Origin of the sequence: Castellaniella sp. FW104-7C03 (assembly GCF_040276085.1) — a bacterium.
Lineage (GTDB): Bacteria > Pseudomonadota > Gammaproteobacteria > Burkholderiales > Burkholderiaceae_B > Castellaniella.
In genome coordinates, this window is the sequence record NZ_JBELOK010000002.1 from 230687 (window position 1) to 287315 (window position 56629).

A 56629-nucleotide genomic window follows, 5' to 3' on the forward strand; every position below is an offset into this window, starting at 1 on the left:
GCCGATGGCATCGCCCTGGCCAATTCAGCCATCCAGGCAATTGGCTGTGTGGGTGCCCGTATCTGTCACACCAATCAGTGCCCCAGCGGCATCGCCACGCAAGATCCCGTCTTGCGCAAACGTCTGGACACACAGGCTGCGCCACAGCATCTGGCAACGTTTCTCACTGCCAGCACCGAGCTGATGAAAGTGATGGCCCGTGCCTGTGGGCACCGCCGCCTGGCTGAATTCAATAAAAATGATCTCGCCAGTTGGCACAAGGATCTGGCCGAGCTGGCAGGTATTGAATGGTCTGGATATCGGGCAAACTAAGCTGCACCGAAGGTAGACAAGATGGCACCGAGGGCCTGGTGACAGCCGTCTAGATGGCTCGACAGGCCCAAGGTGCCAGCTTTGTTCTGGGTAAAATAATGACTTTGAATCAGGCAGGTTAAGACGTAAACACTACGCCTGCCGCCCTGAGGCGTTGATGGACGCCTGCCACGATGCGATCACAACGCTCGCCGGCAAAAGAAAACGCCTGGCCCAGCTGCGCATCTACCGATGCCTGCAACCCCGATTGCAGCAATTTACGGGCACGCATGTAATGCACCCGTACGGTGGCCTCGGGGATATCAAGCGCTGCCGCCACCTCGGCGGAAGACATTTCTTCGACCCCTCGCAACATGAACACTGCGCGATATTTTTCGGGCAAGGCATCGATTTGCTGCTCGATGGCACGACGCATCTCGCCACGCCAGGCAGTCTGGTCGGGCTGTTCGGGGCTGGCTATCGGAAGAAGGTCATCGGACATGGCTTCGCTTATCTGTTCCTCGGTCTCTAGCCATTGGATGCGCAAATCGTGCGATTTGTTTCGCCGCAAGCGCATCAAGGCTTCGTTGACCACAACACGAGTGAGCCAGGTGGACGGCCGGGACTCTCCGCGAAAATCGCGTATATGTGTGAAGGCCTTGAACCAGGCCTCCTGAACAACGTCTTCGGCATCGGCTTCGTTGTGCAAAATACCACGAGCCGTACGATATAACTTTTGATTATATTTACGCATCAGCACATTAAACGCCGAGACGTCTCCGGAGGCAGTTCTGGAAAAAAGCTCGGCGTCTTCGGCCTGCGCAAGATTGATGACAGTATCCATGAATGCCCCCCTGCTCCGTAAATCTGTTATGACAGTATTTTTACATAGTGTGCAACCATTATAGTGTCTGCACAAAGACTAGACACAAAAAGGCCAGTTCTGAAGAACTGGCCTAAGTGCTTGATATCTTTGGTGGGCTGTGACAGGCTCGAACTGTCGACCGACGGATTAAGAGTCCGCTGCTCTACCAACTGAGCTAACAGCCCTTCGCAGGTTTTGCGAAGAACGAAACTATACACCCATTTATGGGCCTTCGCAAAAATAGCGGGGCGTGCAAACACTGCCCCTCTGTCGGCTGCACACTGCCTTAAACAGGACTACAGCCCATCAAACAGCCTGGGCCAGGCGAGCGGCCAGGCCAGTGTAGCTGCGCGGCGTCATGGCCAACAGACGCGCCTTGGGTTCTTCGGGAAGATCCAGGCCCGCGATAAAGGTTTGCAGGGCTTCTTGTGTAATGCCCTTGCCGCGCGTCAGCGCCTTGAGTTGCTCGTAGGGATGAGGCAAACCGTAGCGACGCATCACGGTTTGTACCGGCTCTGCCAAGATCTCCCAGCAGGCGTCGATATCGGCATCAATGGCAGCCGTATTGATCTCAAGCTTGGACAGGCCCCGCAGGCAGGCATCATAGGCGATCATGCTATAGCCCAGTGCCACCCCCAGATTACGCAGCACAGTGGAATCGGTGAGATCGCGCTGCCAACGGGAAACAGGCAGTTTTTCGGCCAGGTGGCGCAGCATGGCATTGGCCAGGCCCAGGTTGCCTTCGGAGTTTTCGAAATCGATGGGATTGACCTTATGCGGCATGGTAGAAGACCCGACTTCGCCGTCTTTCAGACGCTGCCTGAAATAGCCCAGCGCAATATAACCCCAGATATCGCGGTTGAGATCCAGCAAAATGGTATTGACCCGGGCGACTGCATCAAACAGCGCAGCCATCCAGTCGTGCGGCTCGATCTGGATGGAATATACGTTTTGGGCAAGACCCAAAGACCCCAGTACCCCAGCCGAGAACTCTGCCCAGTCGATTTCCGGGTAGGCTGACAGATGCGCGTTGTAGTTGCCGGTGGCGCCATTCATTTTTGCCAGCGGCTGCACGACACGCACGGCATCCAGAGCTCGATCGAGACGTGCCACCACATTGGCAAACTCTTTGCCCATGGTGCTGGGCGTGGCCGGTTGGCCGTGCGTGCGCGACAACAGGGGCTGATTTGCATGCTGATGGGCCAGTTGGCGCAGCCGAGCCACCAGCGTTTCGATGGTGGGCACCAGTACGGTTTCGCGGGCGCGCCCCAGCATCAAGGCATGCGAGGTGTTGTTGATGTCCTCGGATGTGCAGGCAAAGTGGATGAACTCGGCGGCGCGAGACAGTTCTGCATCATCGGCCACCTGTTCTTTAAGCCAGTACTCAACCGCTTTTACATCATGATTGGTGGTGCGTTCAATGGCCTTGATGCGGGCAGCATCTACTTCTGAAAACTGCTGCACCAGTGTATTTAGCCGCGCCTTGGCGCCTGCAGAAAAAGCTGGCAGCTCGGGCAGGCCCGCATCAGCCAGGCCAATCAGCCAGGCGATCTCGACCTCGACGCGATGGGCCATGAAACCCGCCTCGGATAACAAGGGCCGCAAGGCGTCAACCTTGGCTGCATAACGTCCGTCGAGAGGCGACAACGCATTGAGTGCGCTGAGAGAAGAGTCTGTCTGCATATCGGGAGTATGTGTAAGAGCCGGCAAGCAAGGGCGTTGAATCTGCCCGGGCGCCGCAATGAGGGAAGTAGCGATTCTACCATTCTGGGGGTCTGTCAAGCACGTGGGCGGATAAACCACACCTGCACAAGCCCCAGGCTAAAATACCCCGGTTGGACTCCGGCTGAAACAGGATCCGCCCAATAGCCCTGATATACTTTTTCTGACTTAGACTTCTATCGCTTGCCATGAGATTGATCGGTTCCCTGACCAGCCCGTACGCCCGTAAAGTTCGGATCGTGCTGGCAGAGAAAAAGCTCGACTACGAACTGGTACTGGACGACCCCTGGGCGGCCAGCCCTCAAGTCGCCCAGCATAATCCACTGGGCAAGGTTCCATGCCTGATTCTCGACGAAAACGATGCGATCTTCGACTCTCGCGTGATCGTCGAATACCTGGATGCCTTATCGCCGGTCGGGCGTCTCATTCCGCCTCCCGGGCGCGAGCGCGTCGAGGTCAAACGCTGGGAAGCCACGGCTGATGGCATCATGGATGCGGCCACCAACATGGTGTTCGAATCCCGCCGCCCAGCCGAGCAACAAAGCGCCGGCAACATCCAGCGCCAAAAAGACAAAATAATTGCCGCCCTGCGTTTTCTGGACGACCTTCTGGGCGATCAACCGTATTGCTCCGGTGTCAACCTGTGTCTGGCCGATATTGCCGTGGGTGCAGCCTTGGGCTACCTGGATTTCCGCAACCCGGATCTCAACTGGCGGCCAAACCACCCCAACCTGACACGCCTGATCGAAAAACTCGCTTCGCGGCCCTCGTTTTCGTCTACACGCCCACCTTTACCCGACGCACATTAAGCGCTGTTGCAGCACATTGCCAAGCATAGGCAAGCACACCTGCCAGGCAGGCTGCCTGTTGCCTTGCTGCTACACAATGATGCCGCCGCCCAGGCATACCTCACCGTCGTACAACACAGCCGACTGCCCAGGTGTTACCGCCCACTGAGGCTGCTGAAAATCAAGCGTAAACATATTGTTGCCCTGGGCCGCCAGCGTACAAGCCGCGTCTGTCTGGCGATAGCGCGTTTTGGCGCTGAAAAAGCCGTTTTCCGGTGCTCTGCCCGCAACCCAGCTGGCATCTTGTGCCATCAACGATGTGCTTAGCAAGCTGGGATGGTCATGGCCTTGCACCACCCGCAGGGTATTGGTTTCAAGCTCTTTTTGCGCAACATACCAGGCATCGGCAGTGCCATCATCGCGCTGTGCGCCATGGATACCACCGATTCCCAGCCCCTTGCGCTGACCCAGCGTGTAAAAAGCCAGGCCCTGGTGCTGGCCAACCTGTTGGCCTTCGGGCGTCAGCATGGGGCCGGGCTTGGTGGGCAAATAGCGGTTCAGAAACTCTCTGAACGGGCGCTCGCCGATAAAGCAAATCCCCGTAGAATCCTTTTTGGCAGCGTTGGGCAAGCCAATCTCGGCCGCAATGCGCCGCACCTCGGTCTTGTGAACCTCGCCCAGGGGAAACACCGTGCGCGCCAGCTGGGGTTGGTTCAGGCGATGCAGAAAATAGCTTTGATCCTTGCTGGCATCCACTGCCTTCAATAGCTGGCTGCGGACTCCGTCGGCCGTCTGGACGCGCCGCACCCGGGCGTAATGCCCAGTGGCGATGAAGTCGGCCCCCAAGCCCATGGCATGGTCCAGAAACGCCTTGAACTTGATCTCGGCATTACACAGGACATCCGGATTGGGTGTGCGGCCTGCGGAGTATTCGCGCAGAAAATCTGCAAAAACACGGTCTTTGTATTCGGCGGCAAAATTGACGGCCTCGATGTCGACACCCACCACATCGGCCACACTGGCCGCATCCAGCCAGTCTTGCCGGGTGGAACAATACTCACTGTCGTCATCGTCCTCCCAGTTTTTCATGAACAGACCGATCACCTGATACCCCTGCTGCTTGAGCAGCCAGGCCGTTACGGAGGAATCCACCCCACCCGACATACCCACCACAATGCGTGCACCGGGCGCGGGGGCGCCCTGCACCATCACATCAGCCATGCATGGCCTCGTCCACGGTTTCGATCCAGTGACGCACGGGTGTCTCGGTGCCGCTTTGCAAATGACAAATGCAACCAATATTGGAGGAAACGATGGACTCCGGAAGGGTGGTCTGGATCGCCTGCAACTTACGGTCTCGTAGTGTCTTGGACAGTTTGGGTTGAGTAATGGAGTAGGTGCCCGCCGAGCCGCAACATAGGTGAGGCTCATCGAAGGCCTGCAAGTCGAATCCCAGATCAGACAAGAGGCGCTCGGTAAGCGGCCGCAGGCCCTGCCAGTGTTGCAGGGTGCAAGGCGGATGAAACGCGCTGCGCCCGGGGGTGCGCACCATTTTGGCACGCACCTCGGTGGCCATGGGGGCAAGCACCTCGGCAACATCCTTGACAAAAGGCATGAGCCGCGCGGCACGATCAGCATACGCGGGGTCATGCTTTAAGTGATGGGCATAATCCTTGATCATGCCTCCGCAGCCGGAGGCATTGACCACCACCGCCTCTGCCTGGCCAGACTCCAGCAAAGGCAGCCAGGCATCCACATTGGCGCGCATCTGATCACGTGCTGCCTCTTGGGCATCAAGGTGAAAATTGATGGCTCCGCAGCACCCGGAAGACGCCACAAACTGCGTGCCCACGCCCAGCGTATCCAGCACTCGCTGGGTGGCCGCATCAATGGATGGCAACATGACCGGCTGCACACAATTGCTGAGCATCAGTACCTGGCGTGCATGCCGCTGCGGCTGCGTGGGCAAGGCACCAGCTGGCCGAGTGGCCGAGATCTTGCCTTGCAGGACGGCCGGCAGCACTGGGCGCACGAAGCGCCCCATGCGATAGAGCGGCCCAAACGCAGGCGACATCATCAGGCGGCGCAGGCTTGTGCGCAAAAGGCGCTGGTGCCAGGGGCGCTGCACACGCTCGCTGACCAACTGTCGCCCGATATCCACCAGCTTGCCGTACTCGACCCCCGACGGACAGGTGGTCTCGCAATTGCGACAAGTCAGGCAACGATCCAGGTGTTTCTGTGTGACATACGTGGGCTGGACGCCTTCGAGTATCTGCTTGATCTGGTAAATACGTCCGCGCGGGCTGTCCAGCTCATCACCAAGAATCTGGTAAGTGGGACAGGTTGCCAGACAGAAACCACAATGCACACAACGACGCAGGATTTCATCGGCTTCCTGACCGATATCCGTATCTTTTGCCCACTGGGCAAGTTGGGTTTGCATGGAGAATCCTTAGAATTCGGGAACCAGACGGTGGGCGTTGAACACCCCGGCAGGATCGAACTCTTGTTTGAGGCGTTGATGGATTTGCATTACTCCTGACGCCAGGGGATGAAAAGACGGGATGCTGCTGGCAACGCTACCGCGGCGGTACAGGCAGGCAGAGCCGCCCAATGCCTGCACTCGTGAACGCAAGGCAGCAGGATCAGTGTCGGCGGCCAACCAGCGCAGGCCTCCCCCCCACTCGTGCAGGGTGGGGCCAAGATTTAGCGGCGCAACCCGTAGAGGCAAACTGAGACGCCACATGGGCCGCTGCGCAAAAAACGGATGAGTCTGATCGCGCAGGCTGAGCCAAAGAGCCTCGGCCTCAGCTTCAGCCAATGGCTCTCCGCCAATGGCGCTTTGGCCCTCCCGGACGGCTGACTCGTTGCCGGACAGCCGGATATACAGACGTGCCGGTTGCCCGGCTGCTGCCGGCAGCCAGGCCGTTGCCGAAACCGGGATCGGGTTGGATCGCCAGCTGAGACACTGCGCCAGGGCATCGGTTTCGGAGAGTTCGAGCACCCGGGTGGCCTCAGATTGCGGGCGTGGCACTACCTTGATGGAGACTTCGACCAATGCCCCCAGGACGCCCAAAGACCCTGCCAGTAAACGCGAGACATCGTAACCGGCCACGTTTTTCATGACCTCGCCGCCAAAGCGCAGAATATTGCCATCGGCATTCAGTAAACGGGCACCCAGTACAAAATCGCCCAAGGCCCCAGCTGCCATGCGGCGCGGGCCTGACATCCCTGCGGCAATACAACCGCCCAGGGTTCCGGCGGCACCGAATCGCGGGGGCTCGAACGCCAGCATCTGGCCTTTGGATGCCAGCAGGGACTCGATCTCGGACAGCGGGGTACCCGCCCGAGCCGTAAGAACAAGCTCTGAGGGTTCGTACCCCACCACACCCTGATAAGTGGAAAGATCCAGCCAGGTGGGCGAATCGGGCAGCGGCTCGCCGTAAAACAGGCGGGTACCCCCTCCACGGATCATCAGCGTGCGTTTTGCCGCACGGGCGGTGACCACCTGCTCTGTGAGTTCGGACAGCGTAAATTCCATGGCGTCGCTTTAGAAACGGGGAATATCGGGAAACCGCACCTCACCCTGATGGACATGCATCTTGCCGTACTCGGCACAACGCACCAGCGTGGGAATAAGCTTCAGAGGATTGAGCAAGCCGTAGGGATCAAAGGCCCGCTTGAACGCAGAAAACGCATCGAGCTCTTCGCGCGAAAACTGGGTGCACATCTGATTGATTTTTTCGAGGCCTACCCCGTGCTCGCCCGTAATGGTGCCGCCCACTTCGACGCAGAGCTCGAGGATGGCCGCACCGAATTCTTCGGCGCGTTCGATTTCGCCTGGCTTATTGGCATCAAACAGAATCAGGGGATGCAGATTGCCATCACCAGCATGAAACACGTTGGAACAACGCAAACCAAAGCGCGACTCCATTTGCTCGATGGCACCCAGTACGCGACCCAGATGGCGGCGGGGAATGGTGCCGTCCATGCAGTAGTAGTCGGGCGAGATCCGTCCTGCAGCTGGAAAGGCATTCTTGCGGCCCGCCCAGAATTTGAGGCGCTCGGTTTCGGATGACGACACCTGCAGCCGGCTGGCGCCGACCTCCTTAAGGAGTGCTTCGACACGATCGATTTCTTCGGCGACTTCGTCGGGCGTGCCGTCGGACTCGCACAATAAAATTGCCTCGGCGTCGAGATCGTAGCCGGCGTTGACGAAGGGTTCGACCATATGCACGGAGCGCTTGTCCATGAGTTCGAGGCCGGCCGGGATGATGCCATCGGCAATGATGCGCGTCACGCCCTCACCGGCGAGCTCGACACTGGGGAAGCTGGCCATGATGACCCGGGCCAGCTGAGGCCGTGGAATCAGCTTGACGGTGACCTCTGTGACCAGGCCCAGCATGCCCTCTGAACCAACAAACGCCTGCAGAAGGTTGAGGCCGGGTGCATCGGGCGCTTCGCCACCCAGCTCGATGACCTCGCCTTCGATGGTGACTACACGCACCCGAATCACGTTGTGGACGGTCAGCCCGTATTTAAGGCAATGCACCCCACCCGAGTTTTCGGCCACGTTACCGCCAATCGAGCAGGCAATCTGACTGGAGGGATCGGGCGCGTAATACAAACCGTGCGGTGCAGCAGCCTCGGAGATGGCCAGATTGCGCACTCCCGGGCCAACCACGGCCGTGCAGGTGGCGGGATCGAGCCGCACAATGCGGTTGAGCTTGGCCAGGCCAATTACTACACCTTGAGGATGCGGGGTGGCGCCGCCAGACAGGCCGGTGCCCGAGCCACGCGGCACCACGGGCATGTTGTGCTGCTGACAGGCCTTCAGAATGGCGATGACCTGGGCTTCGTTTTCGGGTAACAGCACCACGGGCGGCTGTTCACGATACAAGGACAGGCCGTCACACTCGTACACCTTGGTCTGGTCAGATCGGGTGAGAATGCAATGAGCCGGGATCTCCGCGGCAATCTGAGCCAGAAAGCCGGGAAAATCAGGCACGATGGCCTTGGACTGTGATGCCGGAGTAACAACATCCATACATTATCCTTTGGAATCAGGTGCGCGAAGGCGGCGGCAGCATCTTACCCGGGTTAAGCACATTGCGCGGATCGAGTGCCTGCTTAAGCGCACGCATGACATCCAGGGCGTCTTCGCCATGCTCGGCCTGCATGAACTCTTGCTTATGCAGGCCAATGCCGTGCTCTCCGGTGCAAGTGCCTTGCATGGCAATGGCCCGCTGCACCAGGCGGTGGTTCAGGATTTCGGACTCTTCCCACTCGGCGGGGTTGTCGGGATCCAGCAGCATCAGCACGTGGAAATTACCATCACCGACATGGCCGACAATGGTGTACGGAAAAGAGGCCTGATCGAGATCTTTGGCAGTTTCGCCGACACACTCGGCCAATCGGGAGATGGGCACGCAGACATCCGTGGTGCTGGAGCGGCATCCAGGGCGCAACTGCAGGCCGGCAAAATAGGCATGATGGCGTGCCGTCCAGAGGCGGCTGCGGTCTTCGGGGCGCTCGGCCCAACTGAAATCCTGCCCGCCATGATCGTGCGTGATTTGCTGGACAGCCTCGGCGTGCTCGCGGACCCCGGTGGCACTGCCGTGGAACTCAAACAACAAGAGCGGGGACTCGCGCAGATTGAGATGGCTATATTGGTTGGTGGCCCGCACGGCCCCGGTGTCCATGAACTCGACCCGTGCCACCGGCACACCCATCTGAATGATCTCGATGACACTGCTGACTGCGGAATCAAGGTCGGGGAAATTGCAGATGGCCGCAGAGATGGCTTCGGGCTGTGGGTACAGGCGCACGGTGACTTCGGCAATGATGCCCAGCGTGCCCTCGCTGCCCACAAACAGACGGGTGAGATCGTAGCCGGATGAGGACTTGCGGGCGCGATTGGCTGTTTCGATGACGCGGCCATCGGCCAGCACCACTTTAAGCGTCATGACGTTTTCGCGCATCGTGCCATAACGTACCGCATTGGTACCCGAGGCACGCGTGGCGGACATCCCGCCCAGGCTGGCATCGGCGCCAGGATCAATGGGAAAAAACAGGCCCGTGTCTTTCAGGGCCTCATTGAGCTGCTTGCGGGTAACACCAGCTTGCACCGTGGCGGTGAAGTCTTCGGCATGGATGGCCAGAACCTGGTTCATCCCGGAAAGATCGAGACTGACACCACCCTGCACTGCCAGCACATGGCCTTCGAGGGAAGACCCGACACCGTAGGGAATCAGGGCGACGCCATGCTGATGGCAATGACGGGCCACCCACTGGATGTCTTCGATCGACTGGGCGAACACCACTACATCGGGCAGCATGGGGGGATAAGGAGACTCGTCGCGACCATGATGCTCACGGACGGCCTGGGCCACCGAGCAACGATCAGCGAAATGATCCTGCAAGGCGGCCACAAAGCCTTCGGGCAGCGGGCGCGACTGCTGGGCGAAATGTAAGGTATCCATCTTTATCCTGAGAGGGCCTGCCGGACAGGCCCGGTGTGCGGCGATAAATAATCAGGCGGCACTACCCACGGACTGCGAACGGGTGCCCGCCACTTGCTGGCGACGCTTTTGTACCGCCGCCGCCAATCTCTCGAGCAACACCACGGAGGTATCCCAATCGACACAGCCATCTGTAATGCTTTGACCATATACCAGCGGACGGCCGGCAACCAGATCCTGGCGGCCACCCACAAGGTGACTTTCGATCATAACGCCAAACAGCCGGCTATCGCCCGATTCGATCTGCTGACTAAGGTCTTCGATAACCTCGGGCTGACGGGTGTAATCCTTGTGGCTGTTTGCGTGGCTGGCATCCACCATCACACGCGGGCGCATGCCAGCTTTCTCGAGCGCCTCGGCGGCTGCTTGCACAAACTCTGCCTGATAATTGGGCGATTTGCCGCCGCGCAGAATGACGTGGCAGTCGTTGTTGCCCCGGGTGGCCACAATAGCCGAATGCCCACCCTTGGTGACCGACAGAAAATAATGTGAATGGGCCGCCGCCTTGAGTGCGTCGATGGCAATCCGGGTATCACCCGTAGTGCCATTTTTAAAGCCCACCGGGCAGGACAGGCCAGAGGCAAGTTCGCGGTGCACCTGACTTTCGGTGGTGCGTGCGCCAATGGCACCCCAGGAAACCAGATCAGCAATATATTGCGGCGTAATCATGTCGAGAAACTCGCACCCTGCCGGCAAACCCAGGGCATTGACATCAATCAGAAGCTCTCGAGCCGTACGCAGGCCCTGATTGATATCGAAACTGCCATCCAGACCTGGATCGTTGATCAGGCCTTTCCAGCCCACCGTGGTACGCGGTTTCTCGAAGTACACACGCATGATGATTTCGAGATCGGCGGCAAAGCGGGTGCGTTGTTTGGCCAGACGCCGGGCATAATCCAGGGCTGCCTCAGGATTGTGGATGGAGCACGGCCCAATGATCACTACCAGACGGTCGTCCTCGCCGTACAGCACATCGTGCACGGCACGCCGCGACTCGTGGACGGTACTGGAAATCTCGGGCGAACAGGGAAACTCACGCATGACATGCGCCGGGGGCGCGAGTTCGCGGATTTCACGGATGCGGATATCGTCGGTATTGTGTGACACAGTCTTGCTCCAATCAGAATCCCGGTGCCCAGGCCAGCAACAAAAAAGCCGCCTGGCGGTGCCGGCGGCTTTTGGGGAATTTTTTGACTACCTTAACGTACAGCGATTCCCTTCCTCCACCAGCGGTTTTGGAAACGTAAAAAAATAAAAGAAATATAGGGTCGCGTGCATTGGGCAATCCTAGCACAGCAAAAACGGGACAGCAAGCGCCAATCAGCTCTTATATAAGAATTGATTCGTGCTCTAATCATTCTATAATGTATCGTTCGTATAACAATGGTTTGATGTGTAGACATTAAGCACCAGGAGACCCATATGAAAACGACACTAAAAACCTGCCTGATGGCCATTACCACCGCCGGCGTGCTGGGTTTGGGGGCCGCCTCGCAGGCTGCAGATTTGGCTGCCATCCAGAAGTCCGACACGATCCGCATTGCGGTTGCCAATGAGATCCCTTACGGGTACATGGACCTTAACGGCCAGGCCAAGGGCGTAGGCCCCGACGTAGCCACCCACATCGCCAACGCCCTGGGCATCAAGAACATCGAATGGACCACCACCAGTTTTGGCTCACTGATCCCTGGTCTGCAGGCCAACCGTTACGATATGGTGGCTGCCGAAATGGCTATCTTGCCCCAGCGCTGCGAGCAAGTTCTATTCTCCGAGCCAGACAGCTCGTATGGCGAGGGGCTGCTGGTAGCCAAGGGCAACCCCAAGAACCTGCATGATTACGCCAGTTTCAAGGATTCCGGCAACAAGATCGCCATCATGGCGGGTGCTGATCAACTGGAAATGCTGCAGGCGCTCAAGGTGCCAGCCGACCAGATCGTCACAATCTCCAGCAACGCCGATGCGATTTCCACGGTATCCACAGGCCGTGCCGATGGCTACGCAGCCACCAGCCTGACCGTCAGCCAATTGGCACACAAAGGGAAAGAGAAGGTCGAAGCAGCCGCAGACTTCAAGGATCCAGTGGTGGATGGCGCGCCTGTGCGCAGCTGGGGCGGCTTTACCTTTGCCAAGGATTCCACGGCATTGCGTGACGCAGTGAACGCCGAACTCGCAAAGTTCAAGAAAACTGACAGCTGGAAAAAAATCATGGCCGAGTATGGTTTCTCGGCTGAAGACGCCTCCCAGTCCTTCGAGCGCTCCACCGCCCAATTGTGTAAGGGCTAAGACCTTTACTCATGGAATGGACTGCTTATCTGCAGCCCCTTCTGGTCGGGGCCAGGGTCACGGTCGAGCTGACCGTGTACTCGACCATCCTGGGGGCTGTGTTTTCGTTTCTGTTTGGTGTCGGGCGGCTCTCGCACAATATCGTCTTTCGATGGCTGTCCATCGCCATGATCGAGGTGTTTCGCGGCACCTCGCTGCTGGTGCAACTATTCTGGCTGTTTTTTGCTCTGCCGGTGCTGGGCCAGTCTCTGGGTATTGATTTGCGCCTGCCCGCGGTGGCCGCAGGAACACTGGCACTCAGCCTGAACATCGGGGCCTATGGTGCGGAGGTGGTGCGTGGCGCCATCCAGGCTGTACCCAACAATCAGTACGAAGCCGCCAAGGCACTGGACTTTACCCCACGACAAACCCTGTGGCGCATTGCCCTGCCCCAGGCCATCCCTGAGATGCTGCCCAGCTTCAGCAATCTGGCGGTGCAAAACCTGAAAGACACCGCCCTGGTATCACTCATCGGATTGGGGGACATGGCGTTTCAAGCCGAACGCATCCGCAACCTGACCCAGGACAGTGTCTCTATCTACACCTTGCTGCTCTTGATGTATTTCGGCATGGCATTGGTTCTGGCCGGCCTGATGCGGATTCTGGAAGTCCGAGTGGGCCGCTGGCGCCAAAAAAGAATCTAGCACCCCCACGTTTTTCATCCTGGGGTGAGGCAAGCGCCCATCAGCCACCACATCCCCTTTGTACACAGGAACTCGGCATGCTATTTGGCATCGAATGGAACACCGCAAATGACTGGGTTTTTGCCTGGTCGATCTTGCCTATCCTGCTGCACGGTATGCTGGTGACCATCGAAGCCACCTTGCTGGGGTTTGTGGTGGGTGCAGCTCTTGGCCTGGTGCTGGCCGGCCTCAAGGGCGCGCGCCTGCGGATCATCTCATGGCCCGCCCGGCTGCTGACCGAATTTTTGCGCGACACTCCACTGCTGGTACAGCTGTTTTTCCTGTATTACGTGCTGCCTGAATACGGTCTGGTGCTGCCGGCGTTTTTAACCGGCGCACTGGCCCTGGGCGTGCAATACAGTGCATACATGTCAGAGGTCTACCGCGCAGGGCTTGAATCCATCACTCATGGCCAAACTGAAGCCGCACGTGCGCTGGATATTTCGCCCATCCGGACCTTTGGCGTCATTATTCTGCCCCAGGCGATTCCCCGCATCATCCCCGCGCTAGGCAATTACCTGGTGTCCATCATGAAAGACGTCCCCGTCCTTTCGGTGGTCTCCATCCTCGAAATGCTGAATGTCGCCCGCATTATTGGCGATCGCAGCTTCAATTACATGGTGCCCCTTACCATGGTGGGCATTCTTTATCTGATCCTCACGCTAATCGCCTCGGCCGGAGTGCGGTACCTGGATGAGCATCTGCCCAAGCGCGGCATTCCGCTGCGCGGCTAAGTCTCGCCAGTTTCAACGCCTCAACGGAGCACGCCCAAACATGAACACAAAGACGCAAACCCCTTCGCAAGAACCCATTATTGTCATGGACAAAGTGGTAAAGCGCTTTGGTGAAGCCACAGTATTGAATCAGCTTGATTTTCAGGTGGCCAAAGGAGAGAAAGTCACCATCATCGGGCCTTCCGGATCAGGCAAATCCACCGTATTACGGATCTTGATGACCCTCGAAACCATCGATGACGGCCTGATTTACGTAGCCGGCAAGCCGCTGTGGCACGAATACCAGAATGACAAGATCGTGCCCGCCAGTCAGGCACACCTGCGAGTGATGCGCAAGGAAATGGGCATGGTGTTTCAGCAATTCAACCTGTTTCCACACATGACGGTACTGCGCAACATCACAGAATCTCCCATCCACGTCCTCGGGTTGTCGCGCGAAAAGGCACGCAAGCGTGCTTACGAGTATCTGGATCTGGTGGGCATGACAGAGCACGCCGAAAAATTCCCCAGCCAGCTCTCGGGCGGCCAGCAACAGCGTGTGGCCATTGCCCGGGCACTGGCCACACGCCCCAACATCATGCTGTTCGATGAACCCACTTCAGCACTGGATCCGGAACTGGTGGGCGAGGTACTGACCGTCATTCAACGGCTCTCTGAAGAGCACGACCTGACCATGCTGCTGGTGACACACGAAATGGAGTTCGCCCGCCAGATCTCTGACCGGGTGTGCTTCTTTGACAAAGGTGTTGTGGTCGAGCAAGGCACACCCGAAGAGATCTTTACCGCTCCCCAGGAGGAGCGGACCCGCGACTTCCTGAGAACATTCATGGAAGCACGCCAGGGCGGCAATTAGGCTGCCACCGCCAGGGCCGAAAGTGCTTTGATGTCTTTCCGGGCCGCAATGTGCTCGGGCCGGGGTGCCATGCCATGAAATGGCGCCACCAGCTGATTTTCGACACTGTTATAGACCATAAATACATTGCTGCGCGCCCAAGGCGACAAATTGCCCCCCGAGCTGTGCAGCGTATTGCAGTCGAAGAACACCACAGACCCAGCCGGCGCAGTCACTGCCTGCAGACCGCCCTGCTCTGCCAGCAGACGCAGGCTCAGGGGATCCGGCACACCGATATCCTGACGTCGCAGCGATGTTTTGTAATTTTCTTCGGGGGTTTCACCCACGCACGCCACAAACTGCCGGTGCGATCCCGGTATCAACGTGAGCGGCCCATTAAATGGCGTGTTGTCGGTAAGTAAAACAGAGCAGCTCAGCGCCCGCATCGCAGGCATGCCGTCTTCAACGTGCCAGGTTTCAAAATCCGAGTGCCAATAAAACTCTTTGCCATCCAGTGCCGGCTTCATATTGACGCGTGATTGATGGATATAGACCTCGGAGCCCAGGATCTGACGCGCCACCTCCAGAAAGCGGGGGTCTCGAGGCAGATCTGCCAGACGCCGGCCCAGCTGATGCACACGAAAAATCGAGCGCAGGGCCGTACCGCCTGGCTCACGGATGACTTCTTCGCCTTCCCGCACCGCGGGGTTGTTTTCCAGGCCAGCGGCTTCCTCACGCAAGGCCTCCACCTCCTGCGCCGTCAGCACTTCAGGCAAGACCAAAAAGCCGTTTTGCTCATAAGACCACAACTGCTCGGGAGTGAGCGCATGTGCATACCGACCTTCTTCGTAAACCACCGGATCGCAGCGTGCAATCAGCGCAGCGGCACGCCCGACACGCGAAACATAACTATCCTTCATGATGAATTCTCCTGCTCAAAAGCCGACGGCCCGCCATCGATGCGAGCCGTTGGGCTACCTGCTTTGCACAACAACTAGACGGTGGTTTCGAGGGGATACACGCCGGAGGCGTCATGAACTTCTCGCCCGGTTAGTGGCGGATTAAACACACAGATCACGCGCAAGGGCTTTTCGCCCCCACGCAACCAATGATCATCATGCTGATCCAGTGCGTACACGACACCCGGGCCGAGGGCATATTTTTTACCATCGGCAATGGTTTCGATTTCGCCATCGCCCTCGATGCACCAGACGGCTTCCAGGTGATTCTGGTAGTGGATGTGGGTTTCCGTTCCAGGAAAAATAATGGTTTCATGGAAGGAAAACCCCATCTTGTCGTCTGCCAGCAAGACCCGGCGGCTGGTCCAGTTATCGGTGATGATTTCCTGATCTGTCCCAATGACATCATTGACGTTACGTACAATCATGCGCCACCTCCCGCCACTTTCAGAACCCGCGGCCGCTTGCCCATCGAGGACAGCACATCGTTGGTGCAGCGTTCGAGCACCTCAAGCCCCTGCTCCAGTTGCTCGTGGGGGATCGTGAGTGCAGGCAATACCTTCAGAACCTCATCATGTGCACCAGAGGTTTCGATCACCACACCTTCTTCAAAGGCACGGTGAGCAATCTTGTTGGCGATGTCGTCTCCCACGGGCGTCACCAGACCCTGAATCAGGCCACGGCCGCGCACCGACAAACCGGCACCACGGCAGCTGTGAACCAGATTTTCCAGCCAATCGCGCACCAGGCGCTCTTTGACGGCGACCTCATCAGACAATGCCTTGTCCGACCAGTAGGTTTCCATCGCCTGCGCAGCCGTCACAAACGCCAGGTTATTGCCGCGGAACGTACCGCTATGGGCCCCCGGCTGCCAGATATCCAGCTCGGGCTTGAACAACACCAACGACATCGGTAGACCAAAGCCGGACAAGGATTTTGACAGGGTGACAATATCGGGCGAGATGCCCGCGGCCTCAAAGCTGAAGAAACTGCCGGTGCGCCCGCAGCCTACCTGAATATCATCAACAATCAGCAGCATGTCATGCCGGCGGCAGAGGCGCTCCAGCTCGCGCAGCCAATGTTGCGAAGCCACATTGACGCCACCTTCGCCCTGCACTGTCTCGACAATGACTGCAGCGGGATGATCCAGGCCGCTGCTGGGGTCATCGAGCATACGCTCGAGGTAGGCCATGGTATTGACATCAGGCCCGAAGTAGCCATCAAACGGCATGAAGCTGGTGTTACCCAGGGCCACGCCTGCCGCCTTGCGAAATTTCTGGTTGGCCGTGGCCGCCAGAGAACCTCCCGACACCCCGTGAAACCCGTGCGTGAACGAAATAATGTTTTGCCGACCTTTGACCTGACGGGCAAGCTTGAGTGCTGCCTCTACTGCATTGGTACCGGTGGGCCCCGTAAACTGCAGGGTGTATTCCAGGCCTCGGGGCTTGAGAATCAGCCGATCCATGGTCTGCAAAAAATACTTCTTGGCGCTGGTAGCCATATCCAGCCCGTGCACCACGCCATCAGAGCCCAGATAATCCACCATGCGCTCACGCAAGGCCGGATTGTTATGGCCGTAATTGAGGGTACCTGCGCCACTGAAAAAGTCGATATACCGCTTGCCGGCTTCATCGATAAGCTCGGAGCCCCGTGCTTTTGAAAAAATGACCGGAAACGACCGGATGTAGCCTCTGACCTCCGACTCCATCCGGTCAAAAATTTTTAAATCCATACTACCCTCCTTGTTGACGTTCGAATAGACGACAGCAACTCAACGCACTGCCGACAAGGAAAAGGGACCAATACGCAACAGAGGTTCAGCCTCATGCGCGTCAGCACCAAAAAGATCAACCCCGAACAACTCGTGCTCTTCGATCGGGGCCTGCAATTGACTGGCCAGGCGCGAGAACAGACGCCGCGACGCCTGATTGCCCGGACTGACGGTGGTTTCCATCCAACGTACGGTACCCAGGCCAGGGCGGCTCAGCAAGCCAAGCAGCATCTTCGATCCCAGGCCTTGACCACGGGCCCGCGGGTGCACCGCCACTTGCCATACAAAGAGCACATCACTGCGCTCTGGCGGGATATAACCAGACACCATGCCCAGCAGGCCGAGTTCGTCCTGGGCAACGATGCAGGTATGGGAAAAATGCTCTGCCAGTAATAAATACAGATAGACAGAATTGAGATCCAGCGGTGGGCACTGTGCCACCAGCTGATGCATCGCTGGCCCATCGGGCCTGCCGGGAAGACGCAGCTGGAAAGCAGCATCCCCCGGCGAAGGAGTGTCTGTGCTCAAACCACCAACCCAGACTCGGGAGCTACCCCGGTAACCGGCACATCCAGCATGGGTGATTGTGCTTCCGAGGCTGGGATCAGATCGGTATCGGCTTCAATCAGATCCACCACACGCTCGAGTGAAAGCGTGATGGTGGCTCTTTCGAGTTCTGGCAGCGCATTGAGGGACTCTGCCAGTTTTTGTTGCAGGGGTGAAGGAGTGTCGTGCGCCAGCTGTCGACCTGCATCGGTGGCACTGACAAAGACAATGCGGCGGTCGGCGCGGCCGCGTTCGCGGACGATCAGACCTTTGTCTTCGAGACGATCCAGAATACCCACCACTGTACTGGCACTGACGTGAACCTCACGGCTGATGGCTGTGGCGGTTAGCGGGCCTTTGTCGATAACAGTGTGCAAGCACACCAGCTGAGGACCTGTGATGTGGTTGCAGGCGGACAATTGCCGGGAATGCAGGGCCACTGCCCGAGTAATGCGACGTAAGGCTCTCAAGATGCGCAAGTCATATGCTTGCTGCGCACCCGCTTCGGTATTCATGGCGAGTTCCACTCCTTCTAAATAATTTCGACTGAAATCATAAGTCTATTAATCATCAGAGTCAAGAATGATTGCACCTTCTTACCCCTGTGCATGGCCACAAAAAAACACCCAAAAACACGCGTGAATGCGACTTTTCGGGTGTTTCGAACATAGACGGGCTGTCAGGCAGGCATCCTGCCCGACAGACCAGGACTAGTGCCCCGAGTTGGGGTCAATCGCCTCGTCACTATGAAAGATTTTGCGGTCTGCCTTGCCTTCGACAGTAAGGAAGCCCGCCACGCCCTTCTCAACACGGGACAGGGCATGATCCACCAGCAAATAACGGCCGGGATAGTCGGTTTTAAATTCGACCATGGTGGCCCCACCAGGTGGCACCATGGTGGTTTGCACATCTGTCAGGGGCTTGCTGGTGAGAGAAGCCTGGTCGTATACCTTGTCGAAAACCTCACCAATGATGTGAAAACTCGAGATCAGGTTGGGACCCCCCACGCCAAAGAAGATACGCACGCTGTCGCCCACTCCGGATTTCATGTTGTATACCTTGGTCAGGGCATCCATCGAACCGTTGAACATCACATGCTCGGGATTCTCGGCCAGCAGCTTCTCGAGAGAGAACTCTTGCAGGCCACTGGCACCGTGCGACTGGGCCGTGTAGAGCTCGCCCTGCATCACATAGAACTCATGATCAACCTTGGGCAGCCCTCCCTCGGGTTCGACCAGAATCATGCCGTACATGCCATTGGTGATGTGCTGCGCCACCATGGGGGTGGCGCAGTGATACACAAACAGGCCCACATGATTGGCTTTAAACGTAAACGACTTGGTTTGCCCCGGAGCCACCTGAGTGACAGCCGCCCCGCCGCCCGGACCCGTGACCGCATGCAAATCGATGGAGTGGATATGCGTGCTGTCTTTGGCATTGGTGATGTTCAGGGTAACCGTGTCACCCACGCGCACACGGACAAACGGCCCCGGCACCTTGTTGTTAAACGTCCAGAAACGATAGGTGGTGGTGTCGCCCAGGCGGCCTTCGATCTCGGTGGTCAGGAGATCAACCGTTACGTTCTTGGGCCCACGCTTACCCACCGGTGTACCCACCTGAGTGGGGTCGTGTGCAATCTGTGGTGCCTTGGGGGTAGTGTCTTCGACAATATCACCCACAACCACCTTGCCCACCATCCCGGCAGCCTTGTGGCCTGGCAGCGTGCAGTAGTACTCGAAGGTGCCATTTTTGGACGCACGAAACACAATGGCTGTGGCGGCGCCTTTGCCAGAAATATGGTCTGACTGCGCCTTGAAATCCGGCACGGCAATATCGTGGGTGGCGCCGTCGTCGTTGATCAGGTTGATCTGCACCACCGCACCTTCGGGCACCCGAAGATCAGGATTGATCTGATCAGAGATCTCTCCTTTGTCGCCAATAAACACCAGCTTGCCATCAGCAATCGCTGTTCGCAATGTAAAGGTGACATCCGGTTTATAGGTGACATCCTGGCTACCGTGGCCATGGCCGCTTGGGCCTTCGTCGGCCCAGGCCGGACCAAAGCCCAGCCCAATTGCCACCAGTAAAAGGCCGCCAAAAAGGTGTCGGATCACTGACATGTTTTCCCCGTAGTGAAATGAAGTGGTTGCCTGCGCTCCTAAAAAGTAGAGGCTTCAAGCAATAGCGCTACTTTACAGTGTATCGTCAGCTAATATGCCGAGGATTCACCAGCTACATCGACAAAAAGCAAGTAGCAGAGGCATGTTGTCTGCATTAACCCGCCGAATGGCACAAAAGCAGCCGCAGAGAACCTATAATTCCTTTAAATATGCAGGGCTTCTTCTTGCATGCCGTTTATTTGGATGCCAATTTGCAGTCCGACCACTTCGCCGCCAGACCCGTCGCTCGCATGACGTCGATCAAGCGCGTCCCCGTGACTCCCGACGCCACCCGCTGCTCCACATGCATGCTCAATGCAATCTGCCTGCCCTTGGGCATGGTGCGTAGCGATGTGACCAAGATGGACGAACTCATCAAAGAGCGTCTGCGCGTACCCAAAGGTCGCACGCTGTACCGCCAGGGAGACCCTGCAGAGGCCATCTATGGCTTGCGCTCGGGCTCGATGAAAACCCAGATCGAAGACGCTGCCGGCCTGATACAAATCACAGGCTTTCTACTGCCTGGCGAGATCCTCGGCATCGACGGCCTGATGAACGCCGCCCAGTTGTCGCACGCCATTGCGCTCGAAGACACTGAAATCTGCGTTATCCGCCTGGACGAAATGGATCAGGTAGCCGCCGAGCTGCCCAGCCTCAACCTGCAGCTGCGCCGCCTCATGAGCAAGGAAATCAGCCGCTCGCACCAGCAACTGCTCACCATCAGTGGCTTGCGTTCCGAACAACGCCTGGCAGCGTTTCTGCTTAATCTGTCGCAACGGCTCAGTGCGCTGGGGTACTCGCCCTACCAGTTTTTCCTGCGCATGAGCCGCGAAGAAATTGGCAACTTCCTGGGGCTTACCCTGGAAACGGTCAGCCGGCTGTTCTCGCGATTTGCCCGCGAAGGGCTGATCCGCATCCAGCAACGCGAGGTGCAAATCCTGGACCTCACAGGCCTGCAGAATCTATCGGGCGGCGATTGCGCCTGAGCCTGCAACCATTGGCCAGCAGGCAACTGCACATCCGCCTGCATTAAAGCAACACCAGAAACCTCGCAAAGAGGCCCGCCTTCAGGCGACCTCACAGCTCCTGGTATTAATCCAGCGGTTCGTCAAATTCGTCCAGCAGCACACCACGCGGAGCAATCCGTAGCGTCAGGGCACTGGACAGCGCCGCCATAACCCAAAACAGGAAAAACCCCAGGGTATAAACCGTGGGCCGACCTGCGCGAAACTGCTCTAGAAAGACCACGTCCATTGGATCCACCAGCGCAAACACCACGGCGCTGGTGACGCCCGCCATCAAAAACGACGGCCATAAAATCCACATCAGATAATGAGTTTTCAATGCGGGTCTCCTTGACTCAACAGATATCGCTATCGGGCATCCTGTACGGGGGGGGCCACCACCAGCCCCTGACGCACGCCACCATCATGGATTTCCTGGCCGCCATAGGCCTGAAACGCCAGCACAATGGTGATCAGACAGGCCACCACCACTATCGCGGGCCCCAGCAATAACAGCCAGGGCCAACGATGACGCCACCAGGGCTGACCCTCGGACAGCAACCGGGTATCTTTTACAGGGGCGGACACAGGCTTATCGGGGAACATAAAAACTGGATTGCTCTATCACTGTGGTGTCTTGCTGATCCGCCCGCTGGCCCACGGCCTGAAAGTGGATGTCATATAAGCCAGGGGAAAGCCCTGCCGCCGGTGCCCGCAAGACCACCGGCACCAATTTGTTGGAGGAGCCCTCAAGCTGCACGGTTGTGGCACCTTCATCGGCCGTGTGCAACTGCAAGCCCGCCACACCCGCAGCCGACAGATCGAGCACAACCGGTGTTTCGGACGAGTTGATGATCTGGAGACGGTAAACGTTCTCGATCTGGCCACCGGCCACCTCACGCCCCAACGCCCCGCGATCACGGATCACATCCACACGCAAGGTGGTGCGATTGGCCAGAGAGAACACAAAGCCAATGGCAATGGCACCCAGCAGCGCCGAATACGCCAGCACACGCGGACGCAGCAAGCGACGGCGCACCTGCGGCTGAGACAGACGCTCGGTGATGGCATTGCCGGAGGTGTAACGGATCAGGCCAGGTTCGTAGCCCATTTTGTCCATGACGGAATCGCAGGCATCCACACAGGCGCCACAGCCGATGCACATGTATTGCAGGCCATCACGGATATCAATACCTGTGGGGCACACCTGGACACACAGACTGCAATCGACACAATCGCCCATGCCGGCTTCTTTGTGGTCGATCTTGCGCGAGCGGCCTCCGCGAGGCTCGCCACGCACGTGATCGTAGGTGACCACAAACGTGTCGTCGTCAACCATCACACTTTGAAACCGGGCATATGGGCACATGTACTTGCAGACAGCTTCGCGCATGAAGCCCGCATTACCCCAGGTGGCAAAAGCATAGAACAACATCCAGAACCACTGCCAGGGCCCAAGATCAAAGGCCAGTAAATGGGCGCCCAGCTCGCGGATCGGGGCAAAATAGCCGATGAACGTATAGCCCGTCCAAAGAGCCAGCAAAATCCAAAGCGTATGTTTGGCGGCCTTCAGGCGCAGCTTGCGGGCATTCCAGGGTTGTTCGTCCAGGCGGATGCGCGCCAGCCGGTCGCCCTCCACCTGGGTTTCAATCCACATGAAGAGCTCGGTGTACACCGTTTGCGGACAGGCATAACCGCAAAACAGGCGCCCTGCCATGGCTGTAAACAAAAACAGGGCAAACGCCGACAGCACCAGCAGCACGGCAAGATAAATAACATCCTGAGGCCACAACACCATGCCAAACAGGTAAAACTTGCGTGCGGCAAGATCAAACAGAACCGCTTGCCGATCATTCCATTGGATCCAGGGCAGACCATAAAAAACAGCCTGGGTCAGAAACACCATCAAGACCCGGATCTGCGCAAAATGCCCCTGCACCGAGCGTGGGTAGATTTTGGAACGGACCTCGGCCAGCGCCTTCTCGACTTGCGGCGAGGTGCCTCCACCACCGGATCCTTTGCGGATCCGGCGCACTGGCTGCCAGTTGGCCTCCGACGCACCTGAGGACTGGCTGCCTGGTGAGGTATCTTTGTTTGTCATGATCTTTGCCTGCCAGCCTAACGGTTTGATTGCCCCCAGACCCAGGCTGTCAGCAGACGGATCTGCTCGGGGGTGAGGTAAGTTTCCTGTGCCGGCATCTGGTTATCGCGCCCGTTAAGGATGGTTTCCGTGATGGTGGCCTCGGAGCTGCCATACAGCCAGATGTCGTCTGTCAGATTGGGCGCGCCCATCAGCGGATTACCCTTGCCTTCTGCACCATGGCAGGCAGCACAATAGGTTTCAAATCCCCGCTTGCCGGCGTTAAGACGCAGCGGATCGTGGGCCAAGCCGGACAAGGCCCGCACATACTGGGCAATGGCGGAGGCATCCTCGGGCTTGATCATGGCTGCCCAGGCGGGCATTACCCCGTGGCGTCCTTTGGTGATGGTTTGCAGGATCTGCTCGGGTTGTCCGCCCCACAGCCAGTCTGCATCCGTGAGATTGGGAAACCCTCGCCCACCCTTGGCATCAGAGCCGTGGCATTGTGCACAGTTATTGAGAAACAGCCGTTGCCCGATGGCACGGGCCTGATCGTCATTGGCGATCTCGGGGACAGGCATCTCTCGAAAGCGCTCGTAGACCGGCTGAATCTGGGCATTGAGCGCCCGTTGATCCTGCAAGACTTCCTGGCCGGCTGTAAACCCAAGCAGGCCCTTGTAGCTGCCCAGGCCGGGATAAAGCACCAGATACCCCAGCGCAACGGCACACAACAGCAAATACATCACCGTCCACCACCGGGGCACCGGGTTATTGAGTTCGGTGAGATCACCATCCCAGACATGACCGGTGCTTTCGACTGCCTGCACATCACGCTTGAGCCAGGCCCGCTGGGAAAACAGCAGGTACACGCACCAGACAATACCCCCCAGGGCAATCACCGCAATGTAGTAGCTCCAGAAACTGCTGATGAAATCACTCATGGGTATCCCCGATTGGCTGGTTTTTTTGATATTCCTCGGGCAGGGAAAATGGCAACTGCGCCGCCTGACGATTGGCCTCGACGCGGTGAGCAGACCAGGCCCACCAGACAATGCCAATAAAGGTAATCATGGCCAGAACAGTGACAAACCCGTTGACAACAGCCAACATCTCAACGCCCCCCACTTGTCATGACGTCTTCGGCGGCGGCACGCCCGCCAACCCCAAGCCCTTGCAAATAAGCCACCACGGCGTCTTCTTCGGTTTTGCCCTTAAGCTGCGCCGGAGCGGCAGCGATATCCTCATCGGTATAGGGCACGCCCAGTGTGCGCAGCACCCGCATGCGTTCCTGAACATCGGCGCCAGCGACACTGTTGTGCTGCAGCCAGGCATAGGCGGGCATGTTGGATTCTTTCACCACATCACGCGGGTTGCGCAGATGGATGCGGTGCCATTCATCCGAATAGCGTTGGCCCACGCGCGCCAGATCGGGGCCGGTACGCTTGGATCCCCAAAGAAACGGGCGCTCATAGACGGACTCGGCGGCAATCGAGTAAGGCCCGTAGCGCTGCACTTCGGATTGCAGCTTGCGGATCTGCTGGGAATGGCAACCCACACAACCTTCGCGGATATAGACGTCCCGGCCCACCAGACGCAGGGGCTCGTAGGGGGTGACACCCGGCACCGCCGTGGTGGTGGAATGCTGGAAAAACAGCGGAACGATCTGAACCAGCCCCGAAAACGAGACCACCACAATGCTGAAGATAATCAGCAACCCGACATTGCGCTCGAGGAGCTCGTGTGAAAAGCGTTTTTTCTTGCCAGACATGGTCAACTCCTTAGGCCGATGCCGGAATGGCGGTTGAAACGGAATGAGCATCCGGCGTATGAAGCGGCACCTCGGGGTTGACACGCACCTGGCCCCGGACGGTCAGCCAGGTGTTCCAGGCCATCAGGCACATACCCGACAAGAAGAACAGGCCACCAATCATGCGAATGGTGTAGAAGGGATAGGTGGACTTCACGACCTCGACAAAGCTGTAGGTGAGCATGCCGTCGGCACCCGTGGCCCGCCACATCAGGCCCTGCATCACGCCGGCAATCCACATCGAGGCGATATACAGCACCACACCCAGCGTGGCCAACCAGAAATGCAGGTTGATGAGATCAGGCCGGGCCATGGATTCGCGGCCATACAGGCGCGGGATCAGGTAGTACAGCGAGCCAAAGGTGATCATGGCCACCCAGCCCAGGGCCCCGGCATGCACGTGGCCGACGGTCCAGTCGGTGTAGTGTGACAGCGCATTGACTGTGCGGATGGACATCATCGACCCCTCGAAGGTTGCCATCCCGTAAAAGGACAATGCCACGACCAGGAACTTGAGGATGGGATCGGTGCGCAGCTTGTGCCAGGCCCCGGAGACCGTCATGATGCCGTTGATCATCCCGCCCCAGGAAGGAGCCAGCAGGATCAGTGAAAACGCCATGCCCAGAGACTGCGTCCAGTCGGGCAATGACGTGTACAGCAAGTGATGCGGCCCGGCCCACATATAGGTAAAGGCCAGTGCCCAGAAGTGGACAATCGACAGCCGATATGAATAAATCGGCCGCCCGGCCTGCTTGGGCACGAAGTAATACATCATGCCCAGGAAGCTGGTGGTAAGAAAGAACCCCACCGCGTTATGGCCGTACCACCATTGCACCATGGCATCCTGAACGCCTGCATAGGCAGAATAGGATTTCCAGGCAGACACCGGGAGCTCGAGGTTGTTGAAAATATGCAGAATCGCAATGGTGAGGATGTAGGACCCAAAAAACCAGTTGGCCACATAGATATGGCGCACGCGACGCTTCGCGATAGTGCCAAAAAACACAATGGCATAGGCCACCCAAACCAGCGTGATCAGGATATCCAGCGGCCATTCGAGCTCGGCGTACTCTTTGGTGGAGGTAAAGCCCATGGGCAGGGTGATCACTGCACCCACCAGCACAGCTTGCCAGCCCCAAAAGGTAAAGGCTGCGAGCTTGTCCGAAAACAACCGTACCTGACAGGTGCGCTGCACCACGTAATACGAGGTTGCAAAAAGCGCACTGCCCCCAAAGGCAAAAATCACCCCGTTAGTATGCAGGGGGCGCAGGCGGCCATAACTTAACCAGGGCGTATTGAAATTCAGCTCAGGCCAGATCAATTGCGAAGCAATCAGCACGCCCACAGCCATGCCGACGACACCCCAGAAGATCGTGGCGATAGTGAACTGACGCACCACACCGTAATTGAAGGTTTCGGCCGGCGAACCTGGTTGTCCGGTCGTTGCCATAAGTGTTCCCCTCAGAACAAAGATAAACGTTTGATTTTCAGCAAGCTGAATAATCCCTGAACCTGCTGATGCTAGTTTTGATTTACATCAACTTCTTGTGAGCTCGTGCCGGGCAAGGCCGCATCGTCATCCCGAAAAATGGCCATGCCGGCTTCTTGCGCATCGTCAAACTGGCCGGCGAAGATGGCCCACCAAAATGCCACGCCGATCCCCAGCACAAACAGCAGGGAGATGGGCAGCAGCAAAAACAAAGCATCCATGACGCACCTAGCGGGCCCGTGCCAGCTGTGGCAAAGCCCGCGGATGCACGTGGTGCACCAGACGCCAGGCATTGGCAGCAACGGCGACAGAAGACAACAACATCGTGATGGCGGCCAGCCAGGGCTGCACCCAGCCCATGGCAGCCAGCGGGGTCATCAGCACATGCCACGCCAGCGAACCCATCAAGTTTTGACGGGCGATCTGTTGCATCCGGCAATCAGCCCAGGCATCGTCAGCAGGACAGCTGCCACCACCTGCGCTAACTTGCGTTGTTTGGCCAGACTGAGCGCGTAACCAGGCGGCCTGACGGGCGGCCTGAGCCGCGGGAATGGACATGGCCAGGGCACAGGGACAGCTCATGACCAGCAAAGCCACGGTGACCGCCACCGCATGCTGGGGTTGCCAGACCCACCACCACAAACCCACCAGCGCCGCGAGCAACAACTGAATGCAGACAAACCAGAACGCAAGGCGGTCTCCCAGGCGCATCAGGCCCGGATCAATCGGGGCATGTTGGCCCACTGCCTGCCGGGCGCAATACTGGAGAAATCGCGCACTGAGCAAAAACGCCACAAACATGGAGACCGAATCGAAGTAGACTTCGCCCGCACCTTGCCAGGTGGCCCAGGCACTGGGTACAAAGGCCGCCAAAATACCCAATGCAACCGGCACATCCATCCCCACCCGGCCCCGCCGGAGGCTGGCCCATGCGCCGCGCCAGACCGGCCAGGCGCAATACAGCACCAGCGGCACGCACAAGATCAGGCTGAGCCAGTTCATCAGGACAATGGCATCCTGAAGCGTAAGCAGGGATTGGGCAGACTGCACACCAGGCCGTAGATATCCTGGAAAAGCCAGCATCATCACTTGCATCATGATGAGCCACGCGAGCCCGGTTTGAGCCAGCAAATGGCGCCGTGCCCGGCGCTGGGCGTCGGACATATGCGGCGGCGGAGAGAACAGTGAACGGGCTTGCATAGGCCGGACTATAGCCAGCCCACTGGGGGCAAACTTTGATCTGCATCAATTAAGACAGACATAAAAAAAGGGAAGGCAAACGCCTTCCCAAAAGCACTCCGCAGGGGGGCCCCTCTGCCCCCCTGCCCTCTCATTTTTAAAACTCAGGCAACATCCACCGCCGACGCGTGATCAAACTGCGCTTCTTCGGTTGAACCGCTGAGAGCGGTTGTGGAGGACTGGCCCCCTTCGATGGTTTGTGTCACGGCGTCGAAATAGCTGACACCCACTTCGCGTTGATGCTTGACTGCCGTAAAGCCCTTGTCAGCTGCGGCAAACTCTTTTTGCTGCAGTTCAACAAATGCGCTCATCTGGGTCTGGGCATAACCGTGGGCCAGCTCAAACATGCTGTAGTTCAGGGCATGGAAGCCCGCCAGGGTGATGAACTGGAACTTGTAGCCCATGGCGCCTAGTTCACGCTGAAATCTTGCAACCGTGGCGTCGTCGAGGTTTTTCTTCCAGTTAAACGAGGGCGAGCAGTTGTATGCCAGCATCTTGCCCGGAAACTGACGGTGGACTGCTTCGGCAAACCGGCGCGCGTAGTCCAGATTGGGCGTTGACGTTTCACACCAGATCAGATCGGCATAAGGTGCATAGGCCAGGCCACGGGCAATCGCCTGATCCAGGCCGGCACGAGTGCGATAAAAGCCCTCGACCGTACGCTCGCCAGTCACAAACGGAGCGTCATTTTCGTCGATATTGCTGGTGAGGAGGTCCGCTGCTTCGGCGTCCGTGCGGGCCACCAGCAAAGTGGGCACATTGCACACGTCGGCTGCCAGGCGGGCGGACACCAGCTTGGCGACTGCCTCACGGGTGGGCACCAGCACTTTGCCACCCATATGGCCACATTTTTTGACCGAGGCCAGTTGATCTTCGAAGTGCACCCCAGCCGCACCCGCTTCGATCATGGATTTCATCAGTTCGAAGGCATTGAGCACGCCGCCAAAGCCGGCCTCCGCATCCGCCACAATGGGCGCAAAATAATCGACATAACCCGCATCCTCCGGATTTTTGCCTTCCATCCATTGGATCTGATCGCAGCGCGTAAGCGAATTATTGATGCGCTTGACCACACTGGGCACGGAATTGGCGGGATACAAGGACTGGTCGGGGTACATCTCGCCGGCAATATTGGCATCACCCGCCACTTGCCAGCCAGAAAGATAAATTGCCTTGAGACCGGCCTTTACTTGCTGCATGGCCTGGTTGCCGGTAAGGGCGCCCAGCGCATTGACGTAGTCTTCCGAGTGCAAAAGAGACCACAGTTTTTCGGCACCGCGACGGGCAAGCGTATGCTCGACCACCACCGAGCCACGCAGGCGTACTACTTCGTCGGCACCGTAGCCGCGCTTGATACCCTGCCAGCGGCTGTCTTCCGCCCAGCTTCGCTGGAGATTGCGTACTTCTGTTTCACGAGAGGTCATGGTGTTGCTCCTGAGTCAGTCAAAACAAGAAACCGTTGAGAAACAGTCTACGCGTCTGCTGCAGTGCAACCATGTTCTATATCTTATATAAGACATAAAATATTATTTTTATAAATCAATTACTTAATAATTATTTTTCATGTTATGAAATGATTATTCTAATTATGAAAGGAAGATGATTGCATCGCAGCATTATCTTTTCATATTCTAAAACCATGCTTTCATCATGTGAAATATAGGGACGCGGACAGTACAATACGGCATCCCTCTCCTTAATTTGTTCACACTCCGGTTTGCCATGGATACCTCCCGCCTTGCCCAAAGCCCGCTAGGGCAGCGCTCTGAAGGCGCTGACCACTACGAGCCAGACCTTTTGTTTCCCATTGCCCGGGCAGACACACGTGCAGGGTATGGCTGGCCTCAAGCACCGTACGGTGCAGATATCTGGAATGCCTACGAGCTTTCATGGCTAAACGCCAAAGGGCGCCCGGTAGTGGCCATGGGGCGTTTTACCGTGCCCGCAGACAGCACGCACCTGATCGAGTCCAAGTCTTTAAAGCTGTACCTCAACAGCTTCAGCAACGAGCGCTTTGAGTATGCCGAGATTGTGCAGCAACGGATCCGCACGGATCTGAGCCGTGCCTGCGGCAAACCGGTGCATATAGAGATTTTGTCTGTCCGGCCGGCATTTGAACTCAGCTGCGCCCCGCTGCGCGGCACCTGCATCGACGACCAGGACATCGACTTTGAACCTGTCAAGGAACCCACACCGCAGGCCTTGCAGGTAGCAGATCGCGCACCTTTTGTACGCGAGACGCTGGTAACCGAGTTGATGAAATCCAATTGCCCGGTAACGGGGCAACCCGACTGGGCCAGCGTGCAGATCCAGTATGCCGGGCCACGCCTGGACCATGCCGGCTTGCTGAAATATATTGTGTCGCTGCGCGAAAGCCGCGAGTTTCACGAGCTGTGCGTGGAGAAGATTTACGGTGAAATCATGGCACGCTGTGCACCAGAAGAACTGCTGGTGTATGCCCGATATACGCGGCGCGGAGGCCTGGACATCAACCCCTGGCGTGCCAACACCCAGCCAAAAGACATCAGCCAAACCCGCACCTTGCGCCAGTAATCGGACCACCCGCCAATCACGATAGCGAGGCCCCATGTAAAAAGGCCCGCACGTATGCTGTGCGGGCTTGGGTGCTGATTACTGACTGCGGCTGCGAATCTCCGGCCAGGCCTTTTGCAGGTAATAGCACATCGACCACACCGTGAGGATCGCGGCCACCACGATCAGGATCTGCCCCAGCAACCGCACCGGGACGCCCTCGATGGGCTGCCAGTACAACAAGCAAGGAATGGCGATCATTTGGGCTGCCGTCTTGAATTTGCCCAGACGGTGCACGGCCACACTGCGACTGGCACCAATTTTGGCCATCCATTCGCGCAAGGCGGAGATCGTGAGCTCTCGGCCAATAATAACCAGCGCAATCAGTAAATCTACCCGCCCGAGATTCAGCAGAATCAAAAGCGCCGCCACCACCATGAGCTTGTCGGCGACAGGGTCGAGAAAAGCGCCGAATGCGGAAGTCTGGTTCCAGCGGCGCGCCAGGTAGCCATCGAACCAGTCGGTGACGGCCGCCACAATAAACGCCACAGCCGCCGCCGTGTCACGCCACCCCGATGCAGTCCAGGCATCCGGCAGGTAATAGAGCGCCACAAGCAGCGGAATCATGGCAATGCGCAGCCATGTCAGGGCAATAGGGATATTGAACGGCATGATAGACGTAATACTACCCCAAGCGAGGGCCGCGCACGGCACTAACGCAAGGCATGATAGATACGTTCCGCCAACTGTCGCGAAATCCCATCAACGCTGGAGAGCTCTTCGATGCTGGCATCCACCACGCCAGAAAAACCGCCAAAGCGGGCCAGAAGTTTTTGGCGCCGATGCTGGCCAACCCCCTCGATCTCTTCGAGGCGGGAGACGTTGCGTGCCTTTGCGCGACGTGCGCGCATGCCGGTGATGGCAAACCGGTGGGCCTCATCACGTACTTCGGCCACCAGCATCAAGGCTGCGGATTCGACTCCCAGCGCCACTGAAGGCCGGCCATCCACAAACACCAGTGTCTCCAGGCCCACCTTGCGATGGTCTCCTTTTTTGACGCCGACAATGCGGCTGACATCCAGCCCAAGCTCTTCGAAAACCTGCCGGGCAATGCCCACCTGCCCTTCACCGCCATCGATCAGGACAATATCTGGCAAGATGATGTCGCCTTCGGCTACCCGGCTGTAGCGGCGGGTAAGCGCCTGGCGCATGGCAGCGTAATCGTCTCCGGGCTGAATGCCGGCAATATTGAATCGCCGGTACAGCGAATGCTGCATGGCATGGTTTTTGTAGACCACGCAAGAGGCTTGGGTGGCTTCTCCGGCCGTGTGACTGATATCGAAGCATTCGATGTGCAAGGCGGCCAGTGCATCCTCGTCGGTATCCAGATCCAGTTCTACCGCCAGCGCAAGCGTACGGGCTTCGCGTGCACTGGATTCTGACAGGCGCTGTGCCAGCGCCATACGGGCATTGCGCTGGGCCTGTTCAAGCCAACTGCGTCGCGTGCCCTGCGGACGCGTCAAAATCCGCACCTTATGGCCATGTTGTTCCGACAACATGGCAATCAGATCAGGATCCGGCACGCCGTGTGAACACACCAGCACTGGCGGCACTGGATTGTCGGCATAGTGCTGCGCCAAAAAAGCAGCCAGCACATCTTCGGCGGTTTCATCCTGCACCTGGGTGGGAAACAATGGCTTGTCGCCCAGATGCCTGCCGGCACGCACCATCGCCAGATTGACGCACACCCGCCCTCCCGAGAGCTCGATGGCGATGATGTCTGCACTGTCATCCCCCACCTGCTCCATGGTTTGCTGCTGCAGTACCTTGGCCAGGGCCCGCATCTGATCGCGCAAGACCGCCGCCTGCTCAAAATCCTGGCGCTCCGCGGCCGCCGTCATACGCTGCTCGATTTCCTCGAGCACCTCGGTGGTACGCCCCTCGAGGAAGCGGATGGCCCGCTGGACGTCAGCCTGGTAATCAGCCAATGAAATCAGGCCCACACAAGGCGCCGAGCACCGGCCAATCTGGTACAGCAAACAAGGCCGCGTGCGGTGTGCGTAGACGCTGTCCTCGCAGGTACGCAGATGAAACACCTTCTGCAGAATCTGGATGGTCTCCCGCACAGCCCATGAGTTTGGATACGGCCCGAAAAAATGGCCTTTCCCCTGGGTACTGCCACGGTAATACACAATGCGGGGCGCTTCGTGGTCGGTGATGTGCAGGTAGGGATAAGACTTGTCATCCCGAAACAGGATGTTGTAACGAGGCTTGAGGCGCTTGATCAGGTTGTTTTCGAGGATCAGCGCCTCTGCTTCAGTGCGCGTGACGGTGACCTCGGTACGCACCACCCTCGCCAGCATGTGCTCGATACGCGGGCCATGCCCGGATTTTTGAAAATACGAGCTTACCCGCCGTTTGAGATCCCGGGCCTTGCCCACATACAGGACTTCACCCTCTGCATCCAGATGGCGATAGACCCCTGGCAGATGAGGAAGATCAGCCAGGAAGGTTTTCAGATCGAAAGCTTCGGGCACGCAGATATCTCGGGTCAGACAAAAGGGCTGTCCAGCCAGGGGCTGCCTGGACAGGCATCAGGCGCTGGAGACGACGCACCGCCTGAGCATCCACAGGCCGGCCATCCAGGGCAATAAGCAACTGATCGGCCAGATCGGGGCGATTGCACACCAGCACCATATCGCAGCCGGCATCCAGGGCAGCTTTGGCTCGGGCATGGATATCGCCGGCTACGGAGGCGCCCTCCATGGTGAGGTCGTCGGAAAACACCAGGCCGTCGTAAGAAAGCTGCTCGCGCAAAATGCCTGTTACCCAGCGACGTGAAAACCCGGCGGGCTCGGGTGAGACCTGGGGATAAATCACATGGGCCGGCATCACCGCAGGCAAAGTGAGGTCTCCGAGCCAGGCATAGGGAGCCGCATCTGCCTCGAGGATTTCTGACAGCGGGCGCTCGTCGACCGGTATTGCAAGATGGGAGTCTGCCGCAACAGCGCCATGGCCCGGGAAATGCTTGCCACACGCGGACATCCCTGCCTGGGACATGCCCTGAATCAAGGCCCGTGCCAGCAGCGACACCACCCAGGGGTCTTCATGAAAGGCGCGATTGCCGATTACCTGGCTGACCCCGTAATCGAGATCGAGCACAGGGGTAAAACTGAAGTCTACCCCGCAGGCACGCAGCTCGCTGGCCAGCACGAAGCCGGTTTCAGTGGCCGCACGCAAAGCCTCTTGAGGCGAATCGTCATACCAACGCCCCAAGGCACGCATGGCCGGCAAGGGCGTAAATCCATCGGTGCGAAACCGCTGCACGCGCCCACCTTCGTGATCCACGGCTATCAATAGCGGCTGTGTGCGGACACTGTGAATATCTGCGCACAGAGCGGTGAGCTGGTCGCGACTGGCAAAATTGCGGGCAAACAGGATGACCCCGCCTACCTGGGGATGGGCCAGGCGCAAACGCTCGGCCTCATCAAGCTGCAAGCCTTCCACATCCACCATCACGGGGCCCGGAGGCAAAGTTTGGGACATAGTCATTTGATATCAATAAGTAAGATTGGCCACATCAGCCTTCGGCCGATGTAGTGCGCGGGGCTTCGACCACCACAAACGCAGCCACCATATCGGCTTCGTCTGTCATGGAAACATGCGCGTACCCAAAGCGGGCGTCATACCAGTCTTTGAGCGGGCCAGAGAGATGGATTTCGGGGGCGCCACCCCGGCGGTTGAGGATCTGCACCCGCGACCACGCCATGGGCATGTGAATCCCCAAGCCGATGGCCTTCGAAAAAGCCTCTTTGGCGGCAAACCGCGTAGAGAGATACAGAATGCCGCGTCGCGGATCACGAGCTGCCCGCCGGGCATGCACCAGTTGCTCGTCCGGCCCCAACACCCGCTGCACCAGCCGCTGACCATGGCGGGCATAAATACGCGCCATCCGCTCTACCTGCAAGAGATCCGTGCCGATTCCGGCAATTGCTTGTTGTGCCAATGCGGCCTCCGTCAAACCTGCCTGCGCAGCGTTGCCCAAAACCTCATATAGGCATCAGGCGGCCCATCAGGGCTTACAGCCGCAAAAAGTGCTCGCGATAATGCTTGAGCTCGTTGATGGATTCTTGAATATCGGCCAGTGCCTCGTGTTTGCCCACCTTATTGAAGCTGCGGTAGACCTCGGGTTTCCAGCGCAAGGAAAGCTCTTTGAGCGTGCTGACATCGAGGTTGCGGTAATGAAAATATGCCTCGAGTGCCGGCATGTATTTGACCATGAAGCGGCGATCCTGCCCGATGGTGTTGCCACACATGGGCGATTTTCCGGCGGGTACCAGGGGCGCAAGGAATTCAAGCAAGCAGTCCTGGGCCTGGGCTTCGGTAAGGGTAGAAGCCTTGACCTTGTCGATCAGGCCGCTTTTGCCGTGGGTGGATTGATTCCATTTATCCATACCATCCAGCACGGCAGTATCCTGGTGAATCACCAGCACAGGCGCCTGGGCAACCACCGTAAGATCGGGCTCTGTGACAATCAGGGCGATTTCGAGAATGCGTTCTTTTTCGGGATCCAGGCCGGACATTTCCATATCCAGCCAGATCAGGCGCTGATCATTTGCAGCCATCACCTATAATCCTTACAAACAAAACCCAATTTTCGCATATTGCCCCGCCGGACATGCTGACTTATCTGTTTCTCGCCTGCCTGATCAGCGATCTCCTCATCCGTTACTGGCTGGCGCGACGTCAGATCCGGCACGTGCAGGCACACCGCAATCAGGTGCCACCCGCCTTCGAAGGCCATATCGGCCTGCACAGCCACCAACGCGCGGCCGATTACACCGTGGCACGCAGCCAGCTTTCCATGATCGAGCGCATCACCGAAGCTGGCATCCTGCTGGGCTTTACCTTGCTGGGCGGCTTGCAGGCACTGGATATTCACCTGGGTCGTCTGATCGAATCCGATCTCTTGCGTCAGTTGGCACTCATGGGCTGCGTACTGGCCATCCTGGGTGCGGTGGGGCTGGCGTTCTCGGCCTGGCGCACGTTTCACCTCGAGGCACATTACGGCTTCAACCGCATGACTCCCCGCCTGTTCGTGTCAGATGCCCTGAAAATGGTGTTGATCACCATTGTGTTGGGCGCCCCCTTGCTGGCGGCCATTTTATGGATCATGGGTACCACGGGTACCGATTGGGCCTGGTGGGCCTGGGGCGTGTGGGTCGGCTTCAATTTGCTGGTGCTCTGGCTGTATCCCAGCTTCATTGCCCCTCTGTTCAACCGCTTCACCCCCCTGGATGACCCCGAACTCAGCCAACGGATCCATGCGCTGGCAAAGCGTTGCCATTTTGGGCTGTCGGGGCTGTTTGTCATGGATGGGTCACGCCGATCGGCCCACGGAAACGCTTATTTCACTGGTTTTGGGCGCCACCGCCGGATTGTGTTTTTTGACACGCTGCTGTCAAGGCTTGACGCAGATGAGGTAGAGGCCGTGCTGGCACACGAACTAGGCCACTTTGCCCACCATCACATCCTGCGCCGCATTATCGTCAGCTTCATTACAGCCGGCATTTTCTTGCAGCTGCTGGCCTGGTTGTCCACACAGTTATGGTTTTACACGAGCCTTGGCGTCATCCCGCAGCTGGGCCGTGCCAACGATGGCCTGGCCTTGGTGCTGTTTATGCTGACACTACCCGTGTTTACTTTTTGGGCCACACCATTGGCCAGCTTCCTGTCCCGCCGCGATGAATTTCAGGCCGACCGCTATGCGGTGCAGCAATGTGGTGCGCAGCCGCTGGGCAGGGCGCTGGTAAAGCTGTACGACGACAATGCCGCCACGCTGACGCCAGACCCCCTGCATTCAGCCTGGTACGACAGCCACCCCTCGGCAGCCGTGCGCATCAACCACCTGCAACATGGGTGAAACCACCCTGACGGGGCGAGTGGTCTCCGCCCACGGCCGCCACTACCGGGTTGCCATCCAGCCGTCCGGCGAGACACGGCATTGCTATCCACGCGGCAAACGCACCGGCATCGCCGTGGGCGATAACGTCCAGATTCTGCCCGAAGGCCAGCAAGAAGGCCTGATCACCGAGATCCTGCCGCGCCGCAACCTTTTCTATCGATCAGACGCCCAACGCAGCAAGCTGTTTGCCGCCAATATTGATCAGCTCTTGCTGGTTCTGGCCGCCGAACCTGTCTTTTCAGACGATCTCCTGGGCCGGGCACTGGTGGCCGCACACAGTGCCGATATCTCGGTCGTTATTCTGCTGAATAAGGCGGATCTGCCCGGCACTGCGGCTGCCCGGGCACGCCTGGCAGTACCAGAATCCCTGGGTATACCTGTACTCAGCCTCAGCGCCCTGGATCACGCGCAAGTGCACGCACAACTGGACGCAGTACTAAAAAATCAGTGCACGCTGCTGCTTGGGCAAAGTGGTATGGGTAAATCAACCTTGTTGAATGCGCTGGTTCCTGAGGCACAAGCGGCTACACAGGCGCACTCTGAAGCCCTGGGCACCGGCCGGCACACCACAACGCATACCCGGTTGCACCCTCTGCCAGGCGGGGGCGATATCATCGACTCACCAGGGTTTCAGGCATTCGGTTTGCAGCACCTGGCACCACACGACATTGCACACGGGTTTCCGGAGTTCGCGCCCGCAATAGAACACTGCCGGTTTTACAACTGCACGCATCAGCACGAGCCCGGATGCGGGGTATTGGCCGCCATGGCCAGTGGCCAGATTTCTGTCAACCGCCACGCCCTGTATATGCGCATTCTGGCCGAAAACCAGGCTGCCAAGCGATACTGAACACCGGGCACGGCAACACCTACTGACAGCGGGTGTGCAAATCGGGCGCGGTGACTCAGGTTTTTGAACGGGCCTGTGCCGGTACGGCGAGCAGGCGCCCTGGCGCCACAGAAGATGCATCTGGACGAGAGCCGCTCGCCACGCTTGACCCAGACGGCAGTGTGTCTGGCAGCGTGGGAAGACCCGCAGAAGCCGCAAGGAAATAATAGAAGTTGCGCAGCAGGATGGCAGTGGCACCCCAAATAAAATGCGACCGCCAGCACACCGAGAAATAGCAACGCCCATGACCCAAAGAGGTTTGCAACTGGTGCAGACGATGCTGTGCGGGATCCATCAAAACCGCCAGTGGCACCTCGAACACCTCGGCAACCTCGGCGTGATCCGGATGCACCTGAAAACCTGGCAATAATTCTCCCACCACTGGAGTCATCAAAAACTGCGTGGTGGTAAGCAAGGTGGGCTGCACACCCATGACCTGAATGAATTGCGAGCCCACACCGATTTCTTCGTGGGTCTCACGCAGCGCTGCAGCGACGGGGCTGCCATCTTCGGGTTCGATACGTCCGCCAGGAAAACTGATCTGCCCTGCATGATGGTGCAAGTGCTCGGCACGACGGGTAAACAATACCTGCAGGCCATCGGCCCGTTGCACCAGGGGGACCAAAACAGCAGCCTGGCGGGCCTGGGCAGATCCGGGGTTATCGGGGCCAAAAGCTTGCGCAAACAGGGGCTCTACCTGCCAGTTGACGGCGCGATCAAAAGCATCCCGAATGTAATCCAGCTGAAGGCATTGAGCCGGCAATGGCGGCAAGGGCAAACAGGGCAGCACGGGTTGCCGGGTGGGGTCAAACCCTGCGGCCTTAATGGGCCTTGGCGAAGGAACCGATGGTGTCATGACATCCATGCATTAAAAACCAGGCAGCAATTGCTGCAGGATCTGTACGGGGATGCCCTGCACCCGGGTGCAAAAACAAAGGCACCCTGACGGGTGCCTTGTTGGCCAAGCAAAGACTGCCAGGATCAGGCAGATTTGCGGACCAGCTTTTCTTTGATGCGAGCGGCCTTACCCGTACGACCACGCAGATAGTACAGCTTAGCACGACGCACATCACCACGGCGCTTGACTTCGATGGAAGCAATTTGCGGGGAGTACAGCTGGAAAGTACGCTCGACGGCTTCGCCAGAGGAGATCTTGCGCACGGTGAATGCCGAATTTAGACCGCGATTGCGACGGGCAATGACCACGCCTTCGTAGGCCTGGGTACGCTTGCGCGTGCCTTCAACCACATTGACACCGACGATAACGGTATCGCCAGGGCCAAATTGAGGGATGGTACGGCCTTCAGTAAGGCGCGTAATTTCTTCTTGTTCAAGTGTTTCGATGAGATTCACAATGGGCTCCGGGCATCTTGGCTGCGGCTATGAAATTAATGAGTTGCCACACCAGAGGATGCAGTAAGCACGAGATTATATCAGAACTATAGCCCCACTGCCGCACCCATCCACATCAGGCCTGGAATCATCGCTGCCCACGCCACGACCATAAAGATATCGGCTACTTTGTTTTTCATGGGGTCTCCTTTACTGTGTTTTTGATCAGTACATAGATACTGTACAAAAAAACAGTTAAGGCGGCAAGCATTTAATTATATTTGCCCATGTCCCTACTATTTACATCCCGCCCAAGCGCAAAAAAGCCATGCCTGGACAACGCCGGGCATGGCTCAGGACACCGCATCCGGCATCCGTCACACCGGATGGGCGAGCCCTGTCAAAGCCTCACAGATTGGGTTGGGGCGTGGTGCGCAAATACGACCGCACTTCTTTGTAGCCCTTGGGGAACTTCTCTTTCAGGACGGCAGGATCCTTGATCGACGGGGCAATGATCACGTCTTCGCCTGGTTTCCAGTTAACCGGGGTGGCCACGCTGTAGTTGTCTGTCAGCTGGATGGAATCCAGGGCGCGCAGGATTTCATCGAAATTACGCCCGGTGCTGGCCGGATAGGTAAGAATCAGCCGGACTTTTTTCGCCGGATCAATCACAAAAACAGACCGTACGGTGGCCGTGGTGCTGGCATTGGGATGAATCATGTCATAGAGTGTGGCGACCTTGCGGTCTTCGTCGGCCAGGATCGGGTATTGGACATCCGTCTTTTGGGTGTCGTTGATGTCCTTGATCCAGTCGATGTGAGACTGTTTTCCATCTACCGAGACGGCAATCACCTTGGCGCCGCGTTTGGCGAAGTCGCCAGACACAATCGCTGTGTAGCCCAGCTCGGTGGTGCACACCGGCGTGAAATCGGCCGGGTGAGAAAACAGCACGCCCCAGCTGTCACCCAGCCACTCATGAAACTTGATTTTTCCAAGGGACGAGTCTTGCTCGAAATCGGGGGCGGTATCGCCCAGACGCAGTGCAGCCATCAGGTGCTCCTTAGGTGAACGCTGCCCGGGGCATCCGAGCAGCGAAATCATTTAGACACCTAATATTCTTGCAGAATATAAAACACCCTTAAAATACTTTAAGGTTATAACTATATTTGCATCTGGCCGGCATATTGATTGGCCAGACCACCTTGTTGAATACTGCTATTGAACGCCTGGGCGCGTGGCAGCACATGAACCGCATACTGCACTGCCGTAGCAATCTTGTTGAGATAAAAGGCGTCAGTCGACCCCTGCCCGATTGCTTCTGCGGCAGCCAGCGCGGCACGGGCCAGCTGCCAGCCGGCATGGGCCGTGCCTGCCAGCATCAGACAAGGCACGCTGCCGGTGAAAACCCCCCGAATATCCTCGCGTACATGGGCCAGCACAAAACCGATGGCCGCCTCGTAGGCTTGAGCTGCGGCCTGCAACTGTGCGGCCAGCAGACTGAGCGCCTCGGCGTGAGCGCCTTTCGCCGCCTGCAAGGCCGCCACGGTGTCGCGCATCCCGGCAATTTGTGCCAAGGCTACCTGCCCGGCATCACGCACAATCTTGCGGCCAATAAAATCATTGGCCTGGATGGCTGTCGTGCCTTCGTAGATGGGCAGAATGCGCGCGTCCCGGTAATACTGGGCAGCCCCGGTTTCTTCGATGAAACCCATGCCACCATGCACCTGCACACCCAGCGACGCGACTTCAACCGAGGATTCGGTTGAAAATGCCTTGACGATCGGGACGCTGTACTCGTAGATGGCCTTGGCCTGCGCCTTGACGTCAGGGTTGGTGGCATGAGCCGCCTTGTCGCGGTAGCCCGCGGCCACATAGGCAACGGCCCGGGTGCCTTCGGTCAGCCCCCGCATCACGCCCAGCATTCGGGCAACATCCGGGTGATGCGCAATCGCCACAGGACCGGCAGAGCCCTCAAGCGCATTGCCCTGGACGCGGTCAGCCGCGTAAGCACTGGCATGTTGCAATGCCCCCTCGGACACGGCCACACCCTGCAGCCCCACAGCGTAGCGTGCGGCATTCATCATGATGAACATGTACTCAAGGCCGCGGTTTTCTTCTCCAATCAGGTAGCCAACCGCACCCTCTCCCACCTCGCCCTTGCCAGAACCGTACAGCAGCACCGCCGTTGGGCTGCCATGGATGCCCAGCTTGTGCTCTAGCGACGCACAGTAGACGTCGTTGCGGGCACCCAGCTCTCCGGCATCGTTGACCAGGCGCTTGGGCACGATAAACAACGAGATCCCCTTGACCCCTTTAGGTGCATCAGGCGTGCGAGCCAGCACCAGATGAATGATGTTCTCGGCCATGTCATGATCGCCATACGTAATGAAGATCTTCTGGCCGGTTATGCGGTAGCTGCCATCCTCCTGGTGGATGGCCCGGGTCTTGAGCAGGGCTAGATCAGACCCAGCTTGTGGCTCGGTGAGATTCATGGTGCCCGTCCAACGGCCTTCCAGCAAAGGAGGGATATACAGGCTTTTTTGCGCGTCTGAGCCCACCATGGTCAGGGCTTCGACAACACCATCGGTAAGCAGCGGACACAGTGAAAACGCCAGATTACCCGCATTGAGACTTTCGGTGACTGGCGCAGCTACCAGCTTGGGCAAGCCCTGCCCGCCAAACTCGGTGTCGTGCGGCAAACCTTGCCAACCACCCTGCACAAAGGCCTGAAATGCCGCTTTGAAGCCCGGCGTAGTTGTGACTTCGCCATCGTGCCAGCGCGCAGGCTGAGTATCCCCCACACGGTTCAACGGAGCGATTTCCTGCTCGACAAACCGGGCGTTTTCTTCGAGCACGGCCTCAACCAGATCGTCGCTCACCTCTTCGTAGCCTGGCAGGGCCAACACGCCGTCCAGGTCGGCCAGTTCGCGCAGAATGAAACGGATATCCTGAATAGGTACCTGATATGACATAAGAATTCCTGTAACGACAAAGCCGGGCACATACCCGCCCGCGGTGCGATGAGGTGAAACGGGCCCCGCAAAAGCGGAGCCCGCCTTGTGGTGATGCCTAGAGCGCTTTCACCAGTTCGGGGACGGCCTCGAAGAGATCGGCCACCAGGCCGTAATCGGCGACACCAAAAATAGGTGCCTCGGCGTCTTTATTGATGGCAACGATTACTTTGGAGTCTTTCATGCCGGCCAGGTGCTGGATGGCACCAGAGATACCCACGGCCACATACAATTGCGGCGCCACGATCTTGCCTGTTTGGCCCACTTGCCAATCGTTGGGGGCATAGCCGGCATCCACTGCCGCGCGCGAGGCGCCCAGGGCTGCACCCAGCTTGTCGGCCAGGGGATCGAGGATCTTGAAGTTTTCGGCACTGCCCAAACCACGACCACCAGACACCACCACCGAGGCGGCGGTGAGATCAGGGCGATCGCTTTTGGCAAGCTCGCGCCCCACAAAGGACGATTTGCCGGAATCTGCCACAGCATCCACTGGCTGAATCGGGGCATTACCGCCCTCGGCGGCCACCGGATCAAAGGCCGTCGTGCGCACCGTCAGTACTTTTTTGGCATCGGCAGACTGCACGGTGGCCAGTGCGTTGCCCGCGTAAATGGGGCGCACAAAGGTGTCGGGAGATTCGACGGCGACGATGTCGGAGATCTGCGCCACATCCAGCTTGGCCGCCACCCGAGGGGCCACGTTTTTGCCTGAGGCTGTGGCCGCAAACAAAATGTGCGAATAATCGCCCGCCAACGCCAGCACCTGATCCGAGAGATTCTCGGCCAGGCCATCGGCCAATGACGGGCCATCAGCCAACAATACCTTAGCCACAGAAGCCAGCCTCGCAGCCTGCTGTGCAACGGCTTGTGCACCTGAGCCCGCCACCAGCACATGAACCTCTGAACCCAGGGCTGCTGCGGCAGCAACGACGTTTTGCGTAGCGCCGCCCAACTGGGCATTGTCGTGTTCGGCTATAACCAGAATACTCATTTAGACCACCTTTGCTTCGTTCTTCAGTTTGTCCACCAACGTCGCGACGTCGGGCACCACAATACCGGCAGACCGGGCGGGAGGCTCGGTTACCTTGAGCGTCTTGAGGCGGGGCGCGATGTCGACACCGAGGTCGGCTGGTGCAACGGTTTCGAGGGGCTTTTTCTTGGCCTTCATGATGTTGGGCAAGGTAACGTAGCGCGGCTCGTTGAGGCGAAGGTCGGTGGTGATAATCGCGGGCAAGGCCAGGCTGATCGTTTCGAGGCCACCGTCGACCTCGCGGGTAACCTGAACCCGGCCGTCCTGGAGCTCGACCTTGCTGGCATTGGTTGCCTGCGGCCAATCCAGCAATGCCGCCAGCATCTGGCCTGTTTGGTTGGCGTCATCATCGATGGCCTGCTTCCCCAGAACCACCAGTTGCGGGGCCTCTTTTTGCGCCAGGGCCGCGAGAATCTTGGCCACCGCCAAGGGCTGCAGCTCATCGTCGCTTTGCACCAGAATGCCGCGATCAGCACCAATGGCCATCGCGGTGCGCAGGGTTTCCTGGCATTGCGCCACGCCGCAAGAGACGGCCACGACCTCGGTGGCAGCCCCTTTTTCTTTCAGGCGAGTGGCTTCTTCGACGGCAATTTCATCGAAGGGGTTCATGGACATTTTGACATTGGCGATGTCTACGCCAGTATGATCGGATTTCACGCGGACTTTGACGTTAAAGTCGACCACCCGCTTGACCGGTACCAGGACCTTCATCGAGCTAACTCCAGAAAGAAAAGAAAATTAAATACATGGTTTTAATAACCTCCTAGCGCCCGCACATGTGCCACGACACTGCGTCCAAGAGCTGAAAGGTTGTATCCCCCTTCGAGAAAGCTGATGATCCGCCCTTGGGCAGACCCTTGTGCAATCTCGACCAGGCGTTCGGTAATCCAGGCGTAATCGGCCTCTACCAGCTTGAGGCTGCCCATATCGTCTTCGCGATGGGCATCGAATCCCGCTGATACCAGAATCAGTTGCGGCTGAAATTGGCTTAATGCAGGCAACCAGTGATCGGAGACCAGACGCCGGATGGCTTCACCATCCGAATACGCATCCACCGGAATATTTATCATATTAGGCCCGAGGTTGTCCTGACGGCGGTTAGGAAACAGCGGATATTGATAAAAACTACACATCATGACGCGATCTTCGTGCACAAAGGCTTCTTCGGTGCCGTTGCCATGATGTACGTCAAAATCAACGATCGCAATGCGCTCAAACCCGTAATGTTCTAGTGCGTAGCGCGCGGTAACCGCAATATTATTAAAAAAACAAAACCCCAGGGCCTGACCCGGACGTGCATGATGGCCCGGCGGCCGGATGGCGCAAAACGCTGTCTGGCCGTGTCCGGCCAGAATTTCATCCAGCGCAGTCAGGCCGGCGCCGGCAGCTATCCATGCGGCCTGCAGCGTGTCCGGGTTCATGATGGTGTCGGGATCCACCGGGAAATACCCATGAGCCGGGGCGTGCTGACGCAGATACGCCAGATAATCTGGCGTATGTACCCGCAGGATGTCCTCGGGGGTGGCGGCATGTGCCTGCACAGGCGTCAAAAAGCTCATCAGCCCACTTGCGAGAAGCTGATCGGAAATTGCGTCAAGGCGTAACGGGGATTCGGGATGCCAGGCGCCCATTTCGTGCAGACGGCATACGGGATGGGTAATATAGAGTGTCTCCATAAGGGCGATTATGTTCAGACCAACCCGTATTTTGCAAGTTGCCGTAGCGTCGCTATTTTTATCGGGCTGTGCCAGTAGTGGTCATGTTCAACAGACTTCAGGCACGGACAGCGCTATAAATCAAACAACCGTTTCAAACGATCGTATTAATTCTAGCAGAACTCAATATCCAGGCCAAGGATCTATCCCCAGTGGTGATTTTACCGGGCCCGACGGCCAGCTTCAGCCCGAGCTGCGAGCCTTTGCCCATGAAACATCCACCCAGCATCATTTGCCTCTGGCGGATGTCGAATTTTTGCTGAAATCAGCGCACTACAACGCCAAGGCCGTCCAGCTGATGATGCCCAAGACCACCCACGGGCGGATTCGCCGGGCATGGACCAGCTACAGGAAGCGCCATGTCGACCCCATTCGTATCCGGCGTGGTGCAGCCTTTTGGCAGGCGAACCATCGCACCTTGCAACAGGTAAGTCAACGCACCGGCGTCCCTGAAGCCATCATGGTGGCCATCATTGGTATCGAAACCGTGTATGGTCAATACACGGGCAATCACCGGGTACTGGACACCCTGACCACTCTGGGTTTCCGCTATCCAGACCCCTCACGCCCCGAGCGCCAGACCATGTTTCGGCAACAGCTGGCCGATTTGCTGGTTCTGGACCACCAAGGGGTACTGAATGCCATGACGGTTGAAGGCTCATTTGCAGGGGCCATGGGGCTGCCACAATTTATGCCTGGCAGCCTGATGCGCTACGCGGCCGATGGCAATGGTGATGGCAAGATCGACCTGGCCAGCAATGTGGATGATGCGATCGCTTCGGTAGGCAGTTTCCTGCAACAGCACGGCTGGGTACGGGACGTGCCGGTTTTTGCACCGGTTCGTCTGCCAGCCAACCCGCAGCGTCTGGTTCAGGATGGGCTGACACCCACCACAGATTGGCCCCAGCTGCAGGCTGCCGGCGCGCAGGTGGTGGTTTTAGGCCCCGACAAATGGAAATCCCAGAAGCTGGGCGTGATCGACCTGCGCGACGAAATCCGCGACACCCACGATTACCGCTGCGCAACGCCCAACTTCTTTGCGATTACACACTACAACCGTAGTTATTTTTATGCCGCATCGGTGGCAGATCTGGCCCAGGCAATCCAGGACCAGATGGGTAGCTGAATTACCCGAACACGCCAGTAGAGAGATAGCGATCACCCCGATCGCAGACGATAAATACAATAGTGGCATTACGGGCGATGGCAGCCACACGCAGGGCAGCCACCGCCGCACCTGCCGAGGAAATCCCGCCAAAAATGCCTTCTTCGGCAGCCAGACGACGCGCCATGGTTTCGGCCTGATCCTGCGTAATGGGCTCGAAAGCGGTGATTTCTTTAGGGTGATAGATGCTGGGCTGATAGGCCTCGGGCCACTTGCGGATACCGGGGATGTGCGCACCTTCGGCCGGTTGGGCACCGATCACCTGGATATCCGGGTTACGCCCGCGCAAATAAGATCCCACCCCCATGATGGTGCCAGTGGTACCCATGGCACTGACAAAATGGGTGATCTGGCCATCGGTTTGATCCCAGATTTCGGGCCCGGTGGTTTCGCGGTGTGCACGCGGGTTGTCATCATTTGAGAATTGGTCGAGTACCACGCCACGACCCTCTGCCTGCATTTTCAGGGCAAGGTCTCGAGCGTATTCCATGCCACCCTGGTCGGCGGGGGTAAGGATGAGCTCGGCACCGTAGGCAGTCATGGCGGCGCAGCGCTCTTTGGAAGAGTTGTCCGGCATCAGGACAATCATGCGATAACCGCGCACTGCGGCTGCCATGGACAGGGCAATGCCGGTGTTTCCGCTGGTGGCTTCGATCAGGGTGTCGCCGGGACGGATATCGCCACGGATCTCGGCCTGACGAATCATGCTGAGCGCTGCGCGGTCTTTAACTGAACCAGCCGGGTTATTGCCTTCGAGTTTGGCCAGCACGACGTTGCCGCGCGATGCACCCGCATCACCCGGCAAGCGTTGCAAACGCACCAAAGGCGTTGAGCCAACTATGTCTTCGATCGTGGGATAGGTTTTCATGGACAAAATCATACACCCGCCCCGGCCACAACAGAGCATGTGCCTGAGGGCAGCATAAGCTTATTGCCAAATGATCACCGGCCCTGCCGCGCCCTTGTATGCATGGCACAACGACACGGATGAAAACATGCGGATTAACGTCCGCCCGGCGCCATGTGCATGCCTGTTATCGGGCTGGCTGGCCGCCCGCCGGCAGAGCCGGCGGCAGCCTTGGCCGCCGCCGACCCCTGACCTGATACGCGCGTACCGCCACCATCGATTGTCAAGCCGGCTGATTGCAATGCCTGAGCCCGTCGGGGCCCGATCCCGCGCACCCGGTCGGATAAATCGGTGAAGGACAGGTAGCGGCCACCCCGATTACGTTCGTCGAGAATGATTTGTGCCGTTTTAGGACCAATCCCGCGGATACCACGGAGTTGATCCAGGCTGGCGGTATTGAGATCGACGGCACCCACTGCCGTAGCCCAACTGAGCGCCAGCACACCCGCCAGGCGCGCACTTCGGGAAACGCGCGAGGCAATCCGCGATAAGCGCGGGCGCCGGGCCGTACAGCGTACAGGAACATTAAGGGGTGCTGCGACCGTACTATGCAGAAATGGGTTCATGACCAGACTCCTGATATGGAAGGAAGGTCTGGTCATGATGCAATAAAGGCAGCTGCCCAGGATGCCTGACTGACTGGTTTTGTCCTACCCCTGCGTGCCCGCAACCCAGCCACGCAGCGCAAAAAGTACGTTTATGGCAGCAGCTGGCCGGCGTCCAGCAAGCGCAGAACATAATCCCGTACACCTGTTTGCACATCGACAAACGGTGCGGTGTACCCGCCAGCCGTGCGCAACAGGCCGAGATCCGCCTGGGTGTGGCTTTGGTAGCGGCCTTTTAAGTCTTCGGGGAAAGTGACGTACCGCAGACAACCTTCTTGCACCAGGCCATCAAGCGGCAAGGCGGATTGTCCCTGGTGCAGCCTGAGGGTATTGACCACCGTTTGCGCCACATCGTTAAACGGCTGGGCCCGGCCGGTGCCACAGTTGAAAATCCCGGAGATCTCGGGATGATCGAAGAAATGCAGATTGACCTTGACGACATCATCAATATAGACAAAATCGCGCTGCTGAGCCCCGTCGGAATAGCCATCCCAGCCACCAAACAGGCGCACATGGCCTTGTTCTTTAAACTGGTTCATGTTGTGAAAGGCCACCGATGCCATGCGCCCTTTGTGCTGCTCGCGCGGCCCATAAACATTGAAATACCGCAGCCCCACCACGGGCGCCGTAAGTTTGGGCTTGCAACTGCGCAACACCTGATCAAACAGCAGCTTTGAGTATCCGTAGACATTCAGTGGGGATTCACAACCCGGAGACTCGATGTAGTCGGGGCCGGCCCCATACACCGCTGCAGAGGATGCATACAGCAACGGGACTTCGCGGGCCTGGCAATAATTAAAGAGTTCGAGCGTGACGCGATAGTTGTTGTCCATCATGAAATGGCCGTCGCGTTCGGTGGTGTCCGAACACGCCCCTTGATGGAACACCGCATCAGGCCGGGCGAGTTCGCCGCTGAGGACCTGCCGGCGGAATTCGTCTTTGTGCAGATAGTCTGCAATGTTCAGGTCTACCAAATTGAAAAACTTGTCGCCGTCCGTGAGATCGTCGACAGCAAGAATATCACCAATGCCACGGGCGTTAAGCCCCCGAACCAGATTGCTGCCGATGAAACCGGCGGCGCCTGTAACCACAATCATGTTGAGAGCTCCTGAGAGGTGACGATCGAAGTACCAAGTTTGCCCACCACGATCCCGCCGGCACGATTGGCCCAAACCATGGCCTCATACCAGCCAAGGCCGGCTGCGCGTGCCACTGCCAGCGTGGCCAATACGGTGTCCCCGGCTCCGGAGACATCAAAGACTTCATGGGCCTGGGCGTCAACGTGCTGGCGCCCCTGCTGTGTATAAAGGGTCATCCCCTGCTCTGAACGTGTAATCAGCAGCGCCTCAAGCGAGAGCTCGTGACGTAACGCCTGAGCACGCTGAGTGAGATCGTCTTCGGTATCCCAACGGCCGACGGCATCCTGCATTTCGCTGCGATTGGGCGTCACCAGCGAGGCACCCACATAACGCTTGTATCGATGTCCTTTGGGATCCACCAGCACGGACACCCCTGCCTGCCTGGCCGCCTGGATAAGCGCCTCGACATGCGTCAGGGCACCTTTGGCGTAGTCGGACAGCACCAGCAGATCGTGGGCGCCGACAATCTCCAAAAAATTATCGTGTAAGCGTTGCAAGGCTTGCGAGCTGGGGCCTTGCTCGAAATCGACCCGTAGCAACTGCTGCTGGCGGCCCAGCACACGCATCTTGAGGGTGGTGTCCATGCCCGAAGTATCAATAACCAGCGCATCATTGACGCCCGCCTCGGCACCGAGCGCCTTGATCCTGGACCCAGCCTCATCCGCCCCGATCACCCCCATCAAGGTTGCCTGAGCACCCAGCGCAACAATATTGCGTGCCACATTGGCTGCACCACCCAGGCGGTCTTCGCGCCGAGCCACCCGCACCACAGGCACAGGTGCCTCAGGCGAGATGCGGTCGACTTCGCCAAACCAGTAGCGGTCGAGCATGATGTCGCCCACCACGAGAATCCGGGCTGCCCGTGCGGCAGACAACGGAAAGACGCTCATCGAATTTCCTCCAGACGGCGGGGACGATAGGTTTCCCAGGCATTACAACCCGGGCATTGCCAGTAATAGCGCCTTGCCTCGAAGCCGCACTGACTGCAGGCGTAACGATCAAGGCGCTGGGTATGTTTATGTATCAGGCTGCGCAGCAGGCCCAAATCGGCCCCAGGCACCAACTGTTGAGACTCGGCGGAGGGGTTGTCCTGAGAGAGCTCGACTTCGAGCAGACGGTCAAGCCCCAGCAAGGACGGATGAGCCCGCAATGCCTCACGCGCAAACCCCCAGGCGGTGTCTGCGCCCTCTTGGGTACGCAATGCCCGAAACACCACGTTGAACAGATCAAGTGTGGGCACACGAGCGTATTGGTCACGTAAAACGGCCAGACCCTGGCTGGCCCGATCCAGTGCTGCATAGCAAGCCAATAGCGGCCCGGCCACAAGGCCTGCGTAATCCGGCGCCGAGCTCAGGACCTCTTGCAAATAGACGCGCTGGGATTCGAGATCACCGCGGCGCGCAGCCCACTGTGCCCGCAAGAGCCGGATCCGTGTTTCGGAGGCGGGTGTTGCACCGTTTTGGCGGGCGGCATGCTCGGCAGCATCCAGTGCCTGACTGGCTGAATCGAAATCGACGGGCTCGGCTTCGAGAAATGCCTGAGCACGTTCGCAATGATAGTGGGCCAGTTGAGGCACCGGCTGATCAGACCGGCTGCGCAACTGCTGAACCGCATCAATGGCACGCGGCCAATCGTGTTCGGACTCGTAGATCCGGATCAGCGCGCTGATGGCCCCTTGTGCATGGCGTGTGTGCACAATGGCCTGGAAGCCCTGCTCGGCGCGATCCAGCATCCCCGCCTTGAGGAAATCCTGGGCCAGCTCGAGTTGGGCGTTTTCTCTGTCTGACAGAGGGAGGTCTTCGCGCGAGAGCAGGCTTTGGTGCACACGAATGGCGCGCTCGATTTCTCCACGACGGCGAAACAGGCTGCCCAGGGCAAAATGGAGCTCGGTGGTTTCTGGGTCGAGCTTGGCCACCTCGATAAATGCATCAATGGCACGGTCGGGCTCTTCGTTGAGCAAGAAATTAAGGCCCTTGAAATACGAAGCCGGCAAACTGCGGGTTTCGGAGAGCATTTGGCGAAAATCAAAACGCGCAGCCAGCCACCCCAGGCCAAACAGCACCGGGACAATAATCAACCACCAGAGTTCGAAATCCACGTTGACCCCGTTAGAGCGGCGCCAGAGGCGCAACGGTATCCGGGATGACAGGCCCCGAACCGGATTGCTGGCGGGCCAAAGCATCCTGTGCCCGAGCAAGATCGCGCCGCAGGCGGTTGATCTCGCGGCGACGCCGCAATACCGCGGAAAATGCCACCAGCAGACCAAAGGCAACGCCCAGAACAAAGGCGACCAGCATCACAACGATGAGGGGCACTTGCTGTATGACGTGATCGGCAAAGAAGCCGACATCCACAGGCGCAGTGTTTTTCAGGGCAAACAACAGGACAATGACAAAAATGACCAGGCGCAGCAGCCACACAAGATAGCGCATTTACCAAGCTCCTTGAGAGGGAATCCCGACATTGTAAAGGGAAACCGCACGCAGCCTGGCTTGTCCGACCGCAGGAGCAGGCATATAAAAAAGGCGGCCCGCAGGCCGCCACCGATTATCCATCCCCGCGCCACCCGATGAGGCAGCGATAGGGAGGTTATTCGTTGAAGTAAGGCATCTGATACAAATCTGCTACCGTGGCGGCTTCTTCGGCCGTCTCGGCCACCGGGCCCTGATCGACGCGCTCGCGCAATTCTTTGCCAGGTTTGAAGTGTGGTACCAGCTTGGCTGGCACCAGCACTTTCTCGCCCGACTTCGGATTGCGCCCTACCCGCGGTTGACGCCTTGACAGCGAAAAGCTGCCAAAGCCGCGGATTTCGATGCGCTGACCTTGGGACAACGCATCCGACATCGCGTCGAGCACGGTTTTGACTGCCAGGTCCATGTCGCGGATCGCCAATTGGGGATGACGACCCGCCAGCATGGTGATGAGCTCGGACTTGGTCAGGCCAGGCATCAGTTATCGCGCTGCTGATCGAGTTTGGCTTTCAGCAGGGCGCCCAGATTGGTGGTGCCCGACGAAGCGCTGGCTTCAGTCATGCGCTGGATGGTCTCGGCCGTCTCGGCGTTATCACGCGCCTTGATGGAGAGCTGTATGGAACGCGCCTTGCGATCAATGTTGATGATCATGGTTTCGAGCTGATCGCCTTCGTTGAGCACCGTGGTGGCGTCTTCGACACGACCCGCGGAGATCTCGGAGGCGCGCAGGTAGCCTTCGACGTCGACCGACAGCGTAACCACAGCACCCTTGGGCTCGACGGACTTGACGGTGCCGGTCAGGACAGCGCCCTTGTCGTAGGTAGCCACAAAGTTGTTGAAGGGATCGCCCTCGAGTTGCTTGACGCCCAGGGAGATGCGTTCTTTGTCGGTGTCGATACCCAGCACCACGGCGTCGATCTCGTCGCCCTTCTTGAAGTTGCGCACGGCTTCTTCGCCGGTGTCTGTCCAGGAGATGTCGGAGAGGTGCACCAAGCCATCGATACCGCCAGGCAAACCGACAAACACGCCGAAGTCGGTGATCGACTTGATGGCGCCATGAACTTTATCACCACGCTTGAAGTTGGCAGCAAAGTCTTCCCAGGGATTGGGACGGCATTGTTTCATGCCCAGCGAAATACGACGACGGTCTTCGTCGATTTCGAGAACCATGACTTCGACTTCTTCGCCCAGCGTGACGACCTTGCGGGGGTCGACGTTTTTGTTGGTCCAGTCCATTTCGGAGACGTGCACCAAGCCTTCGATACCGGCTTCGACTTCAACAAACGCACCGTAGTCGGTGAGGTTGGTAACCTTGCCGAACAGGCGGGTGCCTTGCGGGTAGCGGCGGCCCAGACCGATCCAGGGATCTTCGCCCAGTTGCTTGACGCCCAGGGAGACACGTTGTTTTTCTTGGTCGAACTTGAGCACCTTGGCTTCGATTTCCTGGCCAACGGACAGGACTTCGGAGGGGTGACGCACACGGCGCCAGGCCATGTCGGTGATGTGCAGCAGGCCGTCGATGCCGCCGAGGTCGACAAACGCACCGTAATCGGTGATGTTTTTGACGATACCCTTGATGACGACGCCTTCGTGCAGGTTTTCGAGGAGCTTTTCGCGCTCTTCACCCATGCTGGCTTCAAGCACTGCACGGCGGGACAACACAACGTTGTTGCGCTTGCGATCGAGCTTGATGACCTTGAATTCGAGGGTCTTGCCTTCGTAGGGGGTGGTGTCCTTGACGGGACGCAGATCGACCAAAGAACCCGGCAGGAATGCGCGGATGCCGTTGGTCATGACCGTGAGGCCACCCTTGACCTTGCCAGTGATGGTGCCGTTGACGAGCTCGCCGGACTCGAGCGCTTGCTCGAGTTGCAGCCAGGCCGACAGGCGCTTGGCGCGGTCGCGCGACAGGATGGTGTCGCCATAACCGTTTTCGAGGGAGTCGATGGCAACCGAAACGAAATCGCCGTCTTCGACTTCGAGCTCGCCTTGGTCGTTGAGAAATTCTTCGAGGGGAATGTAGGCTTCGGACTTGAGGCCGGCGTTGACCACGACAAAGTTGTGATCGACACGGACGACTTCGGCCGAAATGACCTCGCCAGAACGCATGTTCTGATCTTTAATGCTTGCGGCAAACAGATCAGCAAAGCTTTCGCCGCCCAATGCGGCTTCGGTGGTAAGGGTGGACATGAAAAGTGGATCCATAGGCCCCGAAGGGCAATCATGACACGCCAGGAAAATCCCGGCGGAGTGAGCAAAACCCTACAAGACGCCCCGCCCACCTAGTGGACGAGCCAACCTGCAGGCCCGTGGGCTGATCAGTGATTACGCCAAAGATCAAGCACCTGCTGCACCACCTGATCTACCCCAACACGGGATGAATCGATGGTAATGGCACCCGCTGCCGCAACAAGCGGTGCGTGTGCCCGATTTCGGTCTCGGTCATCCCGAGACTGAAGATCTTGAAAAAGGTCGTCTAGATTAGCAGAAATCCCCTTGTCCTTCAACTGCTTATAGCGTCTTTCAGCCCGCACTCCCACATCCGCATCAAGGAAGATTTTCAGGGGTGCATCGGGAAACACCACCGACCCCATATCGCGGCCATCGGCCACCAGACCGGGAGCCTGGCGGAAGTCGTGCTGACGCGCCAGGAGCGCCGTGCGCACCGCCGGCAAGGCAGCCACCTGAGATGCCAGATTGCCGATTTTCTCTTGCCGGATGATCTCGGTGACATCCTGAGCCGCCAGTAAAATCTTGCCGGGGCGAAACTGCGCATTCAGCGAGCGAGCCAGCGCAGCAATGCGTGGCTCGTCTGTCGCATCCAGCCCGGCCTGCAACGCAGCCAGTGCTGTCAAGCGGTACAGGGCACCGCTGTCAAGTGCATGCCAGCCAAGGTGGTCGGCCACCCTCTGGGCGATGGTGCCCTTGCCCGACGCGGTGGGTCCATCAATGGTAATGACGGGAACCGGGTTCCGATCAGCAGCGAGATGAGGAGGATTGACCATGGTGTTTTTCCTTTCTTGGTGACCGTGATGCCTGTCGCTCTCCGGACAAGGGAATCAGGCCTGCAGCAATCGCTGGAAATCCTGAAAGTACCGGGGATAGGTTTTGGCCACGCAATCAGGATCCAATACTGTCTGGGCCACGGGGCCAAACACCGCCAGTGAGAAGCACATCGCCATACGATGATCATCGTAGGTGCCGATCTGTGCAGACTGCCATTGGGCGGCTGGCAGCGGATACACCGTAAGGCTATCGCCGGTAGAGTGCACCTGTGCACCCAGGCGGGAAAGCTCGGCATGCATGGCCGCGATGCGATCGGTTTCTTTAACCCGCCAACTGGCGATATTGCGCAAGGTGCATGGGCCATCCGCGTACAGGGCGAGCACGGCAGCTGTCATGGCAGCATCCGGCATCAGATTGAAATCGCGATCAAACGCACGCAGGCGCTGGCCCTGGGCAACCACCGGGCCACGCACCACCAGCGCGCTGGATTCAAACTGCACGTCGGCGCCCAGAGACTGCACAAATTGGGCAAAGGCCACATCACCCTGGATGCTCTTGTCGCCCACCCCGTCGATGCGAATGGGCCCACCAGCGATGGCGCCCAGGCCCAAAAAGTAGGACGCCGACGAGGCGTCGCCTTCGACACGATAGTGGCCCGGGCTGCGATAACATGCCTGGGCGGGGACTGTGAATTGATCCCAACCATCCCGCAGCACTTCAACCCCAAAACGGGCCATCAGATTGAGCGTAATCAGGATGTAAGGCTTGGAAATCAGCGGACCATCCACCCGAATACGGATATCCTGCTGCCACCGTGCAGCGGCCAGCGGTGCGGCCATCAGCAAGGCAGTTAAAAACTGGCTGGACACCGAGCCCTGCACATGAATCTCGTGGCCGGCCCGCAGTGTGCCGGGGCGGATATGCAAGGGCGGATAACCTGCCTGGCCTTCGTAGTCGATCAAGCATCCCATCGCTTGCAGGGCCTCGACAAGGTCGCCGATCGGGCGCTCGTGCATCCGCGCCACACCAGAGAGGCGGTAGTCTCCCCCCATGACTGCGAGTGCAGCCGTCAGTGGCCGAAACGCCGTCCCTGCATTACCCAGGAACAGTTGGGCATCCGTATTAGGCCAAGGTGCGCACCCTGTCACTGCCATGGCGCCATCATCCGTGCGATTAAGCTGAACCCCCAGGCTCTGGAGGGCGGCAAGCATCACTTGCGTGTCGTCTGAATCCAGCAGGCCCGACAATGTTGTGGTGCCTTCAGCCAGTGCAGCCAGCAACAGGACTCGGTTGGAAATGCTTTTTGAGCCTGGCAAAATCACAGTGCCACTTGCCCGCACAGCGGGGCCCAACGTAATGGAAGGTGTGCGATCAGTCATGAGGGATTGCGTCCGCCCCAGAAACGCCGGGCCAGCGCGGATTGTTCGAGCAACGACTCTAGTTGATCGGGTTGCGAAGAATCATCGAGTGCGGCACGCCAGGTGTCCAGTAACTGCATAAACCCTTCGATCTCGTCCAGAACCGCCGAACGGTTGGAAAAAAAGATATCTCGCCAGACTTCGGGAGAACCTGCGGCAATGCGAGTGAAATCACGAAAACCAGTACCGGCCAGGCCCAAACGGGTATCGGCGTCTTCGGCCCGAAGCACCTGGCCCATGTAGACCGCCGCCAGAAAATGCGGCAAATGGCTGACGCAGGCCAGGGCCTGGTCGTGCGCCGTTGGATCCATAAGCTGCACCCGCGCACCACAGGCTTCCCAGACACGGATCAGGCGATGCACACTGGCCCCAGGCGTCTCTTCAAAGGGGGTGAGCACCACCTTGCGCCCATGGTAAAGCATGGGGTCTGCGGCCTCAGGCCCCGTCATTTCAGAACCGGCAATCGGGTGCCCGGGAACAAACTGGGCAAACCGCTCGTCCAGTACCTCCCGGGCCAGATGCGCCACATCGGCCTTGGTGCTGCCGGCGTCTGTCATCAGGGTATGCGATCGAAGATGTGGTGCCAGTACGCGCAAAACCTCTGGCATGGCACCCACAGGGGTGGCCAGGAAAATCAGATCAGCCTGCGCAGCAGCCTGTTGCAAGCTGGCAATTTCATCGATCAGGCCCAGTTGCTGTGCGCGTTGCAACGATGCCGCCCGACGCCCGACACCCAGCACCCGGCCTACTTGCCCCACACGCCGTAAAGCGGCTGCAAACGACCCGCCAATCAAGCCCGTGCCAACCACGGCCAACACTGGCACCAGCGGATCGGCAACGCTACTCATGACTTCAGGATATCGGCCAGTGCATCCAGGAACCGCGCATTTTCTGCCGGCAGACCGATGCTGACGCGAAGGTGCTGGGGCAGGCCGTCTGCGGCAACCGGACGAACAATGATGCCGCGGCGCAGTAACTGGCCATGGATGCCTGCAGCATCACCCACCTGCACCAGTACAAAATTGGTATGGCTGGGGACGAATTCGAGCCCCAGTTGGGTAAAGCCGTCTTGCAGTTGCTTGCGCCCCTGGCGGTTGAGATGATGGGTGGCGGCCAGGAAATCGGTGTCTGCCAAGGCCACGCGCGCGGCCTGCTGGGCCAGCACACCGACATTAAAAGGCTGGCGCACGCGATTGAGAAGATCTGTGAGCCCGGGCTGCGCCAAGGCATATCCAACCCGCAAGCCCGCCAGGCCATAGGCCTTGGAAAACGTACGGGTAACAATCAGATTGGGGTATTGCTGCACCCACTTGGCGCTATCGGCGCGTTCCTCGGGATCGAGGTAGTCGTCGTACGCCTCATCCAGCAGCACAGTTACCTGATTGCCATAGCGCTGGTATACCTGCGCCAGAAACGTCTGCACATCAGCGGCAGGCACGTGCGTACCAGTGGGATTATTGGGATTGGCGATGAAGACCAGGCGAGTGTCTTCGGCAATGGTGGCCAGCATTGCTGGAAGATCATGGCCATATGCCTTGGCCGGTACCTGGCAATGACGTGCACCCCGTGCCTGTGTACTGAGCCGGTACACCACAAAAGCGTGCTGGGCATACACGGCCGAGGTGCCCTCATCCA

At 58.4% G+C, this 56629-nt stretch carries 59 protein-coding genes and 1 tRNA gene (2 of these 60 cut by a window edge); 11 read left to right on the top strand and 49 right to left on the bottom strand.

Features of this window, described 5'->3' with window-relative positions; all coding sequences use genetic code 11:
- A protein-coding gene (locus ABS758_RS03035; RefSeq protein ID WP_350380513.1) for a glutamate synthase-related protein crosses the window boundary here: on the top strand, positions 1 to 312 show its final stretch. The gene continues 1347 nt to the left of window position 1, outside the view; the window shows 312 of its 1659 coding nt (coding positions 1348-1659); its start codon lies off the left edge, out of view; the stop codon is at positions 310 to 312.
- Between the two features lie 118 nt (positions 313 to 430).
- Here the strand turns inward: ABS758_RS03035 and ABS758_RS03040 are convergent, their stop codons facing one another.
- The 3 genes from ABS758_RS03040 to purB form a co-directional block, all read right to left on the bottom strand.
- Positions 431 to 1135: an RNA polymerase sigma factor gene (locus tag ABS758_RS03040; protein ID WP_350380511.1), complete on the bottom strand. Its 705-nt coding sequence runs from the start codon at positions 1133 to 1135 to the stop codon at positions 431 to 433.
- Between the two features lie 130 nt (positions 1136 to 1265).
- A tRNA-Lys gene (locus ABS758_RS03045) sits at positions 1266 to 1341 on the bottom strand.
- A 121-nt stretch (positions 1342 to 1462) separates the two neighbouring features.
- The gene (gene purB, locus ABS758_RS03050) at positions 1463 to 2839 is read right to left on the bottom strand and encodes an adenylosuccinate lyase (protein WP_350380508.1); all 1377 of its coding nucleotides are present in this window, start codon (positions 2837 to 2839) and stop codon (positions 1463 to 1465) included.
- A gap of 227 nt (positions 2840 to 3066) precedes the next feature.
- Between purB and ABS758_RS03055 the strand changes: the two genes are divergently transcribed.
- Complete coding sequence (locus ABS758_RS03055) at positions 3067 to 3687, top strand: glutathione S-transferase (RefSeq protein WP_350380506.1); 621 nt, start codon at positions 3067 to 3069, stop codon at positions 3685 to 3687.
- A 69-nt stretch (positions 3688 to 3756) separates the two neighbouring features.
- On the opposite strand, the gene mnmA is transcribed toward ABS758_RS03055, so the two are convergent.
- From mnmA to ABS758_RS03085, 6 genes are read right to left on the bottom strand one after another with little or no spacing between them, the layout of a single operon-like run.
- Complete coding sequence (gene mnmA, locus ABS758_RS03060; RefSeq protein WP_350380504.1) at positions 3757 to 4887, bottom strand: tRNA 2-thiouridine(34) synthase MnmA; 1131 nt, start codon at positions 4885 to 4887, stop codon at positions 3757 to 3759.
- Positions 4880 to 6109, bottom strand: a complete 1230-nt coding sequence (gene glcF / locus ABS758_RS03065; RefSeq protein ID WP_350380501.1) for a glycolate oxidase subunit GlcF — start codon at positions 6107 to 6109, stop codon at positions 4880 to 4882. The genes mnmA and glcF overlap by 8 nt, the downstream gene beginning before the upstream one ends.
- A 9-nt stretch (positions 6110 to 6118) precedes the next feature.
- The gene (gene glcE / locus ABS758_RS03070; RefSeq protein WP_350380500.1) at positions 6119 to 7207 is read right to left on the bottom strand and encodes a glycolate oxidase subunit GlcE; all 1089 of its coding nucleotides are present in this window, start codon (positions 7205 to 7207) and stop codon (positions 6119 to 6121) included.
- A 9-nt stretch (positions 7208 to 7216) separates the two neighbouring features.
- On the bottom strand, positions 7217 to 8713 hold the full coding sequence (locus ABS758_RS03075; RefSeq protein ID WP_350380497.1) for an FAD-linked oxidase C-terminal domain-containing protein: 1497 nt from the start codon (positions 8711 to 8713) through the stop codon (positions 7217 to 7219).
- 16 nt (positions 8714 to 8729) lie between these two features.
- Complete coding sequence (locus tag ABS758_RS03080; RefSeq protein ID WP_350380494.1) at positions 8730 to 10148, bottom strand: FAD-binding oxidoreductase; 1419 nt, start codon at positions 10146 to 10148, stop codon at positions 8730 to 8732.
- A gap of 51 nt (positions 10149 to 10199) precedes the next feature.
- Positions 10200 to 11294 carry a 3-deoxy-7-phosphoheptulonate synthase gene (locus ABS758_RS03085; RefSeq protein WP_350380491.1) on the bottom strand — a complete coding sequence of 365 codons (1095 nt, stop codon included), beginning with the start codon at positions 11292 to 11294 and terminating at the stop codon, positions 10200 to 10202.
- A 315-nt stretch (positions 11295 to 11609) separates the two neighbouring features.
- Here ABS758_RS03085 and ehuB point away from each other — a divergent pair, with 315 nt between their 5' ends.
- From ehuB to ehuA, 4 genes are all read left to right on the top strand, one after another.
- Complete coding sequence (gene ehuB / locus ABS758_RS03090; RefSeq protein ID WP_350380489.1) at positions 11610 to 12470, top strand: ectoine/hydroxyectoine ABC transporter substrate-binding protein EhuB; 861 nt, start codon at positions 11610 to 11612, stop codon at positions 12468 to 12470.
- A gap of 11 nt (positions 12471 to 12481) precedes the next feature.
- On the top strand, positions 12482 to 13153 hold the full coding sequence (gene ehuC / locus ABS758_RS03095) for an ectoine/hydroxyectoine ABC transporter permease subunit EhuC (protein ID WP_350380487.1): 672 nt from the start codon (positions 12482 to 12484) through the stop codon (positions 13151 to 13153).
- Positions 13154 to 13230: 77 nt separating this feature from the next.
- Positions 13231 to 13926, top strand: coding sequence for an ectoine/hydroxyectoine ABC transporter permease subunit EhuD (gene ehuD / locus ABS758_RS03100; protein ID WP_350380485.1), 696 nt, complete (start codon positions 13231 to 13233; stop codon positions 13924 to 13926).
- A gap of 40 nt (positions 13927 to 13966) precedes the next feature.
- Positions 13967 to 14779 carry an ectoine/hydroxyectoine ABC transporter ATP-binding protein EhuA gene (ehuA, locus tag ABS758_RS03105; RefSeq protein ID WP_350380482.1) on the top strand — a complete coding sequence of 271 codons (813 nt, stop codon included), beginning with the start codon at positions 13967 to 13969 and terminating at the stop codon, positions 14777 to 14779.
- On the opposite strand, the gene thpD is transcribed toward ehuA, so the two are convergent.
- The 6 genes from thpD to nirK all read right to left on the bottom strand — a co-directional run bounded on the left by thpD (position 14776) and on the right by nirK (position 20154).
- On the bottom strand, positions 14776 to 15678 hold the full coding sequence (thpD, locus tag ABS758_RS03110; protein ID WP_350380481.1) for an ectoine hydroxylase: 903 nt from the start codon (positions 15676 to 15678) through the stop codon (positions 14776 to 14778). The two genes, ehuA and thpD, sit on opposite strands and share 4 nt — an antisense overlap.
- Before the next feature lie 74 nt (positions 15679 to 15752).
- A complete protein-coding gene (locus ABS758_RS03115) occupies positions 15753 to 16145 on the bottom strand; it encodes an ectoine synthase (protein ID WP_350380479.1) in 393 nt (130 codons plus the stop codon).
- Entirely contained in the window at positions 16142 to 17449 is a 1308-nt protein-coding gene (ectB, locus tag ABS758_RS03120; RefSeq protein ID WP_350380477.1) for a diaminobutyrate--2-oxoglutarate transaminase, read from the bottom strand. Before ectB ends, ABS758_RS03115 begins: the two co-directional genes overlap by 4 nt.
- A 39-nt stretch (positions 17450 to 17488) precedes the next feature.
- Complete coding sequence (ectA, locus tag ABS758_RS03125) at positions 17489 to 18016, bottom strand: diaminobutyrate acetyltransferase (RefSeq protein WP_350380476.1); 528 nt, start codon at positions 18014 to 18016, stop codon at positions 17489 to 17491.
- On the bottom strand, positions 18013 to 18549 hold the full coding sequence (locus ABS758_RS03130) for a MarR family winged helix-turn-helix transcriptional regulator (RefSeq protein WP_350380474.1): 537 nt from the start codon (positions 18547 to 18549) through the stop codon (positions 18013 to 18015). Before ABS758_RS03130 ends, ectA begins: the two co-directional genes overlap by 4 nt.
- A 195-nt stretch (positions 18550 to 18744) precedes the next feature.
- The gene (gene nirK, locus ABS758_RS03135; RefSeq protein WP_350380472.1) at positions 18745 to 20154 is read right to left on the bottom strand and encodes a copper-containing nitrite reductase; all 1410 of its coding nucleotides are present in this window, start codon (positions 20152 to 20154) and stop codon (positions 18745 to 18747) included.
- A gap of 290 nt (positions 20155 to 20444) precedes the next feature.
- Between nirK and ABS758_RS03140 the strand changes: the two genes are divergently transcribed.
- The gene (locus ABS758_RS03140; RefSeq protein ID WP_350380470.1) at positions 20445 to 21179 is read left to right on the top strand and encodes a helix-turn-helix domain-containing protein; all 735 of its coding nucleotides are present in this window, start codon (positions 20445 to 20447) and stop codon (positions 21177 to 21179) included.
- 106 nt (positions 21180 to 21285) lie between these two features.
- Here the strand turns inward: ABS758_RS03140 and ABS758_RS03145 are convergent, their stop codons facing one another.
- The 10 genes from ABS758_RS03145 to aceA form a co-directional block, all read right to left on the bottom strand.
- Positions 21286 to 21519 (bottom strand): hypothetical protein, encoded by a 234-nt coding sequence (locus ABS758_RS03145; RefSeq protein ID WP_417276715.1) that lies wholly within the window; start codon positions 21517 to 21519, stop codon positions 21286 to 21288.
- 47 nt (positions 21520 to 21566) lie between these two features.
- The gene (locus ABS758_RS03150; protein WP_350380465.1) at positions 21567 to 21785 is read right to left on the bottom strand and encodes a hypothetical protein; all 219 of its coding nucleotides are present in this window, start codon (positions 21783 to 21785) and stop codon (positions 21567 to 21569) included.
- 4 nt (positions 21786 to 21789) lie between these two features.
- Positions 21790 to 23298 carry a cytochrome c oxidase accessory protein CcoG gene (ccoG, locus tag ABS758_RS03155; RefSeq protein WP_350380463.1) on the bottom strand — a complete coding sequence of 503 codons (1509 nt, stop codon included), beginning with the start codon at positions 23296 to 23298 and terminating at the stop codon, positions 21790 to 21792.
- A gap of 17 nt (positions 23299 to 23315) precedes the next feature.
- Positions 23316 to 24218: a cytochrome-c oxidase, cbb3-type subunit III gene (ccoP, locus tag ABS758_RS03160; RefSeq protein WP_350380461.1), complete on the bottom strand. Its 903-nt coding sequence runs from the start codon at positions 24216 to 24218 to the stop codon at positions 23316 to 23318.
- Positions 24211 to 24387 carry a cbb3-type cytochrome oxidase subunit 3 gene (locus ABS758_RS03165; RefSeq protein WP_350380459.1) on the bottom strand — a complete coding sequence of 59 codons (177 nt, stop codon included), beginning with the start codon at positions 24385 to 24387 and terminating at the stop codon, positions 24211 to 24213. The genes ccoP and ABS758_RS03165 overlap by 8 nt, the downstream gene beginning before the upstream one ends.
- A 1-nt stretch (position 24388) precedes the next feature.
- Positions 24389 to 25045 carry a cytochrome-c oxidase, cbb3-type subunit II gene (gene ccoO, locus ABS758_RS03170; RefSeq protein WP_350380457.1) on the bottom strand — a complete coding sequence of 219 codons (657 nt, stop codon included), beginning with the start codon at positions 25043 to 25045 and terminating at the stop codon, positions 24389 to 24391.
- 10 nt (positions 25046 to 25055) lie between these two features.
- Entirely contained in the window at positions 25056 to 26534 is a 1479-nt protein-coding gene (gene ccoN, locus ABS758_RS03175; protein ID WP_350380454.1) for a cytochrome-c oxidase, cbb3-type subunit I, read from the bottom strand.
- Between the two features lie 71 nt (positions 26535 to 26605).
- Entirely contained in the window at positions 26606 to 26794 is a 189-nt protein-coding gene (ccoS, locus tag ABS758_RS03180) for a cbb3-type cytochrome oxidase assembly protein CcoS (RefSeq protein WP_350380452.1), read from the bottom strand.
- Positions 26795 to 26801: 7 nt separating this feature from the next.
- Complete coding sequence (locus ABS758_RS03185) at positions 26802 to 27773, bottom strand: P-type ATPase actuator domain-containing protein (protein WP_350380449.1); 972 nt, start codon at positions 27771 to 27773, stop codon at positions 26802 to 26804.
- 143 nt (positions 27774 to 27916) lie between these two features.
- On the bottom strand, positions 27917 to 29236 hold the full coding sequence (gene aceA / locus ABS758_RS03190; RefSeq protein ID WP_350380447.1) for an isocitrate lyase: 1320 nt from the start codon (positions 29234 to 29236) through the stop codon (positions 27917 to 27919).
- 298 nt (positions 29237 to 29534) lie between these two features.
- Between aceA and queF the strand changes: the two genes are divergently transcribed.
- Positions 29535 to 30365, top strand: coding sequence for an NADPH-dependent 7-cyano-7-deazaguanine reductase QueF (gene queF / locus ABS758_RS03195; protein WP_350380445.1), 831 nt, complete (start codon positions 29535 to 29537; stop codon positions 30363 to 30365).
- Between the two features lie 78 nt (positions 30366 to 30443).
- On the opposite strand, the gene pgsA is transcribed toward queF, so the two are convergent.
- The 5 genes from pgsA to orn are packed head-to-tail and all read right to left on the bottom strand — an operon-like array spanning position 30444 to position 34969.
- The gene (gene pgsA / locus ABS758_RS03200; protein ID WP_350380442.1) at positions 30444 to 31016 is read right to left on the bottom strand and encodes a CDP-diacylglycerol--glycerol-3-phosphate 3-phosphatidyltransferase; all 573 of its coding nucleotides are present in this window, start codon (positions 31014 to 31016) and stop codon (positions 30444 to 30446) included.
- A 41-nt stretch (positions 31017 to 31057) separates the two neighbouring features.
- Complete coding sequence (uvrC, locus tag ABS758_RS03205) at positions 31058 to 32881, bottom strand: excinuclease ABC subunit UvrC (protein WP_350380441.1); 1824 nt, start codon at positions 32879 to 32881, stop codon at positions 31058 to 31060.
- Positions 32844 to 33896, bottom strand: a complete 1053-nt coding sequence (gene nagZ / locus ABS758_RS03210; RefSeq protein WP_350380439.1) for a beta-N-acetylhexosaminidase — start codon at positions 33894 to 33896, stop codon at positions 32844 to 32846. Before nagZ ends, uvrC begins: the two co-directional genes overlap by 38 nt.
- 28 nt (positions 33897 to 33924) lie before the next feature.
- Entirely contained in the window at positions 33925 to 34389 is a 465-nt protein-coding gene (gene acpS / locus ABS758_RS03215; protein WP_417276558.1) for a holo-ACP synthase, read from the bottom strand.
- Between the two features lie 34 nt (positions 34390 to 34423).
- Positions 34424 to 34969 (bottom strand): oligoribonuclease, encoded by a 546-nt coding sequence (gene orn, locus ABS758_RS03220; RefSeq protein ID WP_350380435.1) that lies wholly within the window; start codon positions 34967 to 34969, stop codon positions 34424 to 34426.
- Between the two features lie 53 nt (positions 34970 to 35022).
- Between orn and ABS758_RS03225 the strand changes: the two genes are divergently transcribed.
- Positions 35023 to 36267 (top strand): M48 family metallopeptidase, encoded by a 1245-nt coding sequence (locus ABS758_RS03225; protein ID WP_350380433.1) that lies wholly within the window; start codon positions 35023 to 35025, stop codon positions 36265 to 36267.
- On the top strand, positions 36260 to 37159 hold the full coding sequence (gene rsgA / locus ABS758_RS03230; RefSeq protein WP_350380431.1) for a ribosome small subunit-dependent GTPase A: 900 nt from the start codon (positions 36260 to 36262) through the stop codon (positions 37157 to 37159). Before ABS758_RS03225 ends, rsgA begins: the two co-directional genes overlap by 8 nt.
- Before the next feature lie 55 nt (positions 37160 to 37214).
- On the opposite strand, the gene ABS758_RS03235 is transcribed toward rsgA, so the two are convergent.
- The 7 genes from ABS758_RS03235 to ABS758_RS03265 all read right to left on the bottom strand — a co-directional run bounded on the left by ABS758_RS03235 (position 37215) and on the right by ABS758_RS03265 (position 44244).
- Positions 37215 to 38054, bottom strand: a complete 840-nt coding sequence (locus ABS758_RS03235; RefSeq protein WP_350380429.1) for a CoA pyrophosphatase — start codon at positions 38052 to 38054, stop codon at positions 37215 to 37217.
- 125 nt (positions 38055 to 38179) lie between these two features.
- A complete protein-coding gene (rplS, locus tag ABS758_RS03240; protein ID WP_350380427.1) occupies positions 38180 to 38551 on the bottom strand; it encodes a 50S ribosomal protein L19 in 372 nt (123 codons plus the stop codon).
- Between the two features lie 387 nt (positions 38552 to 38938).
- Positions 38939 to 39580: a peroxiredoxin gene (locus ABS758_RS03245; protein WP_350380424.1), complete on the bottom strand. Its 642-nt coding sequence runs from the start codon at positions 39578 to 39580 to the stop codon at positions 38939 to 38941.
- Between the two features lie 110 nt (positions 39581 to 39690).
- On the bottom strand, positions 39691 to 41502 hold the full coding sequence (locus ABS758_RS03250) for an acyl-CoA dehydrogenase (protein ID WP_350380423.1): 1812 nt from the start codon (positions 41500 to 41502) through the stop codon (positions 39691 to 39693).
- A 97-nt stretch (positions 41503 to 41599) separates the two neighbouring features.
- Entirely contained in the window at positions 41600 to 42529 is a 930-nt protein-coding gene (locus ABS758_RS03255) for an electron transfer flavoprotein subunit alpha/FixB family protein (RefSeq protein ID WP_350380420.1), read from the bottom strand.
- A complete protein-coding gene (locus ABS758_RS03260; protein ID WP_350380417.1) occupies positions 42530 to 43279 on the bottom strand; it encodes an electron transfer flavoprotein subunit beta/FixA family protein in 750 nt (249 codons plus the stop codon).
- 41 nt (positions 43280 to 43320) lie between these two features.
- A complete protein-coding gene (locus ABS758_RS03265; RefSeq protein WP_350380414.1) occupies positions 43321 to 44244 on the bottom strand; it encodes a histone deacetylase family protein in 924 nt (307 codons plus the stop codon).
- A gap of 10 nt (positions 44245 to 44254) precedes the next feature.
- Here ABS758_RS03265 and mltB point away from each other — a divergent pair, with 10 nt between their 5' ends.
- Positions 44255 to 45409 (top strand): lytic murein transglycosylase B, encoded by a 1155-nt coding sequence (gene mltB / locus ABS758_RS03270; RefSeq protein WP_350380411.1) that lies wholly within the window; start codon positions 44255 to 44257, stop codon positions 45407 to 45409.
- A gap of 1 nt (position 45410) precedes the next feature.
- Here the strand turns inward: mltB and cysM are convergent, their stop codons facing one another.
- The 12 genes from cysM to hisC form a co-directional block, all read right to left on the bottom strand.
- A complete protein-coding gene (gene cysM / locus ABS758_RS03275; RefSeq protein WP_350380842.1) occupies positions 45411 to 46322 on the bottom strand; it encodes a cysteine synthase CysM in 912 nt (303 codons plus the stop codon).
- 128 nt (positions 46323 to 46450) lie between these two features.
- Entirely contained in the window at positions 46451 to 46921 is a 471-nt protein-coding gene (locus ABS758_RS03280) for a ComEA family DNA-binding protein (protein WP_350380409.1), read from the bottom strand.
- A gap of 131 nt (positions 46922 to 47052) precedes the next feature.
- Positions 47053 to 48057: an ADP-glyceromanno-heptose 6-epimerase gene (gene rfaD, locus ABS758_RS03285; RefSeq protein ID WP_350380407.1), complete on the bottom strand. Its 1005-nt coding sequence runs from the start codon at positions 48055 to 48057 to the stop codon at positions 47053 to 47055.
- Positions 48054 to 48989, bottom strand: coding sequence for a D-glycero-beta-D-manno-heptose-7-phosphate kinase (rfaE1, locus tag ABS758_RS03290; RefSeq protein ID WP_350380405.1), 936 nt, complete (start codon positions 48987 to 48989; stop codon positions 48054 to 48056). Before rfaE1 ends, rfaD begins: the two co-directional genes overlap by 4 nt.
- Positions 48986 to 50197, bottom strand: a complete 1212-nt coding sequence (lapB, locus tag ABS758_RS03295; RefSeq protein WP_350380402.1) for a lipopolysaccharide assembly protein LapB — start codon at positions 50195 to 50197, stop codon at positions 48986 to 48988. The genes rfaE1 and lapB overlap by 4 nt, the downstream gene beginning before the upstream one ends.
- Before the next feature lie 10 nt (positions 50198 to 50207).
- Positions 50208 to 50531 (bottom strand): LapA family protein, encoded by a 324-nt coding sequence (locus tag ABS758_RS03300; RefSeq protein ID WP_350380399.1) that lies wholly within the window; start codon positions 50529 to 50531, stop codon positions 50208 to 50210.
- A 157-nt stretch (positions 50532 to 50688) separates the two neighbouring features.
- The gene (locus ABS758_RS03305; protein ID WP_350380841.1) at positions 50689 to 51039 is read right to left on the bottom strand and encodes an integration host factor subunit beta; all 351 of its coding nucleotides are present in this window, start codon (positions 51037 to 51039) and stop codon (positions 50689 to 50691) included.
- Positions 51040 to 51047: 8 nt separating this feature from the next.
- Positions 51048 to 52760: a 30S ribosomal protein S1 gene (gene rpsA / locus ABS758_RS03310; RefSeq protein WP_350380397.1), complete on the bottom strand. Its 1713-nt coding sequence runs from the start codon at positions 52758 to 52760 to the stop codon at positions 51048 to 51050.
- Between the two features lie 128 nt (positions 52761 to 52888).
- Complete coding sequence (cmk, locus tag ABS758_RS03315) at positions 52889 to 53575, bottom strand: (d)CMP kinase (RefSeq protein ID WP_350380395.1); 687 nt, start codon at positions 53573 to 53575, stop codon at positions 52889 to 52891.
- Positions 53576 to 53629: 54 nt separating this feature from the next.
- Positions 53630 to 54955: a 3-phosphoshikimate 1-carboxyvinyltransferase gene (aroA, locus tag ABS758_RS03320; RefSeq protein WP_350380393.1), complete on the bottom strand. Its 1326-nt coding sequence runs from the start codon at positions 54953 to 54955 to the stop codon at positions 53630 to 53632.
- Positions 54952 to 55842, bottom strand: a complete 891-nt coding sequence (locus ABS758_RS03325) for a prephenate dehydrogenase (RefSeq protein ID WP_350380391.1) — start codon at positions 55840 to 55842, stop codon at positions 54952 to 54954. Before ABS758_RS03325 ends, aroA begins: the two co-directional genes overlap by 4 nt.
- Positions 55839 to 56629, bottom strand: partial view of a histidinol-phosphate transaminase gene (gene hisC, locus ABS758_RS03330; protein WP_350380388.1) — the 3' portion only. Its footprint extends 322 nt past the window's final position; only the last 791 of its 1113 coding nucleotides appear in the window; its start codon lies off the right edge, out of view; its stop codon occupies positions 55839 to 55841. Before hisC ends, ABS758_RS03325 begins: the two co-directional genes overlap by 4 nt.

Excerpts from the sequence above, each read along its gene's own strand:
- ccoO (WP_350380457.1), bottom strand. The coding sequence starts at position 25,045 with ATGTCTGGCAAGAAAAAACGCTTTTCACACGAGCTCCTCGAGCGCAAT.
- ectB (WP_350380477.1), bottom strand. The coding sequence starts at position 17,449 with ATGGATTTAAAAATTTTTGACCGGATGGAGTCGGAGGTCAGAGGCTAC.
- pgsA (WP_350380442.1), bottom strand. The coding sequence starts at position 31,016 with ATGCCGTTCAATATCCCTATTGCCCTGACATGGCTGCGCATTGCCATG.
- ABS758_RS03040 (WP_350380511.1), bottom strand. The coding sequence starts at position 1,135 with ATGGATACTGTCATCAATCTTGCGCAGGCCGAAGACGCCGAGCTTTTT.
- glcE (WP_350380500.1), bottom strand. The coding sequence starts at position 7,207 with ATGGAATTTACGCTGTCCGAACTCACAGAGCAGGTGGTCACCGCCCGT.
- ABS758_RS03265 (WP_350380414.1), bottom strand. The coding sequence starts at position 44,244 with ATGGAGACACTCTATATTACCCATCCCGTATGCCGTCTGCACGAAATG.
- thpD (WP_350380481.1), bottom strand. The coding sequence starts at position 15,678 with ATGAAGGATAGTTATGTTTCGCGTGTCGGGCGTGCCGCTGCGCTGATT.
- ccoG (WP_350380463.1), bottom strand. The coding sequence starts at position 23,298 with ATGACAAACAAAGATACCTCACCAGGCAGCCAGTCCTCAGGTGCGTCG.
- ABS758_RS03255 (WP_350380420.1), bottom strand. The coding sequence starts at position 42,529 with ATGAGTATTCTGGTTATAGCCGAACACGACAATGCCCAGTTGGGCGGC.
- mnmA (WP_350380504.1), bottom strand. The coding sequence starts at position 4,887 with ATGGCTGATGTGATGGTGCAGGGCGCCCCCGCGCCCGGTGCACGCATT.
- ABS758_RS03145 (WP_417276715.1), bottom strand. The coding sequence starts at position 21,519 with ATGTGGATTTTATGGCCGTCGTTTTTGATGGCGGGCGTCACCAGCGCC.
- ehuB (WP_350380489.1), top strand. The coding sequence starts at position 11,610 with ATGAAAACGACACTAAAAACCTGCCTGATGGCCATTACCACCGCCGGC.
- rfaD (WP_350380407.1), bottom strand. The coding sequence starts at position 48,057 with ATGATTGTGGTTACAGGCGCCGCCGGTTTCATCGGCAGCAATCTGGTT.
- cmk (WP_350380395.1), bottom strand. The coding sequence starts at position 53,575 with ATGGTCAATCCTCCTCATCTCGCTGCTGATCGGAACCCGGTTCCCGTC.
- ehuA (WP_350380482.1), top strand. The coding sequence starts at position 13,967 with ATGAACACAAAGACGCAAACCCCTTCGCAAGAACCCATTATTGTCATG.
- ABS758_RS03130 (WP_350380474.1), bottom strand. The coding sequence starts at position 18,549 with ATGAATACCGAAGCGGGTGCGCAGCAAGCATATGACTTGCGCATCTTG.
- ABS758_RS03080 (WP_350380494.1), bottom strand. The coding sequence starts at position 10,148 with ATGGATACCTTACATTTCGCCCAGCAGTCGCGCCCGCTGCCCGAAGGC.
- nirK (WP_350380472.1), bottom strand. The coding sequence starts at position 20,154 with ATGTCAGTGATCCGACACCTTTTTGGCGGCCTTTTACTGGTGGCAATT.
- ABS758_RS03235 (WP_350380429.1), bottom strand. The coding sequence starts at position 38,054 with ATGACACCATCGGTTCCTTCGCCAAGGCCCATTAAGGCCGCAGGGTTT.
- aroA (WP_350380393.1), bottom strand. The coding sequence starts at position 54,955 with ATGACTGATCGCACACCTTCCATTACGTTGGGCCCCGCTGTGCGGGCA.
- ABS758_RS03245 (WP_350380424.1), bottom strand. The coding sequence starts at position 39,580 with ATGGCTGCACTGCGTCTGGGCGATACCGCCCCCGATTTCGAGCAAGAC.
- ehuD (WP_350380485.1), top strand. The coding sequence starts at position 13,231 with ATGCTATTTGGCATCGAATGGAACACCGCAAATGACTGGGTTTTTGCC.
- ABS758_RS03300 (WP_350380399.1), bottom strand. The coding sequence starts at position 50,531 with ATGCGCTATCTTGTGTGGCTGCTGCGCCTGGTCATTTTTGTCATTGTC.
- ccoS (WP_350380452.1), bottom strand. The coding sequence starts at position 26,794 with ATGGATGCTTTGTTTTTGCTGCTGCCCATCTCCCTGCTGTTTGTGCTG.
- queF (WP_350380445.1), top strand. The coding sequence starts at position 29,535 with ATGGATACCTCCCGCCTTGCCCAAAGCCCGCTAGGGCAGCGCTCTGAA.
- ABS758_RS03250 (WP_350380423.1), bottom strand. The coding sequence starts at position 41,502 with ATGTCATATCAGGTACCTATTCAGGATATCCGTTTCATTCTGCGCGAA.
- rpsA (WP_350380397.1), bottom strand. The coding sequence starts at position 52,760 with ATGTCCACCCTTACCACCGAAGCCGCATTGGGCGGCGAAAGCTTTGCT.
- ABS758_RS03225 (WP_350380433.1), top strand. The coding sequence starts at position 35,023 with ATGCTGACTTATCTGTTTCTCGCCTGCCTGATCAGCGATCTCCTCATC.
- ABS758_RS03185 (WP_350380449.1), bottom strand. The coding sequence starts at position 27,773 with ATGCAAGCCCGTTCACTGTTCTCTCCGCCGCCGCATATGTCCGACGCC.
- glcF (WP_350380501.1), bottom strand. The coding sequence starts at position 6,109 with ATGCAAACCCAACTTGCCCAGTGGGCAAAAGATACGGATATCGGTCAG.
- ABS758_RS03055 (WP_350380506.1), top strand. The coding sequence starts at position 3,067 with ATGAGATTGATCGGTTCCCTGACCAGCCCGTACGCCCGTAAAGTTCGG.
- aceA (WP_350380447.1), bottom strand. The coding sequence starts at position 29,236 with ATGACCTCTCGTGAAACAGAAGTACGCAATCTCCAGCGAAGCTGGGCG.
- rfaE1 (WP_350380405.1), bottom strand. The coding sequence starts at position 48,989 with ATGAGCGTCTTTCCGTTGTCTGCCGCACGGGCAGCCCGGATTCTCGTG.
- rsgA (WP_350380431.1), top strand. The coding sequence starts at position 36,260 with ATGGGTGAAACCACCCTGACGGGGCGAGTGGTCTCCGCCCACGGCCGC.
- ABS758_RS03075 (WP_350380497.1), bottom strand. The coding sequence starts at position 8,713 with ATGGATGTTGTTACTCCGGCATCACAGTCCAAGGCCATCGTGCCTGAT.
- ABS758_RS03140 (WP_350380470.1), top strand. The coding sequence starts at position 20,445 with ATGACGTCGATCAAGCGCGTCCCCGTGACTCCCGACGCCACCCGCTGC.
- purB (WP_350380508.1), bottom strand. The coding sequence starts at position 2,839 with ATGCAGACAGACTCTTCTCTCAGCGCACTCAATGCGTTGTCGCCTCTC.
- ABS758_RS03260 (WP_350380417.1), bottom strand. The coding sequence starts at position 43,279 with ATGAAGGTCCTGGTACCGGTCAAGCGGGTGGTCGACTTTAACGTCAAA.
- ehuC (WP_350380487.1), top strand. The coding sequence starts at position 12,482 with ATGGAATGGACTGCTTATCTGCAGCCCCTTCTGGTCGGGGCCAGGGTC.
- ABS758_RS03325 (WP_350380391.1), bottom strand. The coding sequence starts at position 55,842 with ATGAGTAGCGTTGCCGATCCGCTGGTGCCAGTGTTGGCCGTGGTTGGC.
- ABS758_RS03165 (WP_350380459.1), bottom strand. The coding sequence starts at position 24,387 with ATGTTGGCTGTTGTCAACGGGTTTGTCACTGTTCTGGCCATGATTACC.
- mltB (WP_350380411.1), top strand. The coding sequence starts at position 44,255 with ATGTTCAGACCAACCCGTATTTTGCAAGTTGCCGTAGCGTCGCTATTT.
- ccoP (WP_350380461.1), bottom strand. The coding sequence starts at position 24,218 with ATGAGTGATTTCATCAGCAGTTTCTGGAGCTACTACATTGCGGTGATT.
- ABS758_RS03280 (WP_350380409.1), bottom strand. The coding sequence starts at position 46,921 with ATGAACCCATTTCTGCATAGTACGGTCGCAGCACCCCTTAATGTTCCT.
- ABS758_RS03115 (WP_350380479.1), bottom strand. The coding sequence starts at position 16,145 with ATGATTGTACGTAACGTCAATGATGTCATTGGGACAGATCAGGAAATC.
- ccoN (WP_350380454.1), bottom strand. The coding sequence starts at position 26,534 with ATGGCAACGACCGGACAACCAGGTTCGCCGGCCGAAACCTTCAATTAC.
- nagZ (WP_350380439.1), bottom strand. The coding sequence starts at position 33,896 with ATGACTATGTCCCAAACTTTGCCTCCGGGCCCCGTGATGGTGGATGTG.
- orn (WP_350380435.1), bottom strand. The coding sequence starts at position 34,969 with ATGGCTGCAAATGATCAGCGCCTGATCTGGCTGGATATGGAAATGTCC.